Source organism: Chromohalobacter sarecensis, assembly GCF_023061135.1.
GTDB classification, from domain to species: domain Bacteria; phylum Pseudomonadota; class Gammaproteobacteria; order Pseudomonadales; family Halomonadaceae; genus Chromohalobacter; species Chromohalobacter sarecensis.
On record NZ_JAKGAN010000009.1, the window covers coordinates 1 to 55,335 of the forward strand.

Annotated in this window: 60 protein-coding genes (1 of these 60 only partly in view); 24 read left to right on the plus strand and 36 right to left on the minus strand. The window is 62.7% G+C overall.

The window, feature by feature from the left end:
• Positions 1–29 precede the first annotated feature (29 nt).
• A complete protein-coding gene (locus L1071_RS13310) occupies positions 30–506 on the plus strand; it encodes an OsmC family protein (RefSeq protein ID WP_246975672.1) in 477 nt (158 codons plus the stop codon).
• Positions 507–628: 122 nt separating this feature from the next.
• Positions 629–1,108: a GNAT family N-acetyltransferase gene (locus L1071_RS13315; protein WP_246975674.1), complete on the plus strand. Its 480-nt coding sequence runs from the start codon at positions 629–631 to the stop codon at positions 1,106–1,108.
• Positions 1,109–1,335: 227 nt separating this feature from the next.
• Here the strand turns inward: L1071_RS13315 and L1071_RS13320 are convergent, their stop codons facing one another.
• Positions 1,336–1,968 carry a lysophospholipid acyltransferase family protein gene (locus L1071_RS13320; RefSeq protein ID WP_246975676.1) on the minus strand — a complete coding sequence of 211 codons (633 nt, stop codon included), beginning with the start codon at positions 1,966–1,968 and terminating at the stop codon, positions 1,336–1,338.
• 204 nt (positions 1,969–2,172) lie between these two features.
• Here L1071_RS13320 and L1071_RS13325 point away from each other — a divergent pair, with 204 nt between their 5' ends.
• The 5 genes from L1071_RS13325 (at position 2,173) to bfr (ending at position 5,137) form a co-directional block, all read left to right on the plus strand.
• On the plus strand, positions 2,173–2,697 hold the full coding sequence (locus L1071_RS13325; protein WP_246975678.1) for an NUDIX hydrolase: 525 nt from the start codon (positions 2,173–2,175) through the stop codon (positions 2,695–2,697).
• Positions 2,698–2,959: 262 nt separating this feature from the next.
• Positions 2,960–3,505: a hypothetical protein gene (locus L1071_RS13330; protein ID WP_246975680.1), complete on the plus strand. Its 546-nt coding sequence runs from the start codon at positions 2,960–2,962 to the stop codon at positions 3,503–3,505.
• A gap of 7 nt (positions 3,506–3,512) precedes the next feature.
• Positions 3,513–3,950: a type II toxin-antitoxin system YafO family toxin gene (locus L1071_RS13335; RefSeq protein ID WP_246975682.1), complete on the plus strand. Its 438-nt coding sequence runs from the start codon at positions 3,513–3,515 to the stop codon at positions 3,948–3,950.
• Between the two features lie 195 nt (positions 3,951–4,145).
• Positions 4,146–4,349 carry a (2Fe-2S)-binding protein gene (locus L1071_RS13340; protein WP_040243348.1) on the plus strand — a complete coding sequence of 68 codons (204 nt, stop codon included), beginning with the start codon at positions 4,146–4,148 and terminating at the stop codon, positions 4,347–4,349.
• Positions 4,350–4,660: 311 nt separating this feature from the next.
• Positions 4,661–5,137, plus strand: coding sequence for a bacterioferritin (bfr, locus tag L1071_RS13345; protein ID WP_246975684.1), 477 nt, complete (start codon positions 4,661–4,663; stop codon positions 5,135–5,137).
• Positions 5,138–5,284: 147 nt separating this feature from the next.
• Here bfr and L1071_RS13350 read toward each other — a convergent pair whose 3' ends face one another.
• From L1071_RS13350 to L1071_RS13370, 5 genes are all read right to left on the minus strand, one after another.
• The gene (locus L1071_RS13350; protein WP_246975686.1) at positions 5,285–6,379 is read right to left on the minus strand and encodes a 5-(carboxyamino)imidazole ribonucleotide synthase; all 1,095 of its coding nucleotides are present in this window, start codon (positions 6,377–6,379) and stop codon (positions 5,285–5,287) included.
• Positions 6,380–6,889: a 5-(carboxyamino)imidazole ribonucleotide mutase gene (gene purE / locus L1071_RS13355; protein ID WP_246900179.1), complete on the minus strand. Its 510-nt coding sequence runs from the start codon at positions 6,887–6,889 to the stop codon at positions 6,380–6,382. It lies immediately after the preceding gene.
• 117 nt (positions 6,890–7,006) lie between these two features.
• Positions 7,007–7,237, minus strand: a complete 231-nt coding sequence (locus L1071_RS13360) for a DUF1653 domain-containing protein (RefSeq protein WP_246975688.1) — start codon at positions 7,235–7,237, stop codon at positions 7,007–7,009.
• Positions 7,234–8,058 carry a tRNA cyclic N6-threonylcarbamoyladenosine(37) synthase TcdA gene (tcdA, locus tag L1071_RS13365; protein ID WP_246975690.1) on the minus strand — a complete coding sequence of 275 codons (825 nt, stop codon included), beginning with the start codon at positions 8,056–8,058 and terminating at the stop codon, positions 7,234–7,236. The genes L1071_RS13360 and tcdA overlap by 4 nt, the downstream gene beginning before the upstream one ends.
• 14 nt (positions 8,059–8,072) lie before the next feature.
• Entirely contained in the window at positions 8,073–8,858 is a 786-nt protein-coding gene (locus L1071_RS13370; RefSeq protein WP_246975692.1) for a tRNA pseudouridine(65) synthase TruC, read from the minus strand.
• A 65-nt stretch (positions 8,859–8,923) separates the two neighbouring features.
• Between L1071_RS13370 and L1071_RS13375 the strand changes: the two genes are divergently transcribed.
• The 6 genes from L1071_RS13375 to L1071_RS13400 all read left to right on the plus strand — a co-directional run bounded on the left by L1071_RS13375 (position 8,924) and on the right by L1071_RS13400 (position 15,980).
• Positions 8,924–9,811 (plus strand): EamA family transporter, encoded by an 888-nt coding sequence (locus L1071_RS13375; RefSeq protein WP_246975694.1) that lies wholly within the window; start codon positions 8,924–8,926, stop codon positions 9,809–9,811.
• A 55-nt stretch (positions 9,812–9,866) separates the two neighbouring features.
• Positions 9,867–10,595: an SIR2 family NAD-dependent protein deacylase gene (locus L1071_RS13380; protein WP_246975696.1), complete on the plus strand. Its 729-nt coding sequence runs from the start codon at positions 9,867–9,869 to the stop codon at positions 10,593–10,595.
• 107 nt (positions 10,596–10,702) lie between these two features.
• Positions 10,703–11,653: a bile acid:sodium symporter family protein gene (locus L1071_RS13385; RefSeq protein ID WP_281504610.1), complete on the plus strand. Its 951-nt coding sequence runs from the start codon at positions 10,703–10,705 to the stop codon at positions 11,651–11,653.
• A 55-nt stretch (positions 11,654–11,708) separates the two neighbouring features.
• Positions 11,709–12,491, plus strand: coding sequence for a tRNA-uridine aminocarboxypropyltransferase (locus L1071_RS13390; RefSeq protein WP_246975698.1), 783 nt, complete (start codon positions 11,709–11,711; stop codon positions 12,489–12,491).
• A 119-nt stretch (positions 12,492–12,610) separates the two neighbouring features.
• Entirely contained in the window at positions 12,611–14,164 is a 1,554-nt protein-coding gene (locus tag L1071_RS13395) for a BCCT family transporter (RefSeq protein WP_246975700.1), read from the plus strand.
• Between the two features lie 262 nt (positions 14,165–14,426).
• Positions 14,427–15,980, plus strand: coding sequence for a BCCT family transporter (locus L1071_RS13400; protein WP_246975702.1), 1,554 nt, complete (start codon positions 14,427–14,429; stop codon positions 15,978–15,980).
• 134 nt (positions 15,981–16,114) lie between these two features.
• Here L1071_RS13400 and L1071_RS13405 read toward each other — a convergent pair whose 3' ends face one another.
• The 4 genes from L1071_RS13405 to L1071_RS13420 all read right to left on the minus strand — a co-directional run bounded on the left by L1071_RS13405 (position 16,115) and on the right by L1071_RS13420 (position 20,547).
• The gene (locus L1071_RS13405) at positions 16,115–16,975 is read right to left on the minus strand and encodes a glycine betaine ABC transporter substrate-binding protein (protein WP_246975704.1); all 861 of its coding nucleotides are present in this window, start codon (positions 16,973–16,975) and stop codon (positions 16,115–16,117) included.
• A 123-nt stretch (positions 16,976–17,098) separates the two neighbouring features.
• On the minus strand, positions 17,099–18,100 hold the full coding sequence (locus L1071_RS13410) for an isopenicillin N synthase family dioxygenase (protein ID WP_246975706.1): 1,002 nt from the start codon (positions 18,098–18,100) through the stop codon (positions 17,099–17,101).
• 57 nt (positions 18,101–18,157) lie between these two features.
• Positions 18,158–19,435: a M24 family metallopeptidase gene (locus L1071_RS13415; protein WP_246975708.1), complete on the minus strand. Its 1,278-nt coding sequence runs from the start codon at positions 19,433–19,435 to the stop codon at positions 18,158–18,160.
• A 53-nt stretch (positions 19,436–19,488) separates the two neighbouring features.
• A complete protein-coding gene (locus tag L1071_RS13420; RefSeq protein WP_378110080.1) occupies positions 19,489–20,547 on the minus strand; it encodes a HalD/BesD family halogenase in 1,059 nt (352 codons plus the stop codon).
• A 4-nt stretch (positions 20,548–20,551) separates the two neighbouring features.
• On the opposite strand from L1071_RS13420, the gene L1071_RS13425 reads away from it, so the two are divergent.
• Positions 20,552–21,439 carry a LysR family transcriptional regulator gene (locus tag L1071_RS13425; RefSeq protein WP_246975710.1) on the plus strand — a complete coding sequence of 296 codons (888 nt, stop codon included), beginning with the start codon at positions 20,552–20,554 and terminating at the stop codon, positions 21,437–21,439.
• Between the two features lie 27 nt (positions 21,440–21,466).
• Here L1071_RS13425 and L1071_RS13430 read toward each other — a convergent pair whose 3' ends face one another.
• The 5 genes from L1071_RS13430 to L1071_RS13450 form a co-directional block, all read right to left on the minus strand.
• On the minus strand, positions 21,467–21,757 hold the full coding sequence (locus tag L1071_RS13430; RefSeq protein ID WP_246975712.1) for a HigA family addiction module antitoxin: 291 nt from the start codon (positions 21,755–21,757) through the stop codon (positions 21,467–21,469).
• Between the two features lie 13 nt (positions 21,758–21,770).
• Entirely contained in the window at positions 21,771–22,052 is a 282-nt protein-coding gene (locus L1071_RS13435; RefSeq protein ID WP_246975714.1) for a type II toxin-antitoxin system RelE/ParE family toxin, read from the minus strand.
• A gap of 79 nt (positions 22,053–22,131) precedes the next feature.
• Positions 22,132–22,824, minus strand: a complete 693-nt coding sequence (locus L1071_RS13440) for a DJ-1/PfpI family protein (RefSeq protein ID WP_246975716.1) — start codon at positions 22,822–22,824, stop codon at positions 22,132–22,134.
• Positions 22,825–22,980: 156 nt separating this feature from the next.
• The gene (locus L1071_RS13445; RefSeq protein ID WP_246975718.1) at positions 22,981–23,694 is read right to left on the minus strand and encodes a LysE family translocator; all 714 of its coding nucleotides are present in this window, start codon (positions 23,692–23,694) and stop codon (positions 22,981–22,983) included.
• 47 nt (positions 23,695–23,741) lie between these two features.
• Positions 23,742–24,347 (minus strand): SagB/ThcOx family dehydrogenase, encoded by a 606-nt coding sequence (locus L1071_RS13450; RefSeq protein WP_246975720.1) that lies wholly within the window; start codon positions 24,345–24,347, stop codon positions 23,742–23,744.
• 224 nt (positions 24,348–24,571) lie between these two features.
• Between L1071_RS13450 and L1071_RS13455 the strand changes: the two genes are divergently transcribed.
• Positions 24,572–24,847, plus strand: a complete 276-nt coding sequence (locus L1071_RS13455) for a BrnT family toxin (RefSeq protein WP_246900153.1) — start codon at positions 24,572–24,574, stop codon at positions 24,845–24,847.
• Positions 24,825–25,103 (plus strand): BrnA antitoxin family protein, encoded by a 279-nt coding sequence (locus L1071_RS13460; protein WP_246975722.1) that lies wholly within the window; start codon positions 24,825–24,827, stop codon positions 25,101–25,103. Before L1071_RS13455 ends, L1071_RS13460 begins: the two co-directional genes overlap by 23 nt.
• A 49-nt stretch (positions 25,104–25,152) precedes the next feature.
• Here L1071_RS13460 and L1071_RS13465 read toward each other — a convergent pair whose 3' ends face one another.
• The 7 genes from L1071_RS13465 to L1071_RS13495 all read right to left on the minus strand — a co-directional run bounded on the left by L1071_RS13465 (position 25,153) and on the right by L1071_RS13495 (position 32,836).
• Complete coding sequence (locus L1071_RS13465; RefSeq protein WP_246975724.1) at positions 25,153–26,367, minus strand: TraB/GumN family protein; 1,215 nt, start codon at positions 26,365–26,367, stop codon at positions 25,153–25,155.
• Between the two features lie 109 nt (positions 26,368–26,476).
• The gene (sstT, locus tag L1071_RS13470; protein ID WP_246975726.1) at positions 26,477–27,688 is read right to left on the minus strand and encodes a serine/threonine transporter SstT; all 1,212 of its coding nucleotides are present in this window, start codon (positions 27,686–27,688) and stop codon (positions 26,477–26,479) included.
• Positions 27,689–27,908: 220 nt separating this feature from the next.
• Complete coding sequence (locus tag L1071_RS13475) at positions 27,909–29,357, minus strand: TrkH family potassium uptake protein (RefSeq protein ID WP_246975728.1); 1,449 nt, start codon at positions 29,355–29,357, stop codon at positions 27,909–27,911.
• 46 nt (positions 29,358–29,403) lie between these two features.
• Complete coding sequence (gene trkA / locus L1071_RS13480; protein ID WP_246975731.1) at positions 29,404–30,777, minus strand: Trk system potassium transporter TrkA; 1,374 nt, start codon at positions 30,775–30,777, stop codon at positions 29,404–29,406.
• A 93-nt stretch (positions 30,778–30,870) separates the two neighbouring features.
• Positions 30,871–31,077, minus strand: a complete 207-nt coding sequence (locus tag L1071_RS13485) for a dodecin (protein WP_246975733.1) — start codon at positions 31,075–31,077, stop codon at positions 30,871–30,873.
• A 36-nt stretch (positions 31,078–31,113) separates the two neighbouring features.
• Complete coding sequence (gene pncA, locus L1071_RS13490) at positions 31,114–31,761, minus strand: bifunctional nicotinamidase/pyrazinamidase (protein WP_246975735.1); 648 nt, start codon at positions 31,759–31,761, stop codon at positions 31,114–31,116.
• A 172-nt stretch (positions 31,762–31,933) separates the two neighbouring features.
• Positions 31,934–32,836 (minus strand): LysR family transcriptional regulator, encoded by a 903-nt coding sequence (locus L1071_RS13495; protein ID WP_246975737.1) that lies wholly within the window; start codon positions 32,834–32,836, stop codon positions 31,934–31,936.
• Between the two features lie 193 nt (positions 32,837–33,029).
• On the opposite strand from L1071_RS13495, the gene L1071_RS13500 reads away from it, so the two are divergent.
• Positions 33,030–34,196, plus strand: coding sequence for an MFS transporter (locus L1071_RS13500; RefSeq protein WP_246975739.1), 1,167 nt, complete (start codon positions 33,030–33,032; stop codon positions 34,194–34,196).
• Between the two features lie 118 nt (positions 34,197–34,314).
• Here L1071_RS13500 and rsmB read toward each other — a convergent pair whose 3' ends face one another.
• The 3 genes from rsmB to def form a co-directional block, all read right to left on the minus strand.
• The gene (gene rsmB, locus L1071_RS13505; RefSeq protein ID WP_246975741.1) at positions 34,315–35,631 is read right to left on the minus strand and encodes a 16S rRNA (cytosine(967)-C(5))-methyltransferase RsmB; all 1,317 of its coding nucleotides are present in this window, start codon (positions 35,629–35,631) and stop codon (positions 34,315–34,317) included.
• Positions 35,628–36,602, minus strand: a complete 975-nt coding sequence (gene fmt / locus L1071_RS13510) for a methionyl-tRNA formyltransferase (RefSeq protein ID WP_246975742.1) — start codon at positions 36,600–36,602, stop codon at positions 35,628–35,630. The genes rsmB and fmt overlap by 4 nt, the downstream gene beginning before the upstream one ends.
• Positions 36,603–36,700: 98 nt before the next feature.
• On the minus strand, positions 36,701–37,213 hold the full coding sequence (def, locus tag L1071_RS13515) for a peptide deformylase (RefSeq protein ID WP_246975744.1): 513 nt from the start codon (positions 37,211–37,213) through the stop codon (positions 36,701–36,703).
• A 245-nt stretch (positions 37,214–37,458) separates the two neighbouring features.
• Here def and L1071_RS13520 point away from each other — a divergent pair, with 245 nt between their 5' ends.
• The 5 genes from L1071_RS13520 (at position 37,459) to aroE (ending at position 42,012) form a co-directional block, all read left to right on the plus strand.
• On the plus strand, positions 37,459–38,370 hold the full coding sequence (locus L1071_RS13520; RefSeq protein ID WP_246975746.1) for a peptidoglycan-binding protein: 912 nt from the start codon (positions 37,459–37,461) through the stop codon (positions 38,368–38,370).
• An 11-nt stretch (positions 38,371–38,381) separates the two neighbouring features.
• Positions 38,382–39,521 (plus strand): DNA-processing protein DprA, encoded by a 1,140-nt coding sequence (dprA, locus tag L1071_RS13525; protein WP_246975748.1) that lies wholly within the window; start codon positions 38,382–38,384, stop codon positions 39,519–39,521.
• A 105-nt stretch (positions 39,522–39,626) separates the two neighbouring features.
• Positions 39,627–40,184: an L-threonylcarbamoyladenylate synthase type 1 TsaC gene (tsaC, locus tag L1071_RS13530; RefSeq protein WP_246975750.1), complete on the plus strand. Its 558-nt coding sequence runs from the start codon at positions 39,627–39,629 to the stop codon at positions 40,182–40,184.
• Positions 40,185–40,264: 80 nt separating this feature from the next.
• Complete coding sequence (hemF, locus tag L1071_RS13535; RefSeq protein ID WP_246975752.1) at positions 40,265–41,185, plus strand: oxygen-dependent coproporphyrinogen oxidase; 921 nt, start codon at positions 40,265–40,267, stop codon at positions 41,183–41,185.
• Positions 41,182–42,012: a shikimate dehydrogenase gene (gene aroE / locus L1071_RS13540; RefSeq protein WP_246975754.1), complete on the plus strand. Its 831-nt coding sequence runs from the start codon at positions 41,182–41,184 to the stop codon at positions 42,010–42,012. The genes hemF and aroE overlap by 4 nt, the downstream gene beginning before the upstream one ends.
• 149 nt (positions 42,013–42,161) lie before the next feature.
• Here the strand turns inward: aroE and L1071_RS13545 are convergent, their stop codons facing one another.
• Entirely contained in the window at positions 42,162–42,977 is an 816-nt protein-coding gene (locus L1071_RS13545; RefSeq protein WP_246975756.1) for a M48 family metallopeptidase, read from the minus strand.
• A gap of 123 nt (positions 42,978–43,100) precedes the next feature.
• On the opposite strand from L1071_RS13545, the gene L1071_RS13550 reads away from it, so the two are divergent.
• Complete coding sequence (locus tag L1071_RS13550) at positions 43,101–43,970, plus strand: ATP-binding protein (RefSeq protein WP_246975758.1); 870 nt, start codon at positions 43,101–43,103, stop codon at positions 43,968–43,970.
• 44 nt (positions 43,971–44,014) lie between these two features.
• A complete protein-coding gene (locus L1071_RS13555; RefSeq protein ID WP_246975760.1) occupies positions 44,015–45,634 on the plus strand; it encodes a diguanylate cyclase in 1,620 nt (539 codons plus the stop codon).
• Between the two features lie 6 nt (positions 45,635–45,640).
• Here the strand turns inward: L1071_RS13555 and der are convergent, their stop codons facing one another.
• The 10 genes from der to L1071_RS13605 form a co-directional block, all read right to left on the minus strand.
• Positions 45,641–47,044, minus strand: a complete 1,404-nt coding sequence (gene der / locus L1071_RS13560; RefSeq protein WP_246975762.1) for a ribosome biogenesis GTPase Der — start codon at positions 47,042–47,044, stop codon at positions 45,641–45,643.
• Positions 47,045–47,235: 191 nt separating this feature from the next.
• Positions 47,236–48,399: an outer membrane protein assembly factor BamB gene (gene bamB, locus L1071_RS13565; protein WP_246975764.1), complete on the minus strand. Its 1,164-nt coding sequence runs from the start codon at positions 48,397–48,399 to the stop codon at positions 47,236–47,238.
• On the minus strand, positions 48,399–49,058 hold the full coding sequence (locus L1071_RS13570; RefSeq protein ID WP_246975766.1) for a YfgM family protein: 660 nt from the start codon (positions 49,056–49,058) through the stop codon (positions 48,399–48,401). Before L1071_RS13570 ends, bamB begins: the two co-directional genes overlap by 1 nt.
• 61 nt (positions 49,059–49,119) lie before the next feature.
• On the minus strand, positions 49,120–50,406 hold the full coding sequence (gene hisS, locus L1071_RS13575; RefSeq protein ID WP_246975768.1) for a histidine--tRNA ligase: 1,287 nt from the start codon (positions 50,404–50,406) through the stop codon (positions 49,120–49,122).
• A 40-nt stretch (positions 50,407–50,446) separates the two neighbouring features.
• Positions 50,447–51,562: a flavodoxin-dependent (E)-4-hydroxy-3-methylbut-2-enyl-diphosphate synthase gene (ispG, locus tag L1071_RS13580; protein ID WP_246975770.1), complete on the minus strand. Its 1,116-nt coding sequence runs from the start codon at positions 51,560–51,562 to the stop codon at positions 50,447–50,449.
• Between the two features lie 7 nt (positions 51,563–51,569).
• The gene (locus L1071_RS13585; RefSeq protein WP_246975772.1) at positions 51,570–52,640 is read right to left on the minus strand and encodes a RodZ domain-containing protein; all 1,071 of its coding nucleotides are present in this window, start codon (positions 52,638–52,640) and stop codon (positions 51,570–51,572) included.
• A 41-nt stretch (positions 52,641–52,681) separates the two neighbouring features.
• The gene (gene pilW, locus L1071_RS13590) at positions 52,682–53,422 is read right to left on the minus strand and encodes a type IV pilus biogenesis/stability protein PilW (RefSeq protein ID WP_246975774.1); all 741 of its coding nucleotides are present in this window, start codon (positions 53,420–53,422) and stop codon (positions 52,682–52,684) included.
• Between the two features lie 104 nt (positions 53,423–53,526).
• Complete coding sequence (gene rlmN, locus L1071_RS13595) at positions 53,527–54,654, minus strand: dual-specificity RNA methyltransferase RlmN (RefSeq protein ID WP_246975777.1); 1,128 nt, start codon at positions 54,652–54,654, stop codon at positions 53,527–53,529.
• Between the two features lie 60 nt (positions 54,655–54,714).
• Complete coding sequence (gene ndk / locus L1071_RS13600) at positions 54,715–55,140, minus strand: nucleoside-diphosphate kinase (RefSeq protein WP_246900101.1); 426 nt, start codon at positions 55,138–55,140, stop codon at positions 54,715–54,717.
• Positions 55,141–55,294: 154 nt separating this feature from the next.
• Positions 55,295–55,335, minus strand: partial view of a HesB/IscA family protein gene (locus L1071_RS13605; RefSeq protein WP_246975779.1) — the end only. It continues 286 nt past the right edge of the window; the window shows 41 of its 327 coding nt (coding positions 287–327); the start codon falls outside the window, past its right edge — the gene reads right to left on this strand; the stop codon is at positions 55,295–55,297.

Sequence of the window (55,335 nt, forward strand, 5' to 3'; positions counted from 1 at the left end):
GCAGCCATTGTCTTAAGAGGAAAGCATAGATGTCGAAAAAAGGTGAGCACGATTATTCTGCTACTGTTGTCTGGACCGGTAATTCAGGTGAGGGCACCAAGAATTACCGGGCTTTCTCGGGTGATCACGAAATTACGTGCGGTAGCAAGCCGACAATATTCGGATCGTCAGATCCGGAATTTTTAGGCGATTCGTCCCGTTATAACCCGGAAGAGCTATTGCTAAGCTCACTCTCAGCATGCCATATGCTTTGGTATCTGCATCTGTGCGCCAATGCGGGAGTTACTGTCTCGGAATACGTAGACAATGCCATAGGTCGAATGATTGAGACGACAAATGGTAGCGGCTATTTCGAGAGCGTCACCCTAAAGCCAAGTATCCAAATCGGGAAAACTGACGACCACGAGCTTGCGAAAGCTTTACACGATAAAGCGCATTCGTTCTGTTTTATTGCAAATTCCGTAAATTTTGAGGTTGGATGTGAGCCTGAAATCCGTACCGGGTAATAGGCCGCCTAACAAGGCGCATCAATACGCGGCCGGTGGCCGCCGGACGCCCTTTACATTGCGGCTGCGCCTCCATTCCAAGGGCGCCGTTGTGCGCTAGCGTTAGATAAAGGAGATTAGTCGTGCCGCAAATCGAAACAGCACAAGTAGCTGATCTAGCGACAGTGGGGAAATGGTGCGTTTCCGAAGAACAAGTGCGTAATTGGGCTGGTTCACGAGTGTCCTTCCCGATTGAAAGCACCAAGCTCCCAGAACAAATCGAGTGGCGGGACGCATTTTCGTTTCGCTTGGTCAGCGGCGAAGTGTTAGCCGGGTTTGGTCAGATCATTCCGAAACCGGGCGACCGGCTCCATCTCGCGAGGATCATTGTGGGTCCACGCTATCGTGGCGAAGGTTACGGACGGAAGCTAACTCAGGCGCTCGTCGATGAGGCAATAAGCCGGCGGCCAAAGGCAATCTCGCTCAACGTGTTTGCGACGAACGTAGCGGCATTTCAACTTTATAAAAGCCTTGGTTTTTCTCAAGCCTCGAGAGAGCCGGGCGACGCACCGTCGAAAGCGCAGTATATGGTGTACGAAAATCTAACTGGGCGCTGCAGTTGACCATCCAAAGCGCTGGCGCGCTTCGGATTCCCACCGCGGCCTCCGGTCGTTCCGGCGGCAACTGAGCTTGAGCGTTGAGTCTGTAGGACACCCACTGGCGGAGACGTTTCGGTAGGATCAGGTAAACAGGAGGAGTGGTCGGTATGCCCCGTTTCACGCTTTCAACCACGATCAGAACGCCATGGTGGCGATCTTCATTAGCCGCCATGCCGAGGTGACGTTGACCTCTATGGCGTTTGGTCCCTATGGTTTTTGGCCTCCCACAGTATTTTTACCGGCTCAGAAAGCCTTTCGGGTCGGCGAGGTGTTGCCTCGGCAAAGCCTTCGTAAAGCTTCTGCATGTCCGCTTCGATATCTTCGGTAGGCTGCAGGATGATAGGGAAAGTGAGCTGCTTTTTACCATAATCGGCCACTGCCAGAACTATCGGTACGCCGGCTTGTTGTGCAATGTGGTGAAAACCGGTTTTCCACTTCTTTGCGCTCTTCCGTGTTCCCTCTGGGGTCACCACAATTGCCATATGATCATCGGTTTTGAACTGCTCAACGGCTTGTTCGACGACACCGCCAGCTTGCGTACGGTCCACCGGAATGGCCCCAAGTTTACGCAAAAGCCAACCGAAGGGGCCTTTGAACAGGGTATGCTTGATCATGAAGCGGGCATCAAGTCCTAGCGCAATGCCACAGGCTAGCCCCAGTACACCGTCCCAGTTCGACGTGTGCGGCCCGGCGGCGACCACGGCTTTTGGAGTGTCAGGAAAAGGGTGAATATTCCAGCCCGCCATGCGCAACAATCGTGAAGCTACTCGTTGCATTAGCGAAGGTTTGACATCGACGCTGTTGGGTTGTTTGTTAGCTGTCATCCGTGATTGACCCTTTTGATTCTGAGTTTAAATTATACCGCGCCGCTGATTTTCGGCGTTGAGGTTGTAGAAAAACCGCTGATATCACGCTTCGGCAGGATCGGGAGACTTGGCGCGCTTCGATATCGGGTCCTGGGCTCGTGCATAGTCCGCTGTGTCGGTAGAATCGTGGCCCTTTTGTAACCCTATTGCCGGACGCCTACCATGAAGCTTCTGAAGGAACTGATCCACCCTGAATTGTCTTCCCGCAACGGGCGGGTCTTTCGACGCCATGCAGCCCGAGGGATTGTCCTGCGGGATGATCGGATGCTGCTGCTATTCACTGAGCGCTACAACGATTTCAGCCTGCCCGGCGGGGGTATTGATGAGGGCGAAGATATTGTCGTGGCTCTCAAGCGTGAGCTGGAAGAGGAGACCGGCGCACGCGATGTTCAGGTCAAGGAGCATTACGGCTTTATCGAAGAATACCGTCCGTATTGGAAACCCCAATTCGACCTGATGCATATGACGTCTCATTTCTTCATGTGCGATGTGGCCCCCAAGCTGGCCGATGCCCGGATGGAAAGCTACGAAGTGGCCAATGGAATGAAGCCGATCTGGGTGCCGGTGTCGGAAGCGGTGAGCCATAACCGCCAGGTCATGGCGCGTCAGGAGGGCACCATGGGGCAATCGATCCAACGCGAAACGTTCATGCTGGAAAAAATCGCTGACGAGCTGGTGCCAGCGTAGGTACGTTATCCTATGGAAAACGCATGAAAACCGCTCTATGACGCATGGTTCGAAGGGTGGGGGCGCCTAGATTTTCCGTCACCTTCCTCAGTTGCGCCAAGCATGGTGCACAGCGTTTAGCACACTAAAGCTACCTTGCACAGTGCTGATCGCTGGAGTAAGCTTCGTTTCCCTTGCCGTTTGGGCAAAAATGCAACACTCTCCTAGCGTGCTAGTCTGATGCAAGAAGTGCCTTGTCAGGCTTGTTGCGGAGGCATCTGTGATGAATACCGTGAACCTCAAATCGTCAATCGGCTTTGCGATCAGCATGTTCGGCGCGCTGTCGTCGGGTGTTGGCGTGGCATCTACTGAGGTTGTCCACTACTCGGTTCATCAGGTGCCGTCAGCCCAGAAGCAAGAAAGCCGCCGCGCTGAGCGGGCATACATTCTTAGCGAAATTGTGCGCGCCAACCGTCGTGCTCGCCACCTGGCCCAGATATTCCAGAACGAGTGCGTTCGCCTCTCTCAGATGCCCGATGATGCCGTGGTCGACCCAGAGGCCTACCAAGGCCTAGTGGATGCTTTGCGTGCCCAAGAAACTATGCTCAGGCGTACCATTGCGATAGTGGGGCGCGATGAGGCAACAGAAATGGGCATCATGGATCTCCAACGGAATACCGCGAAAGCGCGTTCCGCTGCATCCAGTGCGACCCTTCTAGCCAAGCAGACTACCAACAAGCCCAAAGTGGTTGCGGGCGCCACCAGTGGCGAAGCGATGAAGGCGCTTGCCGATCGTTTCGAGACCGAGCTGACTAAGCGCTTTTCATAAGGGCGTTATGGCCAACGTCCATTTCCATGCGCAAAGCGAATATCTGTTCGACCAAGTGGACGCTCAGCATCCTGGGCTGAAGCAGGCTCTGGTGGATGATTTCAAAGCCTGTATCGAGTCGTTCTTCGATTACCGGCCTCCCCGCTTTGGCAAGTTCGATTTGTATACTTGGCCCCCATCCTTGCGAGGCTTGGATATCTGGCATATCCATATCTGTATGCCACCAAGGGCAGGGTTCCCCACCCACCTTGAGCAGCGTCGCATGGTGTGCAATAGGCAGGAGCCGGAGAGGGATGCATCTCTGGTCTATGTCCAGGGCCTGATCGAGGAAGATGAATACTGTCTGCTGGCCATGCTTTATCCGTATGCTCACGAAAAGGCCGAGAACGAGCAGCGGATGCTCTGGATTGCCGACATGGCGAGAGACTTCCGTGATCGCTATTGATGATATTTCGGAGCTAAACTTTCGTTATCCCCCCACCTGCCCGATTGTGCCTCGAAATCAGTCCCTTACCTGTGCCTCCCGACGACATGCCACCAAAGTCGAGTCTTCGTCGAGCGAAAAGAGAGTGATTGGGGGTTGAAAGTATTTATGCGAATCATTTACATTCCCTATCAGAGCGATCAGCGAGGTGATGGAATGTACGTGTGCATATGCCGAGGCGTGACCGACAATGCCATTCGCGAGGCCGTTGAAGACGGTGCACGCAGTTGGCGAGAAGTGCGCGAGCGCACCGAGTGTGCGACTCAGTGTGGCCGTTGTGCCTGCACGGCCAAGGCCATCACGCGTGATGCCATCACCCAAGAAATGATGCCCAGTGCGGATCTGGCCTACGCCGTCTAGCCGTTGCATTGCTTAACCACGCGTCGCTGCGTCGCGTCGCTGCATATCGAACATCATCGCCAAACGCCGCTATCCCATTGGGTAGCGGCGTTTTAGTATCTGGCGCTTGGCGCAGGCGGAGTGGCAATCGTTCTCGCCTGTTATTTCCAATCCTTCACAAATGCGGCGTTTTCGCGGCAAGATCCTGTCTTTATTCGACTTTTTCGGCGAAATAGTCGATACTCCCTGTATCCCAAGGCAGGGGTGGCTGGTTACGATTGGCGGGTCATCATTGCCTTACAACTAAATGAATCTTCAAGGGAGACATAACGATGAAAGGTGATGCCAAGGTCATTCAGCACCTCAACACCGCACTGGGCAACGAGTTGGTGGCGATCAACCAGTACTTCTTGCACGCCAAGATGTACAAGGATTGGGGCCTGGCCAAGCTCGGCAAGTGGGAATACGACGAATCCATCGAAGAGATGCGTCATGCCGACGAGTTGATCGAGCGTATTCTGTTCCTCGAGGGCATTCCCAACCTGCAGGATCTGGGCAAGCTGCACATCGGCGAGAACACCAAGGAAATGCTGGAGTGCGACCTCGCCATCGAGAAGACGGGCTGGCAGGACTTGATCGACGCCATCGCCTACTGCGAAGAAGTGCGCGATTACGTCAGCCGTGATCTGTTCCGTCGTATCCTCAACGATGAGGAAGAGCACATCGATACGATCGAGACCGAACTCGGCCTGATCGACAAGGTGGGTATCCAGAATTACCTGCAGCAGCAGATGCACGCCGAGGAATGATCTCGGCGGCGGCGCTTTAGATATTCTGCTTGAGATAGGTCGATCTAGAGCGCTATAAAGAATGCGTACGAAACAAGACGCCGTGGCGATATGATATCGCCACGGCGTCTTGTGTTTTAGTGCGCCTGTTTTTAGCTCGGGCCGTTTTCAGCCCAGGTCGTTGACCAGCAGCGCTTCGACGGCGGCGGTGCGTTCGGCCAGCGTGGCCGCGTCGGGGGCGAGGACCGTGACATGGCCGATCTTGCGGCCGGGGCGCGGGTCCTTGTGGTAGTCGTGCAGGTGCGCGCCGGCGACGCTGAGCACGGCGTCGCGATTGGGCAGGGCGCCGATGATGTTGAGCATGGCGCAGGGCACGAGGCGCGTGGTGTCGCCGAGCGGCAAGCCGGAAATGGCGCGCAGATGGTTCTCGAACTGGCTGGTCGTCGCGCCTTCGATGCTCCAGTGCCCGGAGTTGTGCACGCGCGGGGCGATTTCATTGGCGAGCAGCTCGCCGTCGCGAGTGACGAAGAACTCGAAGGCCATAACGCCGACGTAATCCAGCGCCTCGAGCACGCGCGTGGCGTAATCGGCGGCCTGGGCCTGCAGCGGGTGATCGGGCTGTGGCTCGGCGCGATGCAGAATGCCCTGGCGATGCTCGTTGCGCGACAGCGGCCAGACCCGCACCTCGCCGTCGCGACCGCGCACGGCGATGGCCGAGACTTCGTGATCGAAGTCGACGAAGCCTTCCATGATCAGCGGCACGTCGCCCAGCTCGGCGACGCTGCCGGGGACGTCCTCGGCGTTGCGCAACACCTTCTGGCCCTTGCCGTCGTAGCCCAGCGTGCGCGTCTTGAGCACCGCCGGCAGGCCGATCTCGTCCACCGCGCGCTCTAGGTCGGCTTGGGTATCGACCAGCGCGATGGGGGCGATGGCGATGTCCAGCGACTGGAACAGCGATTTCTCGGCGCCACGCTCACGCGCGGTTTCCAGCGCCTTGGCCGGGGGAAAGGCGGGGCGCTGTTCAGCGAGCTGGCTGAGGGCCATCGCCGAGATGTTCTCGAACTCGAAAGTGATGACATCGCTGGCCTCGATCAGCGCCTGATGCGCCTCGTCGTCGTCCCACTCGGCACAGAGGTGGACGCCGTGGATGGCGGCGCAGGGCTGAGGCGACGGATCGAGAAAGGTGAAACGCATGTTCAGCGGCGCGCCCGCTTGCGCCAGCATCCGACCCAGTTGGCCGCCGCCTACGATACCGATATTCATTCATGCCTCCTGCGTGTCATCGGTGGGACGCGGATCGGGCGCGTCCAGCACCTTTTGTGTCTGTGCATCGCGATAAGCCTCAAGCGCCTGGCGAATATCCGGGTACTTGTTGCCCAGCATAGCGGCGGCGAGCAGGGCCGCGTTGATGGCGCCGGCACGGCCGATGGCCAGCGTGCCGGTGGGGATGCCGGCGGGCATCTGGACGATGGAGAGCAGCGAGTCGACGCCGCTGAGCATGCTCGACTGCACGGGCACGCCGAGCACCGGCAGGGGCGTCTTGGCGGCGGCCATGCCGGGTAGATGCGCGGCACCGCCGGCCCCGGCGATGATCACTTCCAGCCCGCGCTCGGCGGCACCAGCGGCGTAGTCGAACAGCAAATCCGGCGTGCGGTGGGCAGAGACGACTTTGACTTCGTGCTCGATGCCCAGTGCCTCGAGCGTGTCGACGGTGTGGCACAGGGTCGCCCAGTCGGACTTCGAGCCCATGATGACACCAACCAGTGCGCTCATGCGTTCTCTCCTTCGGATGTGTGGCAACGCCATGGCGTCGCGCGAAACGAGAAGCGCGGCATTATAGCATCGCAGACCGCGTGGGGCAGCGACGCTCTGTGTCTAGTCGCTCCGCGCTCAACGGAAGGCGACCTCGAGGTCGAAGCGCGGCACCGGCTCGCCGGCGACGTCGACGCTCTCGCAGAACATCGTCAGCGGGCGCACCCAGAGGCCGTAGTCGCCGTATAAAGCGCGATAGACCACCAGCGGTTCCTCGGTTTCGCTGTGCTGGGCGACGCCCAGTACTTCATAGCTGGCGCCCTTGTAATGACGGTAGATGCCGGGGATGGGGCGTGTCTCGTGGCTCATGAGGAGGCCTCCGTGAGAGGGGAGTCGGCCGGTTCGCGCTCGGCCTTGGCGGCGAGGCGCGCGAGCGTGCGCGAGGCGGCCACGAAGCCGAAGCTACCGGTGACGAAGGTCGCCGCGCCGACGCCGCTGGCGCAGTCGAGACGCGTGGACTCGCCATTGCCGGGTTTTTGCTGGCAGACCTCGCCATCGGCGTCGGGATAGACGAGCTGCTCGTCGGAGTAGACGCATTCGACGCTGAAGCGCCGCTTGGGATTGCGCGAGAAGCCGAAATCCCGCCGCAGGCGCGCGCGCACCTTGGCGAGTAGCGGGTCGTGCTCGGTGCGCGTCAGGTCGGCGACGCGGATCCGCGTGGGATCGGTCTGGCCGCCCGCCGCGCCGGTGACGGTCAGCGCGATCTTGCGGCGCTTGCACCAGGCGATCAATGCGCTCTTGGCGATGACGCTATCGATGGCGTCGATAACATGATCGGCGTCCTCGGGCAGGCGCTCGGCGAGATTGGTCGGCGTCACGAAGGCGGTGTCGGCGTGCACGGTGATGCCCGGTTGAATGGCGCGGCAACGCTCGGCCATTACCTCGACCTTGGGGCGCCCGATGGTGCCGTCCAGCGCGTGCAACTGGCGGTTGACGTTGGACACGCAGACATCGTCGAGATCGATCAACGTCAGGGTGCCGATGCCGGAACGGGCCAGCGCCTCGGCGGCCCAACTGCCGACGCCGCCCACGCCGATGACCACCACATGGGCGTGGCGGAAGAAGGCCGCGGCGCGGGTGCCGTAGAGGCGGCGAATGCCCCCGAAGCGGAAATCGTAATCGTCGTGCATGTGAGCTTTCCTCGTTACCGGGCGTGACCGGCGGGCCATAGCGATACAGGGCGCGTCTCGTGCCAGTCGACGCGTGTCGCCGTGGCGTGGCCCTGCCAGCCGAAGCGCGCGAACAGCGTGTGCATGTCGTCGGCCAGGGGCGCGTCGATGTGTAGCGTGCGCTGGCGCTCGGGGTGCCAGAGCGTCATGCCCACGGCCGCCAGCAACAGGCGCGGGCTTTCCAGGTGATCGCGGAAGAAGCGGTTGTGGGCGCCCTTGCCATGTTTGGCGTCACCGATGATCGGGTAGCCGCGCCGCGAAAGATGGCGGCGAATCTGATGCCGCCGGCCGGTCCAGGGCTGGGCCTCCATCAAGGAATAGCGCACCTGGGGGTAACGGTCGATGCACACCGGCAATTCGACGCTGTCCAGGCGGCGCACGGCGGTCCAGGCGGCCTGCTCGGGCATTTCCGACTTGGGGCGTTTGCCGTCTTCCTCGCGCAGGCCGTAATCGAGCACGTCTTGCTCCGGGCCGACGCCGCGCACCACCGCCAGGTAACGCTTGTGCACGCGGTGCGCGGTGAACTCCTCGCCGAGTGCCTTGGCCATTTCCGGGTCCAGGGCGAAGAGCAAAAGCCCCGAGGTCGGCCGGTCGAGCCGGTGCACCGGATAGACGTGGCGCCCTAGCTGATTGCGCAGAGTTTGCAGGGCGAATACCTGCGCATCGGCGGCGATCGCACTGCGGTGGACGAGCATGCCCGAGGGCTTATGCACGGCAACCATGCGCTCATCCTGATAAAGTATGGGCAATTCCGACGTCATGAAGGGGCCTTCGGTTCGTTCGAAGGGCGCCTATTGTCGATCTTGCCACCGAGGATGTACAGCCGATGATGCTAGGGGTTGTCACGGGCCTATTGGGTGCTCTGTGTCAGGCGATTTATTATTTCGTGGCCGCTCATGTGGGCAGCCGTTACATGCTTTCTACACGTGCCATGCTGGTGTTCTCGCATCTGCTGATGGGCGGTGTCTCGTTACTTGGCTTGGCGCTGGTGCTGCCGGGCAGCGGGGCGCGGCTGGAGGCGGTATGGCCGGCGCTGCTGGCGATGAATGTCTGCTATCTCATCGGGCAGGCGGCGTTGTTTCGCGCGCTGCGACGCGACGTGGCGTCGCGGGTGTCGCCGCTGCTGGGGCTCAAGGTGGTGCTGCTGGCCTGCGTGACGGCGCTGACGGTCGGCGAGGGCCTGACCCTGATGCAGTGGGCGGCGGTGATCCTGTGCGGTGGCGCGGCGGTGGCCATGAGTCTGGCGGGTGGGCGTCTTAAACCCTCGGCGGCGGGCTGGATTCTGGTTGCGGTGGCGGGCTATTCGGGCTGCGATCTGGGCGTGGTGGCGCTAACGCGGGGCATCGAGGTGCCGGGGCTGCACGGCGCGCTGGTGTCGGTGTTCCTGGCCTATAGCGTGGCGGGGTTGCTGGTCGCGCCGGTGGGCATCGGGCTCTCCAGGCGTCATTGGCGCAAGGCGCTCAAGACGTGGCCGGTGGCGGCTGCGTGGCTGGTGTCGATGCTGCTGATGTTCATTGCCTTCAATATTCTGGGCGCAGTACACGGCAATATCATCCAGTCGTCGCGCGGCATCCTGTCGATCGCCCTGGCGTTGCTGGCCACGCGGCTGGGCGTGGGGCTGGCCGATCCTCTCAAACGCGGGCGTGTCTTCTACCAGCGCCTGGCATGCGCGGTGGTGATGGCGGGCGCCATCGTGTTATTTCAGTTGGGTTGAACCACACACTCACTTCCTTGAACGACAGACTTGAACTACAGATCACGAGGTAGCTATGAGTGAGCATCAGGCACCGCATCTCGTCGTTCTCACCGGGGCGGGCATCAGCGCCGAGAGCGGCCTCAAGACGTTCCGCGACGGCGATGGCCTGTGGGAGAACCACCGCGTGGAGGATGTCGCCACGCCCGAGGGCTTCGAACGTGATCCCGAGAGCGTGCTGCGCTTCTACGACGAGCGCCGTGAGCAGACGCGCCAGGCATCGCCCAACGCCGCGCATTGCGCGCTGAGCGAACTCGAGCAGGCCGGGTTTCGCGTCAGCGTCATTACCCAGAACATTGACGACTTGCACGAGCGGGCCGGGTCGCGCGATGTATTGCACCTGCATGGCGAGATCCTTATGGCGCGCTCGAGTGCCGACTCCAGCTTGCGCTATCCGGTGGGGAGCAAGGGCATCCGCATGGGTGACTTATGCGACAAGGGCAGCCAGTTGCGCCCGGACGTGGTGTGGTTCGGCGAGCCGGTGCCGCGTTACGCCCAGGCGTGCGACGTCGTCGCCGAGGCGGATCTCGTGCTGGTGGTGGGCACCTCGCTGGCGGTGATGCCGGCGGCGATGCTCCTCGATCAAGCGCCCATCGAGGCGCCGTGCCTGCTCGTCGACCCCCAGGCCGAGTCGCTTGCGCCCCGCGGCGTTCGCGCCATCGCCCAACCGGCAAGCCAAGGCGTACCGCCGCTGGTGGAACACTGGCGGCAAACGGGCAACCTGTGGGTGCCGGACTGGGCCTGAAGCCGATGCGCTTCGCCTGTGCCACGTTTTACGGCACACTATCGCCTTCCTCTTGTACACATAAAAAAGGTGCATAAAGCGCCGCTGCCAAACGCCAGGACACGCACATGCCAATCTTCGAACGCATCAATCGTCTGTTTCCCGTCTGGGCCATCTTGCTGGCGGTCATCGCCGCGCTCGTGCCGGAGCTTTTCACCGGCCTAGCCGGTTATATCAAGACGCTGCTGGTCATCATCATGTTCGCCATGGGGCTGACGCTCACCAAGGGCGACTTCGCGCGGGTGGTGAAGTCGCCCAAGCCCATCGCCGTGGGCGTCGTGCTGCAGTTTCTGGTCATGCCGCTGGCGGCGTTGCTGGTCTCGCGGGTTCTGGGGCTTTCGCCCGAGCTGACCATCGGCATGGTGTTGGTGGGCGCCACGGCAGGCGGCACCTCGTCCAATGTGATGACCTGGCTGGCCGGTGGACACGTGGCGCTCTCGGTATCGATGACCATGGTCTCGACGCTGATCTCGGTAGTCGCCACGCCGTTGATCACGCTGTTGTTGCTGGGCCATAGCATCGACGTGCCGGTGCTGGGCATGCTGCTGAGCATCGCTCAGTTGGTGGTCGCGCCCATCGTGCTGGGCGTGGTGATCCATCACCTGCTGGGAACGCATATTCAGCGCGTGGAACCGGCCCTGGCCACGCTGGCCATGGCGGCCATCGTCTTGATCATCGCCATCGTGGTGGCGCTCAATGCCGGGCGGCTGAGCACGCTGGGGCCGATCGTGGCGCTGGCGGTCATCGCGCATAACGGCATCGGCCTTGCGGCGGGCTATGGCCTAGCGCGGGCGCTACGCTTCGATACGCGGACCGCACGGACTATTGCCTTCGAGGTCGGCCTGCAGAACTCCGGGCTGGCGGTGACCCTGGCCAATCAGTTCTTCACCGCGAGTTCGGCGCTGCCCGGGGCGCTGTTCTCGGTATGGCATAACGTGTCCGGCTCGCTGCTGGCGGGTTACTGGAAGCGCCGCCACGTGTCGAACGCGCCGCCTGCGGCCTCGACGCCGCGTGGATGAAAGCCCGGCCGGGCATGCTAGAATGCCCGGCCTTTTCGACCCAGCCTGATACCTCATGCATGAATCCCCCGATGCGCCGGCCGATGCAGCCACGGCGGCCTCCGGTTATGACCCCGAAGCGCCGCGCAAGCCGTTCAATGCGCGCGGTAGCTTTGTCTCGCGTTGCCCGGACTGCCGGCTACCGGCGCTCAACTGCTTGTGTCCTTATCGCGTGGCGGTCGAGAGCCGCGCGCGCTTCTGGCTGCTGACGCATCCCATCGAGCATTACAAGCCGACCAATACCGGCCGTTTGATCGGCCATATCCTGCCTGAGACCGAGGTCTTTACCTGGTATCGCACCGAGCCCGACCCGCGTCTGCTGGCGCTGCTCGAAGACGACCGCTTCGCGCCGTTCGTCGTCTTTCCCGACGATCAGGCGGATTACGCCGAGCGCGTGGTCGGCCCCGAGGCCGTCGACGCGGCACTGGCCGACTCGCGCATACCGGTGTTCATCCTTCTCGACGGCACCTGGCGTCAGGCGCGGCGCATCTTCCGGCGTAGCGAGTACCTGGCCTCGCTGCCGGTGCTGCCGCTTAAGACATCACGCCTGACGCGCTACCGGCTGCGCAAGGCGGCCTCCAGCGAGCATCTGTGCACCGCCGAAGTCGCCGCCGAGCTGTTGCGCATCAGCGGCGACTTAGAAGCCTCGGCGACCCTCGACGACTACTTCGAGGTGTTCAACGAGAACTACGCCTCCAGCCGACGCCATCGTCAGATCGAGGCGCCTTCCGGCGCGATGCGGCGCTTGCTTGAGCGGCGTGGTGGCGCGGATGGCGCAAGCGATGTAAATCGCACATGATCGGCGACCTTGTCTGCTTTTATGGCGCCGGACGCGCCCGATGTTGAAATTTCGATTTGCCGTGTTCGACGAAGGTCGGTAGGGTGCGCCCCTCACGCGACTATCGGAACCGGAAACAGATGACTCAAGACAACACGAGTGCCACGCGCTCGGGCACGCGTTTTGGCGACCCGACGGTGATGGGGCTGACGATTGGCTTCATCGTGCTGTTCGTGGCGCTATCGCTGATCGATGCCGACGCCATGACGTCGGTGATCGGCGCCGGGTTCGCCTGGACGGCGAAAACCCTGGGGGCCTATTTCCAGCTATTGTTACTACTGACCTTCCTGATCGCCGTGGGGGTGGCTGCATCGCCTGCGGGACGTGCGCGCATCGGCAATCGCGAAAGCCCGGACATGGGCACCTTCAAGTGGGTGTCGATCATTCTGTGCACACTGTTAGCAGGCGGCGGCGTCTTCTTTGCTGCCGGGGGACCGGTTTATCACTTTGTGGTCACACCGCCGGCGTTTTCCAGCGAGCCTGAGACTGCGGCAGCCATTCCCAATGCGTTGGCGCAGTCCTTCATGCATTGGGGCTTTCTGGCCTGGGCGGTGCTCGGCACCCTGGCGGCCATTGTACTGTCGCATCATCACTATGATCGCGGCCTGCCGCTGCAACCGCGCACGCTGTTGGCGCCGCTATTGGGCGAGGCGCGCATGCGTGGCGTCTTTGGCGGCGTGGTGGATGCCGTCTGCGTCATCGCCGTCGTCGCCGGTACCGTGGGGCCCATCGGCTTTTTGGCCACGCAGATGAGCTTCGGCCTGCATACGCTGTTCGGCGTGGCCGAGGGCTATAGCACGCAGTTGATAATCCTCATCGTGCTGGGCGGGGTCTATGTGACATCGGCGATCACCGGCATTGATCGAGGCATCCAACTGATGAGCCGTTTCAACGTCATGTTGGCGTTGGCGATCGGCGCTGTCATTCTGCTCTTTGGGCCGACGCAGTTCCTGTTCGATAGCTGGTTCCAGGGCTTCGGCACCTATATAGGGTCGTTCTTCGAGATGGCCACCATGACCTCGCAGACCGCGCCGGATTGGTGGATGAAGTGGTGGACGGTGTTCTTCTTCGCTTGGTTCATCGGCTATGCGCCGTTGATGGCGATCTTCGTGGCGCGTATCTCGCGGGGCCGCACCATCCGTCAGATGGTCGTCGCCGTGGCTGTACTCGCTCCCGTGGCAACCTCGGTATGGTTCACGCTGCTGGGCGGTTCGGGGATCTTCTATCAGATGAGCGGCGCCATCGATCTGAGCGAAGCGCTCCAAAACTTCCAGTTCGACGTCGCGACGCTGACGGTGGCTCAGGCGCTACCGGGTGGTAAGTTGATGGCGCTGGCGGTACTGGTGCTGACCACGATCTTCGTGGCGACTACCGGCGATTCCATGAGCTACGCGATCTCTGTGGTCAATGCCGGCCATGATGAGCCCCAGCCGGCGCTGCGCGCGTTCTGGGGCGTGGCGATGGCATTGATGGCGGCGATTTTGCTGTACATGGGCGCGGGCCAGATCAGCGTACTGCAGCAGTTTATCGTGATCACCGCGATCCCCGTGTCGCTGGTGCTGCTGCCCTCGCTGTGGCTGGGGCCACGTGCCGCGCAGGCCATGGCCAAGCGCCAGGGGATCATCGCGTCGTAAACGACGTTGGATGCCTGGTATAAAGATTCCTTGCATAAAAAGTGCCTCGGCATGCTGGATGCCGGGGCACTTGTCGTTTAATACGAGGCTTTTACTCGCTGCTCTCCAGCCATTCGTCTTCGAGCCATGTGAATTGCACATGATCGGCGACCTTTCCTGCTTTTACGGCGCCGGACGCGCCCAATGTTGAAATTTCGATTTGCCGTGTTCGACGAAGGTCGGTAATGTGCGCGCCTCACGCGACTATCGGAACTGGACATTGATGACTCAACACGATGCGAGCGCCACGCGCTCGGGCACGCGTTTTGGCGACCCGACGGTGATGGGGCTGACGATCGGCTTCATCATCCTGTTTGTGGTTTTGTCACTGGTCGATGCCGACGCCATGACCGCAGCGATCGGCGTGGGATTTACCTGGACGGCGAAGAACCTGGGCGCCTATTTCCAACTGCTGCTGTTGCTGACCTTCCTGATCGCCGTGGGTGTGGCGATGTCGTCTGCGGGTCGCGCGCGTATCGGCAATCTCGAACAGCCGGATATGAGCACCTTCAAGTGGGTGTCGATCATCCTGTGCACGCTGCTGGGCGGGGGCGGCGTATTCTTTGCCGCCGGTGAACCTATCTACCATTTCGTGGTGACGCCGCCGGCGTTTTCCAGTGAGCCGGGCACGCCGGCAGCCGTGCCCAATGCGCTGGCACAGGGCTTCATGCATTGGGGCTTTCATGCCTGGGCGGTGCTCGGCACTCTGGCGACCATCGTGTTGTCGCATCAGCATTATGATCGCGGTTTGCCGCTGCAGCCGCGCACGCTGTTGGCGCCGCTATTCGGCGAGGCGCGCATGCGTGGTGTCTTAGGTGGCGTGGTGGACGCCGTCTGCGTCATCGCGGTGGTCGCTGGCACCGTGGGCCCCATCGGCTTTTTGGCTACGCAGATGAACTTCGGTCTGCATACGCTGTTCGGCGTGGCCGAGGGCTATGGCACCCAGTTGATGATTCTCGTCGTGCTGGGCGGGGTTTACGTGAGTTCGGCGATTACCGGCATTGACCGGGGCATCCAGTTTTTGAGCCGCTGCAATGTCATGCTGGCATTGGGTATCGGCGCCGTGATCCTGCTTTTCGGGCCGACGCAGTTCTTGTTCGATAGCTGGTTCCAGGGCTTTGGTACCTATCTGGGATCATTCTTCGAGATGGCCACCATGACCTCGCAGACCGCGCCGGATTGGTGGATGAAGTGGTGGACGGTGTTCTTCTTCGCCTGGTTCATCGGCTATGCGCCGCTGATGGCGATCTTCTTGGCACGCATCTCGCGGGGCCGCACCATCCGTCAGATGGTCGTCGCCGTGGCCGTGCTCGCCCCTGTGGCAACGTCGGTGTGGTTCACGCTGTTGGGCGGCTCGGGGATTTTCTATCAGATGAGCGGCGCCATCGACCTGAGCGAGGCGCTCCAAAACTTCCAGTTCGACGTCGCGACGCTGGCGGTGGCTCAGGCGCTGCCGGGCGGCAAGCTGATGGCGCTAGCGATTCTGCTGCTGACCACGATCTTCGTGGCCACCACCGGTGATTCCATGAGTTATGCGGTTTCCGTGGTCAACGCCGGCCATGACGATCCCCAGCCGGCGCTGCGTGCGTTCTGGGGTGTGGCCATGGCGTTGATGGCGGCGATTTTGCTGTACATGGGCGCGGGCCAGATCAGCGTACTGCAGCAGTTCATCGTGATTACGGCGTTCCCCGTGTCGCTGGTGCTATTGCCCACGCTGTGGCTGGGGCCGCGCGCCGCGCAGGCGATGGCCAAGCGCCAGGGAATCGTCACGTCGTAACCGACGTTCGAAGCCTTGCATAAAGGTTACTCGCATAAAAAAGTGCCCCGGCATGCTGAATGCCGGGGCACTTGTCGTTATGGACGAGGCGTCTTGGGCGAGGCGTCGTGGGCGAGGCGTCGTGGGCGAAATGGTTACTCGCCAGCGGCGAGCCATTCGTCGATGAGGTCCTGGTTGTCATCGATCCACGTCTGCGCGCCCTCGACGGGATCGCCTGCCTTCTCGATATCGGCCATCAGAGTGCCGAGGCTGTCGTCATCCATGTGCCATTCGTTGAGCACCTGGGTGAGCCACGGGTCGTCATCGGTGAAGTTCTGGCGCGAGAACCAGTAGATGGTTTCGTTGTCGCCGTAAACGTTCTTGGGATCCTCGAGATATTTGAGATCGTATTCGGCGAAGGCCCAGTGAGGGCTCCATAGCGTTACGGCAATGGGCTCCTCGCGACTGTAGGCGTCGTCGAGCGCCGCCATCATCGCCGGCCCGGAGCTGTTGACCTGTTCGAGAGGCAGCGAGTACTCGTCGATCGCTTCGTCGGTCAGGCCGGCAATCGAGGATCCGGAGTCGATGCCGAGAATGGTGGGGCTGCCTTGGTATGCGAAATCGTCGGCATGTTCGCCGAGCTCGTCGAGGGTATCGATGTCGACATAGGTGGGCACCACGACGCCCAGTCCGGTGCCTTCATACCAGGCACCGTTGATTTCGACTCGGTCTTTATAGGGCTCGAGGTAGGGCGCATCGGTGGTGGGTAGCCAGATTTCTAGGGAGATATCGAAATCGCCATTGGCCAGGCCGCTGTAGAGGGCGTTCTTGCCCACATCCGAGAGCTCGATATCGTAATCGTACTTATCCTCGAGGATGATCTTCCACATATTGGCGACCGCGATGTTCTCGGCCCAGTTATTGGTGCCGATCACCAGTGACTTGTCCTCGGCGTGGGCCGTTGTCGCGGCACTGAACAAGGCCGCAGCGGCCAGGGGGTAGAGAACCTTTTTCATAACGTTATCCCTCGGGTTTTTGTGTAAATCGAAAATTCCATATTATATCTATTCGGTACATCGCGCGCCTATCGATAGCCATTAGCGCTCACCAGGCGCCTTCCGGCAAAGGGGAGGGCCGCCTCAGGTGTCGGCGGCAGGCGCGCGTTCCAGACCCTGAAATTCGACGAAGGCCTGCATGCGTTCCCACAGTCGGTCGCCGTAGATATAGCCGCCGTCGCCAGCTGCGTCGGGCGCTTCGATGACGGCATCCACCGCTGGTTCGAAGAAGAACGGGATCGAATGCCGCGAGCGAGTGCCGCCGACGATACGATGCTCCGTGGCCTGAATGCGCCCGCCGGACCAGTCCGCCAGCAGGCGCCCGAAGTTGACCACCAGCGCATTTTCACGCGGCGGCACTTCTTCCCAGTCGCCGTTTGGGGTGCGCACTTGCAGACCACCGACCTGGTCCTGCCACAGCAGCGTGATGAAGCCGTTGTCGCAATGCGGCACGCCGACCAGCCAGCGCTGCGCATCGCCACTGCCGTCGACGGCCGGCATGGCGGCCAGGGTCTCGGCCGGACGCTCGGGATAATGGATCAGGCGCAGTGTCGAATTGCCGTGATCGAAGGGCCGCGTGAGTGTCTCGCGCGGTATGCCGAGCCCCTCGGCCAGCGCCCCGGCGATCACGCCGCCGAGCGCTTCCATCGCTTCATAGTAGGCGGCGAGATCCGCTGACCAACCGGGTAGAACGGATGCCGGCGGCTGCGGTGTGGGCTCGCGCAGCGGGTCGCCGCTCTGGGTATCCGCTCGCTCGGGGTGAGCGATGTCCGGGCCGAGGTCGATGCCTTCCTTCCAGGTCGGGTCTTGGTTCTGGGGCGGAAAATAGCCGCGATAGACGTTGCGGTTGGCCGGTTCGAACTTGTGTCGCGCCAGCGCTTGCTTGTGCGCCGCGTCGAGCTCGAAGAAGCGCAGCAAGCGGGCGTGAATGTCATCAGCGAGCCCCAGTTGTGCCGGCGCGATGCCCACGGTCATGAAGCCGGAGTCGCAGGCGGCATCGACGATGGCACGGCGCGTCGCGTCGCGTGCCGGATCGTCGGCGAGCAGCGGCGTCAGGTCGATATGCGGAATCAGCGTCTGGCTCATGGGGCTCCTTGGGTGACAAATGAACGCAACGGTTGCCGGCGGCACTGGCCTGGTGTGTCAGTCGGCCAGCAACCGCTCATCAAGAGGATAGTCGGAAAGCAATTCGACCTGACCGTCGTCGCGAATGTAAAGCTGCTCCTCGAGCTTGACGCCTTCGCCACCGTCTTCGTGGCCGATGTAGCTCTCCACGCAGAGCGTCATGCCCGGCTGCATGATGCCGTCGTAGCCCTTGTCGTCGATGTCCTCGCGGTGAACGATGTAGGGATACTCGCCGGTCATGCCGACGCCGTGGGCCAATGCGAAATAACGCCGTGCCTTGTAGGGCTCGGGGATCTGCCAGGCTTTCTCGGCGTACTCCTTGAACGACACGCCCGGCGCGATCAGTGCCATGTTATGGCGCACCTGGTCGAAGGCCATGCGATAGAGCTCGCGTTGGGTCGCTGTCGCCTTGTCGTCGCCGCACAGGAAGGTGCGCGAGAAGTCGGCGTAGTAGCCATAGCGGCCGACCACGTCGGTATCCAGCGCCACCAGCTCACCGGCCTGCATGGCTCTATTGGAGCATTCCTGAAACCAGGGATTGGTGCGCGGCCCGGAGTTCATCAGCCGCGTTTCGACGTAGTCGGCGTCGGTGGCGATGATGTGCTGGTGCAGCTGCGACCAGACCTCGTTTTCCGTGGCGCCGGGATGAATCGACGCTTCCAGCTTGCGGACGCCGTTCTCCACCGCGCGCAGTGAGCTGCGTACCATCTTGATTTCGTTGGGCACCTTGATGGCGCGTGCGCGTTCCAACGGCACCTGGGCATCGCAGATTTGCCAGCCGTGTTCGACCAGCGCAAAGGCCGCGTGCGAGGTGGCGCTTTCGATGGCCACCTTGTCGCCTTTTTGCCCGCCGCACTGGCGTACCAATGCGTCGATCTCGTTCGCCCAGGCTTGGGTGGTCTGCTGTAGATTATCTTCACAGAAGTAATAGGAGATCGCCGTCGCCGGGCGTGTCTCGTCGATGCCGGGTAAGCCTTCGGTCAAGTGGCTGCAGCCGGAGAATTCGAACATCACCACCGGGCCTTGCGCCGGCACGAAGGCGTAGCGGGCCGGGTTGCGTGCCGAGTAGACCTGCATGTTGCGCGCGCCGGTGGCATAGCGCACGTGAGTCGGGTCGAACAGCACGGCGGCGACGATATCGCGCTTTTTCAGTTCCGCCCGGGTGCGGGCCAGTCGATCCAGGAGAATCTGCTGGATTTCTGACGGCGTTGGTTCGCACTCGGCGGGGTCGTGCGTCGGCGCCAGGATATCGGTGCCTTCCAGCAGCGAAGGCAGTGTAGATGACAAGCTGGTCATGGTCGGTTACCCGTTATTGGAATGAGAAAAGTCGTAGTTTTTAGCCACGTCGATTAATCGAGCAGACCGTCGGCGCGCCCTTCTCGGCGCTTTTCTGCCTCGATATGCGCTTCGGAGACACGTCCGTAGAGCTGGCGCGTGCGTTCCAGCCGGCCCACGACGCCCGGCTGCTGCGAATAGGCGAAGATCGCCGTGTGGCGCTCACGGTCACCACCGACGCGCGTCACCCGGTGCAGCGAGTAACGGCCCTTGAAGAGTTGCAGGTCGCCGGGGCGCAGCAGCAACGTACGCGGCGTGGTCTCGTCTTCGCCGCGAATCACCGCGCCGACGCCATCGTAGTTCTCGCCCGCCGGCGTGCGGATGTTGGGGCAGTACTGGAACTCGCCGCCGCTGTCCGGCATGTCGGTCATCATCGTGACGATGTATTCGTTGGTATCGTAGTGCCAGGGCTGTTCGGTGCCCGGCGGCAACACGTTCTGCACCAGCCCGGCGAAGGGATCGGCGTACTCGAACACCTCTTCCTCGTCCAGGCATGCGGCGACCAGGCGCTTCATCGCCGGCGACACGTAGAGCTGTTGAATCACCGTGTCCGCGGGGATCATGTCACGGGTTACGAAGCCGCTGGTGCGCTCCATGAAGATGCGACGCGGGTCGTTTTCCGGCAGCGTTGCGTCATCGCGGGTAAACCAAGCGTTGACGCGGCGGCTGGCATAATAGCTCTTGGCCGAGAGGTCACGTCCTTCCTGGCGGGCCTGCTCCAAGGCGTCGGGGCGCAGGAAGCCGCGCAGCACGGCGCAGCCTTCGCGATCCAGGTCCTCGTGAACCCGCGCGATTTCGGCTTGCAGGCGCGGGTCGTCGGCGTCATGCAGGGGGTAGCGCTGGGTGTCGACGAGTGCGCTCAGGTCGGTGCGTTCGGCGTCCGCCAGCCATTGCTGGGCCGGCTTGGAGGAGACGTCGGGCTGGGTCGTGGCAGCGGTGGTACCCATGGGGGCGTCCTCTCGATCAGCGGGATTGTCGGCATCAATGGGGCGGTCGTCGTCGCCGGTCATATTGGCCGGCGCGTCGACGTCCTCTATGCTGGACGGGTCCGTTCGATCAGGGAAACGAGTCATTCCAATGGCAGCCATCGGCATTTCCGATAGCACGCAGTTGGCGGCGCTGGACAGCGATTTGCTGCTGGCGTTCGTCACCGTGGCCGATAGCGGTGGCTTTACCGCAGCGGCGCGCTATCTGCACAAGACGCAATCGACCATCAGCCTGCGTATCAATACGTTGGAAACGAGGCTCGACACGCGGCTGATCGAACGCGGCAGTCGTCGGCTCAAGTTGACCGACGATGGCGAAACCTTCCTCGTCTATGCGCGGCGCTTGTTGCAGTTGCAACGCGAAGCGATCGCCGCGCTCGGCCGCTCGCAGCCGGTGACGCTGCGCTTCGGGCTCCCCGAGGATTACGCCGATACCTGGCTGCCGGCACTGCTTGAACGCTTCGGCGCTCGGCATCCCGACGTGCATGTACATATCCACTGTCGCATGTCGACGGAGTTGCTGGAGCAGCTAGAGAAAGGGTCGTTGGATATCGTGCTGGCGGTGCAGCATGAACCGAGTAGCGGTGGGCGCCCCGTGACCACGGAGGAGGTGGTCTGGGCGGCGCATCGGCGTTTCGAACTCGACGCCGAACGACCGATTCCACTGGCGCTGTTTCCGGAGCAGTGCGTCTACCGGCGTCGGGCGCTGGCCGCGCTCGCCGACATCGGCCGCGATTGGCAACTCGTCTCCACCAGTCAAAGCCCCAGCGGGTTGAAAGTCATCGTGGGGCAGGGCCAAACCTTGACGGTTGGGGAGCGACGCTTGCTTCCCGAAGGGTGGCAAGTGTTGGGCGCCGCCGAAGGCCTGCCGCCGTTACCGCCGGCGGTGCTCGAAGTACATCGCTCCCCCAGCCCTATGCATCCGGCCTTCGATGACTTCGTCGCCTTGATCGCCGAGGTACTGGAGGAGGGCGGTTAATACCGCCATTCGACATGCAGGGTTCGCTCAGGCCACCCGAGGACGAATGCCCTCAAAATGGCCGTGGCGTCTGGCTTCCTCCAGGTCATGGGCGTTCTGCAATCTCAGCCAATAGCCCGGGCTGGTGCCGAAGTAAATCGACAGTCGCAGATCCGTATCCGCCGTGATCGCTCGAGCCCCGCGTGTGATTTCACCGATACGCGTGGCAGGCACACCGATAGCCGTCGCTAGGGCATTCTTGGTCAAGCCTAGCTGCCCGATAAAATCCTCTAGCAGAATCTCACCGGGATGAATGTTGGGGAGCCGTTCTTCAGTCATGGTTTTACCTCCCTCAGTGATAATCGATGATTTCAGCATCATGGGCGTTGCCGCTCTCGAACCGAAAACAAATTCGCCACTGATCGTTGATACGAATGCTGTATTGTCCCTCGCGATTACCTTGCAGCGCTTCTAAACGGTTACCGGGAGGGATGCGTAGGTCGTCGAGTTGAGCGGCGGCATCCAACTGGCGCAGCTTTTTCAAGGCGGCGCGTTGCATGTCTTGTGGAAGCCTTCTAGTGACCTTGCCAGCGGCGATGGTGGCAGTTTGTTTATCCTTGAAGCTTTTGATCACGCCGGCCTCCTTTTGGTAAAGAATAACGCACAGCAGCATATGACGCAATGCGTTATATGTGGGCAGGCGATCAGCAGGGTTAGCGTTTTGTAGCGTAACGCTTGGCCAGGTGTTGTGCCTGTCGGTAACGAGAGGCCTGTATCTCGGCCATGTCGGCGACGACGTGGTCGTGGATGGCGGCTGGGGCTGTTTCGGGGCGTCCGGCATCAAACGGCGGCGCGGGCGCATATTCGAGAATCAGTTGAGAACGCTGAGCGGTCTCGTCATCGGTTAACTCTGCGATGACGGTCAGCGCGAAATCGATTCCGGCCGTAACACCGCCGCCCGTGATGATCTCTTCATCGCGCACTACACGTGCTGGGTCCGGGATGGCGCCGAACAATGAGAGCATGTCGCGCCACGCCCAATGACAGGCGGCTCGTCTTCCGTGGAGCAGCCCCGCCGCTCCCAGAATCAATGAGCCGGTGCATACCGAGGTCACGAACTTTGCGGTGCCGGCCAAGTGTCGAATGGCGTGGATAAAACGGACGTCCTCGGCTGCATCGAGGCAGCCCACGCCACCGGGAACGCAGAGGACGTCACAAGTCGCGATGTCTGTCAGGTCGTCCAGGTTGGAAAACGTCAATCCTTGGGCGTCAACGGGCTCCCCGTCGATGGATGCGACCACCACGTCGATTTGCGGCACCCGCGAGAAGAATTGATGAGGCCCGGTGAAATCCAGGTGCGTTACGCCGGGGTAGATCGGTATGACGATACGTATCTTCGAGTCCACGATAGCTGCCTCTGTAGAGCGGGTTCGAGGTTTAGATTAGCCTGTAGCGTGATAGTCTCAAATGACCTATAACCCTCGTTTTCCGCCATGACGCTATCGTTTGGCTTTCGCACCCTGACACTGCGCCGTATTGGGTTGGATCATCATTCTCCCGGTTTAAGTCTGGCGTTTTGCCAACGCCAACCACCCGGCCAGGCCAACCATTAGCGAGCCACTGATACCATCCATCCAGCGTTGCCGACTCAGACTGATGCTGCCGCGCCCGAGTAGATGCCCCGCGCCGGCATAGAGCAGCGCGCAAGCGAACTCGATCAGGATATAGGCCAGCCCCGCCAGCATGATGGCCGGTGCAAACGACGCTCCATCGGCATGCAAAAACTGCGGCAGGAAGAGCGCAAACAGCACATATGCCTTGGGGTTGGAAAATGCGACCAGCGCTTCCCGGCGTAGCAGCGGCCAGGCCTGCGCGGTTTCGACGCTCTCGCTCGGACTTACCGCTGTAGGTCGCCAAGCCGTGAGCAATGATCTCACTCCGAGATATGACAGATACCCCACGCCAATCCACTTGAGCACGCTGAAGAACATCGCGGAGGTGGCCAGCCAATGCCCAAGTCCCACGGCGACACCGACTACCATCAGCGTGAACGCTGCGAAGCGTCCGCAGGCCGCCGTCATGGCAGGCGTAACACCGACATGAAAACCATTGGAAAGCGATAAGAGCTGGTTTGCACCCGGGGTCAGCGCCATGACTATGGACGCACCGATCAGAAGCGGCCAATCGATGGAGGTAACCGCATCCGGGAACGCCTGCGTCATGGCCATGATAATCAGGGCCAGGAGGCCACTACAGAATAACGGGATGCGGATCATGGTCACTCCTTCCTTGGTAGAAAACCGTCAGTGACTCTCGGTGTTATTTATTCTGTCGATGTTCGATGCGTAATAGCCGGCCAACCGAAGCACAAATGGATTAGCGGTGTTATAGGCGCTTCGAGGGCCAGCGCTTCTGTCGTGGCCTCGTCGTGGAAGCCGGCGACGAGCACGCTGCCCAGTCCTTCGGCCGTTGCTTGCAACTGAATGTTCTGAGCTGCGGCGCCTGCCTCGATCCAAGCATAGCGTTGGCCGCGTGTCCCGTAGGGCGGTTGATCGCCGAATGCCTGTGTCGCGGTTTCCATGTCGGCACAGATCGTGATAATGCCGGCAGCCTGGCCGATCCAGGGTTGATCGTCGAGTGCAGCTTGCTGGAGTGCATCTCGTATGTCGTGGTCGAGGTGCGTTTTTAGCATGCAGTTTTCGGGGTCGAAGGTGTAGGTCGCTGCGTCCAGGTCGCGAATGCGCCCGGCTATTGCCAGCAAATGCAGGGGATAGAGGGCTCCCGCCGAAGGCACGCTGCGCCTACTGCCGGCATGAGTGATGCCTTGGGCAATCTCAAGCAGCCTGTCGAGCATTGCGCGAGGAACCGGTTGTGGGCTGAAATCACGACAGCTATAACGCGACCGGGCGATTTGCTCGAGCGATGCCATACGTCTCTCCTTGTGTTGCATGGATCAGCAATAATGGATGGCGTTCCCCAAGCACTGACGGCTGCATTGACTATTGCCAGACTCGTGGTGCCGACCACCACCAGGATATACCGGATCGCCTCTTTGAGGCTCAGCGGATTGTGTCATAGATTGCGCAATGTTGGATCTGCTTGGTCAAGCAAAATGAACTATCCTCCTTTTCTTTTTGTCCCTACAATTAAACCATGCGCATAGACTTCGACCCCAATAAGAGCGCCCGAAACGAACGAGAACGTGGTCTGCCCTTTAAGGCGGTAGAACACTTCGATTGGGAAGGGGCTACATATGAGCCCGATACGCGCCACCACTATCCAGAGCCTCGCTTTGTGGCAGTAGGGCGCATTGGTGATCGTGTTCACGTGGTGTGTTTCACGCCCATTGAGGGTGGGGTTCGAATTATCAGTTTTAGGAAGGCCAACCTGCGGGAGGTGCGTCGCCATGAGAAAGCCATTGACCGATAAACACGGCGAAGTTCGTGAACTGACCGATGAAGACTTCAAGCATATGCGTCCGATGGCAGAGGTGTTGCCCGTTGATCTCCAGCGCACCATTCGTCAGCGGGGGCAGCGCGGTCGCCAGGAGGCACCCACGAAGGTGAAGACCACCATGCGTTTATCACCTGACGTGATCGACCATTTCAAGGAGCAAGGGCCAGGCTGGCAGAGTCGCATTGACCAAGCATTGAAGGAATACATAAGGGAGCATCACCATGGATAGCCAAAGCCCCGGCGTTAGCTAGAGCTTTGGAGAATGGCGGCTTCCGGCATCACCCGAACAACTGCCCGGCGATGCGTAGCCCGGCGATCCAGGTGCCGGCGGCGGAGCCTAGCGTGGCGAGCAGGAACACCAGCAGCGTGCGGGCGACGCGGTTTTTCCACCAGCCGCGCGGTGCGCTGACGTCATGGCGCAGACGCGAGAAGTCGCCCACCGTGGGGCGGCGTATGGCGAGTTCTACGCCGGCGGCGACGAAACCGGCGCCGATGGTGGGGTTGAGCGAGGTCAGTGGCGCGGCGATGAAGGTCGCGATGATGGTCAGTGGATGGGCCAGTGCGATGACAGTGCCGAATGCCGAGAGTGCGCCGTTGATCAGGAACCATTCGCCGACCAGCGACCAGCCGAGTCCGGTATCGCGGGAGAAGCCGATGGCGAAGCCGGTCAGTACCAGCGCGACGATGACCCACGGCAGGGCTTTCCAAAGCTTGGAGCGGGCTGGGGTGACTTCCAGTGAGCGGCGTTCCTCGTCGATAGCTTCGGCGCTGGGCGGTTGTTGCCCCAGCGCTTGCAGATGCTCTCCCAGGCCTTTCATGTGTCCCGCACCGACGACCACCAGGATATGCCGTGGCGCTTTCCCGGCGACTTCCTCGCGTAGGCGCAGCGCCATGTAACGATCGCGCTCGCGGATCAGCGGCGCGTACAGCGACTCCGACTGTTCGGCGAACTCGGCGAAGGTCGACTCGAGCACATCGCCTTCCTTGAGGCGCTCGATCTCCTCGCTGGAGACTTTCTTGCGCGAGACAACGCTGCCCAGGAGTCCTGAGATCAGGCTCATGCGCTGCCACCAGGGCACGTTGTGATAGATGCGCTTGAGGGTCACGCCGATTTCGCGATCGACGAGATACAGCGGCAACTCCGCGCGCTGGGTTTCCTTGATCGCCATCTGCATTTCGGCACCCGGCGTGACCCCGGACTGCTCGGCGACGCGTTGCTGGAAGGCGCCCAGCGCGAGACTCGCGGCGACCATGCCGGCCTTGCCCTGACGCAGGACCTGGAAGAGATCCATCTTGGCCATGGCGTCGGGCTGGGTGGCGCTTTGATGGCGCGTGGGGCAAAGCTCGATGGCCACGGCGTCGAAGTCGCCGGAGCGAATCAGCTCGCGGACCTCGTCGGCGCTGGCACGCGAGACGTGGGCGGTACCCAGGAGGGTATAACGGGTCTCGCCCTGATCGATGACCTGGCGAGGGCCGGCGGGAGTATCGGGCATGCGGCGTTTCGCTTCGGTGGCGGAAAAGCTCGATTATCCACGAAGCCAGGGGTCGGGCCAAACTCGGCCCCGCTCGTCGATGCTTTGAGCGGGACGTCGAGTGTGCGGATCAGCGCTTGGCGCGGCACGCCGCGGCGGTGAACAACACGTCGGTGGACGAATTCAGCGCGGTCTCCGTGGCGTCCTGCACGACACTGATGACGAAGCCGATGGCGACGACCTGCATGGCCACGTCATTGGAAATGCCGAACAGGCTGGCGGCCATCGGAATGAGCAGCAGAGAACCACCGGCCACGCCGGAGACGCCGCAGGCAGCGAGCGAGGCGACGATGCACAGCAACAGCGCCGAGGCGAAGTCCACGCCGATTCCCAGGGTATGAGCGGCCGCCAGGGTGATCACCGAGATGGTGATGGCGGCGCCGGCCATGTTGATGGTGGCGCCCAGCGGAATCGAGATCGAATAGGTATCGGAATCCAGGTCGAGGCGTTCGCAGAGTTCCATGTTGACCGGGATATTGGCGGCGCTGCTGCGTGTGAAAAACGCCGTGATCGCACTGCCGCGCAGGCAGGCGAAGACCAGCGGATACGGATTGCGGCGTGTCGCCAGGAACACGATCAAGGGGTTGGTGACCAGTGCCACGAACACCATGCAGCCGACGATGACGGCGAGCAGATGGGCGTAGTCGAGCAGGGCATTCATGCCGGTATCCGCGAGCGTGCCGGCGACCAGGCCGAAGATGCCCAGCGGCGCGCAGCGGATCACCAAGCGTACGATGTTGGAGACGGCATCGGAGAAGGCGTTGAGCACTCCGAGCGTCGTCTCCGAAGAGCCGCGCAGCATCATGCCCAGCCCGATCGCCCACGCCAGGATGCCCACGAAGTTGGCGTTCATCAGCGCATGGATGGGATTGTCCACGACGTTGAGCAATAGATTGCGCAGGATCTCAGCGATGCCGCCCGGCGGCTGGCCGCTCGCTTGGGGCGCGTCGATGACCAGCGAAGTCGGGAGCGCGAAGCTGGCGACGACGGCTACCAGGGCGGCGCACAGGGTACCGACCACGTACAGCAGCAGCACGCCGCGAATATGCGTGGGTTGGCCGCGACGATGATTGGCAATGGCCGCCATGACCAGCAGGAAGACCAGCACCGGTGCCACCGCTTTCAGGGCGGAAATGAACACTTCGCCGAGAAGCGATATCGAGGCGGCGGCATCGGGCCAGACGGTGGCCACGACGACGCCGAGCACGATACCGATGACGATTTGCGGGATGAGCCCTAGGCGGGCCACCGCGCGAAAAGGGCTTGCGAGGCTGGTGGACATGACGCTTTCTCGAGGCTGAATAACGGATAAAGGCCCGTCGCGGTGGGCCGGGAAGCGCGCATGGTAGCATTGCCGCCATCGCGATTCCCGGCGAATTGGCCTCGCTGGCCTTAGCCTTTAGTGAGAAGAGAGTGTGAAAAACCGCCCATCCAGCATGAATCGGAGGGTTTTTGCCGATTCATGGTGAATAGTAATTCATGGTGAATAGTGCCGTATGAACTCAGCGTCGCCAGAACGCAGGCGTAAACAGCACCAGGATAGTGAAGATTTCCAAGCGCCCAAACATCATCGCCATCACCAGCGTCCACTTGGCGAGTGACGGCATGTCGCCGTAATGTTCGGCGACGCCGCCCAGTCCCGGGCCCAAGTTATTGAGCGCCGAGCCCACCGCTGACCAGGCGGTCACCTGATCCAGCCCGGTGGCGAGCAGGATCAGCAGCATCAGCACGAACAGCAGCATATAGGCGGAAAAGAATCCCCATACCGCTTCGGCCACGCCCCCGGAAATGCGCATCTTGCCGACCTTGATCGAAAACACCGCATTGGGGTGAATCAGGCGATGTATCTCGCGCAGGCCCTGCTTGAGAATCAACAGGATGCGGATCACCTTCATGCCCCCGCCAGCGGAGCCCGAGCAGGCCCCGACGAACGCCGCAATGAACAGCATGAACGGCAGCACGCCTGGCCACACGGTGAAGTCGGCGACACCGAAACCGGTGGTGGTGGCCATCGAGACCGCCTCGAACAAGCCGTGGCGCAGCCCCAAGGCGTCACTGTAGGTGCCGCTCACCATCAGCGTGGCGATGGTGATGGTGACCAATAGCGCCAGGAAGATCACGAAAAAGCGGAATTCGGGATCGAGCAGATAATGGCTCAGGCGCTTCTCGCGCCACACCGCGAAGTGCAGCCCGAAGCTCAGCGACGATATCACCATGAAGAACACGCAGATCATCTCGATGGTCGCGCTGTCGAAATAGCCGATGCTGGCATCGTGGGTCGAGAAGCCCCCCACGGCGACGGTCGAGAAGCTGTGCCCGATGGCGTCGAACCAGCTCATGCCCGCGAGCCAATACGCCAGGAAACACGTCAGGGTCAGAGCGGCATAGATGTACCACAAAGCCTTGGCGGTTTCGGTGATACGCGGCGTCAGCTTGGAGTCCTTGAGCGGTCCGGGAATCTCGGTGCGGTAGAGCTGCATGCCACCGATACCCAGCGTCGGCAGGATGGCCACTGCCAGCACCACGATCCCCATGCCGCCAAGCCACTGCAGTTGCTGGCGGTAGAAGCGTATCGACTCGGGCAGCAGGTCGATGCCGGTGAGAATGGTGGCGCCAGTGGTGGTGAGACCGGAAAACGATTCGAACACGGCGTCGGTGAACGATAGCGATGGATCCGTGGCGAGCATCAGTGGCAGCGAACCGAACAGCCCCAGTACGCTCCAGAACATCACGGTGATCAAAAAGCCATCGCGGGTACGCAGTTCGCGGCGAGCATGGCGCGTGGGCCAGTAAAGCAGCGCCCCGGTCACGAAGGTGATGCCGAGCCCGATGACGAAGGCGTCCCAGGTGGCGTCGTCGAAGATCAACGAAATCACTACCGGTGGCACCATGGTCAGGCTGAACAACATCAGCAAGAGCCCGACGATCCTCATGATCACCAGGAAGCTCATGGTAGTCGCCTTGCCGAAACGCGAGCCGTGGGTAACCGAATACTCATTAGAAGAACGTCAGCCCTACCTGGAAGAGGCGTTCGACGTCGCGGATGCGGCGCTTGTCGATGACGAAGAGAATCACGTGATCGCCGCTTTCCACCACGACATCGTCGTGGGCGATGATGACCTCTTTACCGCGCACGATGGCACCGATGTTGGTGCCGCTGGGCAAGTCGATCTCGTCGATGGTGCGTCCCACCACCTTGGAGGAACGCGAATCGCCGTGGGCGATGGCCTCGATGGCCTCGGCGGCGCCACGCCGCAGCGAGTGTACGTTGACGATGTCGCCGCGCCGCACATGGGTGAGCAAGCCGCCGATGGTGGCCTGCTGCGGCGAGATGGCGATATCGATCTCGCCGCCCTGGACGAGATCCACATAGGCGGCGTTGTTGATCAGTGTCAGCACCTTCTTGGCGCCCAGGCGCTTGGCCAGCATCGACGACATGATGTTGACCTCGTCGTCGTTGGTCAGCGCGCAGAAGATGTCGCAGTCCTCGATGTTTTCTTCCAGCAGCAAGCGCTTGCTGGTGGCACTACCGTGTAGCACCACGGTGCGGTCGAGACGCTCCGAGAGCACCGTGCAACGCTCCAGCTCATGCTCGATGATCTTCACTTGGTGGCTGTGCTCGAGCGTCTCGGCGAGGCGTTCGCCGATGTTGCCGCCGCCGGCGATGATCACTCGGCGGAAGTCACGGTCGACCTTGCGCAGCTCGCTCATCACTGCGCGAATATCCTTGCGCGCGGCGATGAAGAAGACTTCGTCGTCGGCCTCGATGACGGTGTCGCCGTGAGGAATGAGGGCTCGGTTGCGACGGTAGATCGCCGCCACGCGGGTGTCCACGTTGGGCATGTGGCGCCGCAAGAAGCCTAGTTCCTGCCCCACCAGCGGGCCGCCGTAGTAGGCCTTGACGGCCACCAACTGGGCCAGGCTACCGGCGAAGTCGAGTACCTGCAGTGCGCCGGGATATTCGATCAGGCGGCGAATATGGTCGGTGACCACTTGCTCGGGGCTGATCAACACATCCACGGGGATCGCATCGTGGGAAAACAGCCCCTTGCGCGTCAGATAGGCGGTAGCGCGGACGCGGGCGATCTTGGTCGGCGTACGAAACAGCGTATGCGCGACCTGGCAGGCGATCATGTTGACTTCGTCGGAGTTGGTCACTGCGATCAGCATGTCGGCGTCTTCGCCCCCGGCCTGGCGTAGCACCATGGGGTAGGACGCCGTGCCGACGACCGTGCGGATATCCAGACGGTTGTGCAGTTCGCGCAGACGCTTGGTATCGATGTCGACGACGGTGATGTCGTTTTCTTCGCTGGCCAGGTGTTCGGCCAGCGTGCCGCCGACTTGGCCGGCGCCGAGAATGATGATCTTCATGCGTGGGAATCCGCGCTCAGTGACTGGCGCGTAGCATAAACCAGGCAGCGCCCCCAATGACAGGGGCGCGGCGGCGCGTGGGCACGAGCCCGGTCAGTCGAGGGAGAGGCCCACCTTGAGGGTGACCTGCCAGTGGCCCACGCGCCCGTCTTCAAGATGGCCGCGGGTGTCGGTGACCTCGAACCAGCGCATGCCGTGCAGACTTTCGCGGGCCTTTTCCAAGGCCTTGTTCACGGCATCCTCGATACCGTGCGGTGAGGTGCCTGTCAGTTCGATGTGCTTGTAGACGTGATCGCTCATGGCGTTCTCCTTGCGCTTCAAGTGCGATGGATTGACTCAAGCGCCGATGATCTCGACGCCGAGCCGAGTGAGACGCTGCCGCGTGGCGGTGTCCGTGTCATGGGTGACCGGGCGTGTCAGCGGCCACAGAAAGCGTGTCTTGAACCCCGCGGCGATGGCATCTTCGGCGCTCCACAACACGCAGACATCACGCGCCAGGCCGCAGAGATAGACGCTGTCGACGCCACGCTCGCGTAGCCAGCCGGCCAGCCCCGTGGTGGGGCGTGTGCCATCGGGTCCCAGATTGTTGCGAAAGGCGCTGTAGGAATCGATGCGAGGGTCGCATCCCTTGCGCACGATGAGATCCACCGGTGCCCAGTCGAGTTCGGGATGCAGGCGGGCACCGGACGTATTCTGCACGCAGTGATCGGGCCACAGGGTCTGCGGTTCGCCGTACAGGTCGAGCGTATCGAAGGGCTGATAGCCCGCATGCTCGCTGGCGAAGGATATGTGCCGCGCGGGATGCCAGTCCTGGGTCGCCACGACGTGCGCGAAACGTCGCTCGTCGAGCAACTGGCTCAACCCCGGCAGGATGGCATCGCCATCGGCGCAGGCCAACGCCCCGCCGGGCATGAAATCGCCTTGCACGTCGACGACGAGCAGGGCACAGCGCGTATCGATGATCTCGAGGGCATCCTGCAACACGAAGGCTCCACTCAGGGGTGCGATGCTCTCAGTATCGAAGCCGCGTACGCCGCTGGCAAGTCGGGAGCGGCGTAGGCCTTAGCCATGCGCAGATGTGCTTTTGCGCAGACGCGCGTAGAAGAAACCGTCGTGACCTTCGAGACGGGGCAATAGTTGGCGCAGGTGGTACTCGCTACAGCCGTTCGACCAGGAAGTCGACAAAGGTACGTACCCGCAGGGGCATGTGGGTGCCGCCGACGAAGACCGCGTGGATCTCTTCCACATCGCCTGGATTGTAGGTCTCGAGCAGTGGCACCAGTGTTCCGGCTGCGATCTCCGCCGCCACGCTGAAGGCGCCGACTCGGGCGATACCGGCCCCGGAACGGGCGAGCTGGCCCAACGTCTCGCCATTGTTGGCCTCGATCGTGCCATGCACGCTCATGGCATGGTCACCTTCGGCGTCGCGGAAGGGCCAGGTTGGTTCGGCGCGGCGGAAATTGAAATTGAGACAGTTGTGGGCGTGCAGGTCCCCCGGCACTCGCGGCATGCCATGCCGAGCCAGATATGCCGGTGAGGCGACGATCACGCGGCGGTTGTTGCCCAGACGGCGAGCATTGAGCGAGCTGTCCGGCAGAAGCCCGAAGCGAATGCCGACATCGGCCTCGCCGGCGGCGATGTCTACTACGGTATCGGTCAGGTTGATATCCACCAAAATCTCCGGGTAGCGCGCGCTGAACTCGCCCAGTAATGGCACCACGCAGAGGCGCCCGTGGGAGAGCGAGGCGCTGACTCGCAATCGTCCCCGCGGTGCACCCAGATCGGCGATCGCCTGCTCGGCTTCGTCGAGATCGGTGAGAATGCGCCGCGCTGCCTGCAGATAAGCGTTGCCTTCCGCAGTGATGGTGAGCTCCCGGGTGGAGCGCAGTAACAGGCGCACGCCGAGTCGCGCTTCGATTCGGTCGACCGTGCGGCTCACCGCCGAAGGGGTTAGACCGAGCTGTCGCCCCGCCGCCGAGAAGCTGCCCGCCGATGCTACCGCCACGAACACCTCCAGTGCCCGGGTTCGATCGTTCGGCGAGAGTGCCTTTGCATCCATATCAAAACTCCTTGGCCCCGTAGGCGGCTACACACGGTCGAGAATGGCTTTTACCTTTGCCTAAACATCAATCAAGGAAAGCCGACATGCAACATTCTCGCTTGCGCGTTTCGCCGACTCATGAGGTCTCCGGGGCCGAATTCGCGCGTTCTTTGCGCGACACGTCCACTCGACTGAACAGGAGGGGCGCGGCATGAAACTCAATCCTCCTCTTCTGGCGCTGGCCACTGGCGCCTTTGCCATTGGCGTCTCCGAATTCTCGCCAATGGGCCTGCTGCCGATTATCGCCAGCGACCTCGGTGTCTCGATTCCCTACGCAGGGTTGCTGATCAGCGCCTACGCCATCGGCGTGATGCTGGGGGCGCCGCTGATGACGTTGACCACCGGCTGGATGCGGCGGCGCACGCTGCTTATCGGTCTCTCCGCCATCTTCACCCTAGGCAATCTGCTCGCGGCGCTGGCGCCGAACTACGCCATGCTGCTCATCGCGCGGCTTGCTACCTCGCTTAATCATGGCGCCTTTTTCGGTGTCGGCGCGGTGGTCGCCGCTAGTCTGGTGCCGCCCGGGCGCGGGGCGAGCGCGGTGGCGGCCATGTTCACCGGACTGACTGTGGCCACTGTGGTGGGAGTGCCGCTGGCGACCTGGGCGAGCGAGCAGTTAGGCTGGCGCGCGCCTTTCTGGGCCATCACCGCGCTCGGGTTGAGCACCATGGTGGCACTGCGGCTGACGCTGCCCGACCGCCCAGCCCCGGCTGGTGGCGGGGCATTGGCGGAGCTCAAGGTGTTGGGTCGGGCCCCGGTACTGACGGCACTGGCGCTCACCGTACTCGGGGCCAGCGCGATGTTCACGGTCTACACTTACATCGTGCCGATTCTGCAGGTTGAAACCGGCGCCTCGATCGGCTTGGTGACCACACTGCTGGTAGTCTACGGCCTGGGGCTGACGGTCGGCAACTGGGTGGGGGGACGCGCAGCGGATCGCTCGGTGGATCGCACGCTGATCGTAACGCTGGCGGGCTTGAGTCTGGTACTGATCGCCCTGGCGCTATTGATGCCGTTCAGCGTGCCGACGAGCGTGTTGATCTTTCTATGGGGGGTGGCCAGCTTCGCCATCGTGCCGCCGCTGCAGGTACGGGTGATCGCCGCCGCCGGCGACGCACCTAACCTGGCCTCGGCGGTCAATATCGGCGCCTTCAATCTCGGCAATGCGGTGGGCGCGGCCTTGGGTGGTGCGGTCATCGCGGCTGGACTGGGCTATCCTGCGGTGCCAGCGGCGGGTGCGGTGATGTCCGCGCTGGCATTGATGGCGGTGTTGCTCGCCGCCCGAGAACGTGGCGGTGAAGCTGCGGCGTGCGGGTAGGCGTGTAGCGGTGAAACTCATTGCAGTGGGGTGGTGTGGAAGACCACCGCGCCGCTGCGCTTCTTCTGGAGGCTCGGAGCGCTGTCGGCGAATGCCGGTCAGTGCTGTCGATTGGGTCTCAGACGGCCGCTTTCTGCAGACGCGCGTAGAAGAAGCCGTCGTGACCTTCGATGCGCGGTAGCAACTGGCGCCCGGCACCGGCGGGGCGACCCCAGTCGACATCGAGCTCATCGGCACTGGCATCCGGGGTGCGGGCGAGGAAGGCCGTGATTTGATCCATGTTCTCCTCCGGCATCACCGAGCAGGTGGCGTAGAGCAGCGTGCCGCCGGGGGCGAGGGTCTTCCACAGCGTGTCGAGCAGACGCGCCTGCAGCGCGGCGAGTTCGCGGATATCGCGGGGGCGGCGCAGGCGCTTGATGTCCGGGTGGCGGCGAATGACACCGGTGCCCGAGCAGGGCGCGTCGAGCAGCACGGCATCGAAAGCCTGGCCATCCCACCAGTCGAGGCGGCTGGCGTCGGCGGCCAAGGTGGTGGCCTCGAGCCCCAGGCGCGTCAGGGTGGCGTCGACGCGGCCGAGCCGCTCGGCGTCGCTGTCCAGGGCGGTAAGCTCGAGATCGAAGGCTTCGAGCAGGTGCGCGGTCTTGCCGCCGGGGGCGCTGCAGGCATCCAGGACGCGGGCCCCGGGTGTCGTGGCCAGGGCCGCTTCGAGTAGCGGTGCGGTCAGTTGGGCGGCTTCGTCCTGCACGCTCACTGCACCTTCTTCGAAGCCGGGCAGGGCGCGCACGTCGCAGGCTTCATGCAGAGTCACACCATCCGCCGCGTATGGCGTAGGGTCGGCGGCCAGGCCGGCGTCGCGCAGGCGGGCCAGGTACGTCTCTCGATCTGAGTGGCGGCGATTGACCCGCAGCGTCATGGGGCCAGGCTGGTTGTTGGCCTCGGCCAATTCGCGCCAGTCGTCGGGCCAGGCCTCGCGCCAACGCGTGAGCATCCATTCGAGATGCAACAGCGCGATGCTGGGGTCGCGGTCGACCTGCTCTTGAAGTGCCTGAGTATCGCGCTGAAAGCGGCGCAGGCAGCCATTGAGAACGCGCGTGGCCCAGCCCTTGCCCAGCGCGCGGGCGGCGCCAGCGGTTTCGCCCACGGCGGCGTGCGCGGGGACACGCATGTAGAGAAGCTGATAGAGACCGAGCAGCAACAGCGCCTGGACGTCCTGATCGCGGCGCTTGAAGGACTGACGCAGCAGGAGCTTGGCCAGCGCCTCGAGGCGCGGCAGCGTGCGGCAGACACCGAAGCACAGCGCCTTGGCGAGGCCACGGTCACGCCCCTCGATCCCGGCGGATTCCAGGGTACTATCTAGGGCGTTCAGCGAGCCCTTGCCGTCGAGTACGGGGGCCAGGGCGGAGGCGCAGACGGCGCGAATGTCCGGGGTACTCATGAGTTGGTCTCCTGACCCAGTTGCTGTCCCGCTGCGAAGCGCTCGCCACGGGCGTTGAGCAGATCGCGCACCGCGAGCGGCTTGCCGCCGGGCAACTGGGCGCGAGTGATGTGCAGCACCTGTGTGCCGTCGGGGCCGCAGGCGATGCGCAGGGCATCGGCAGCGTTCTCCAGCAGCGTACCGGGGGCCGCAGCGGTACCGCTTTCGGTGCCGGGCTCAGCCAGCCACAGACGTAGCGGCTCGCCGGCGAGACGCGTCCAGGCCACCGGCCAGGGATTGAAGGCGCGTACGCGGGCGGCGAGTTCGGCGGCAGGGCGCGTGAAGTCGAGCTCGGCCTCGGCCTTGCTGAGCTTGGTGGCGTAGGTGACGCCCTCCGCCGGTTGAGGCGTGGCGGTCAGCCCGGTGTCGGCCAGGGCGTCGAGCGCCTCGACGATGGCTTTTCCGCCCAACGCTGCAAGACGGTCGTGCAACTCGCCGCTGGTAGTCGTCGCGGTGATCGGCGTGTCGCGTACCAGCAGCATGTCGCCGGTATCGAGGCCGGCGTCCATCTGCATGATGGTTACGCCGCTTTGCGTGTCGCCGGCTTCAATGGCCCGCTGAATGGGTGCCGCACCGCGCCAACGGGGCAACAACGAGGCGTGTACGTTGAGGCATCCCAGGCGCGGGATATCGAGCACCGCTTGCGGCAGTATCAAGCCATAGGCGACCACGACCAATACGTCGGCGTTGCAGTCGGCGAGTGCCTGCCGGGCGGCGTCATCCTTGAGCGTGGTGGGCTGATGGACGGGTAGATCGTGTTCGAGCGCCAGCGCCTTGACCGGGCTGGGCGTGAGCTTGCGCCCGCGTCCCGCGCCACGGTCGGGCTGGGTATGCACCGAGACCACCTCATGGCGGCTTTCGAGCAGCGCCGCGAGGCTGGCGGCGGCGAAATCGGGCGTACCGGCGAAGGCGACGCGCAGGGAGTGGGACATCGGGCGGACTTCCGTAACGGCTTGCGTGTTCGTTCAATGCCACGGGCCGGCAAGTGCCGGCCCGTTTGGCGAGTGCTAGGCGAGAGAGAGGCGTGGCCTCAGGCGTCCTGCATGGCCTTGTGGCGTTTCTGCATCTTTTTCATGATTCGATCACGCTTGAGCGGCGAGAGATAGTCGACGAACAGCGTGCCTTCGAGATGATCGCACTCATGCTGGATGCAATGCGCGAGCAGGCCGTCGGCCTCCAGCTCGTAGGGCGTGCCATCGCGATCCAGTGCCTTGAGCGACACCCGCAATGCACGGGGCACCTCGGCGTAATGGTCGGGGATCGACAGGCAGCCTTCCTGCATGGGCTCGCGCTCGTCGCCCAGCGGGGTGTATTGGGGATTGATCAGTACGCGGGGTTGCGAGCGATCACTGCTGACGTCCATGACGATGACGCGGCGATGCACGTCGACCTGGGTCGCAGCCAGGCCGATGCCTTCGGCGTCGTACATGGTGTCGAGCATGTCGTCGACCAGCGTACGGATCTCGTCGTCGACGGTCTCGACGGGCGCCGCCTTGTTGCGCAGGCGCCTATCGGGAAATTCGAGAATGGTCAGCTTGGCCATGGCGTTAAGAAAACCGTTATGCTGTCACGTGAAATTTGTCCGCTAGTGTAATGCGCCACCGGCGGGAACGGAACCGAAAGGGCGCCGATGTCCCCCGATAGCCAACGGCTATGCGGAGCGCCGCCAGTAGCGTGAAGCGGGCGGCGGAACATATGAAAAGTATAGCAGTGCGGCCTGACGCATGCCGAGGGCTGAAAGCATCGGCTGGCATGCCAACGTGCGAGCAATCAGAAGAAGAGACGATCATGTGGGCAGGATATGGCGGGAACGCTGCCGGGTGGCGGCGCGGCGGTAGACTGTTGGGGCTCGGGCTGGTGCTGGTGGGCGTTGTCGGCATGGTATCCGTCGCTGAGGGCCGAGATGAACCGCAGGAGGTCGTGCATCTGTCCCCACGTGTGCGTGAAGTGCCGCCGAGCGAGGCGGCTCCTGCCATCAAGCGCCAGACGGTAGCCCCCTTCCTGAATGAATATCGCTTCATCGACTCTCGCGCCACGCTGGACGATACGCCCTACGTCGTCGCGGGCGAAGAGGGGCATCAGTTGATCGGCAGCGGCGACCGCGTTTATGTCCGTGCAGGCGAGGAAGCTGCACGCTCGCATGACGTACAGCGTGTCATCTATCGTCCTGGCACGGTCTATAACGACCCGCAAAGCGACGCATTGCTGGGCATCGAGCTGCGCGCCGTAGGCGAGGCCCGCTGGATGAAGCGCGAAGGCGACCTGGATGTCTTCGAGGTGCGCAAGGCACGTCAGGAAATACGCCCCGGCGATCGCCTGCTGCCGTATCGCGAAGACCCCCTCTCCCTGGCATTTTCTCCGCATGTTCCCGAGCATGCCGTCGATGGCGAGATTCTGGGCGTGCCCGAGGGGGTTCATTATATCGGTCGGCATACCATCGTGGCGCTCGATCTGGGACGTACGCAGGGCATCACGCCTGGAACCGTATTGGCCCTGGATGCTGCGCCGACGCAGGTGAGCGACCCACTCGAAGGCGATACCTTGCACCTGGCGGGTGAGCCTGGCGGCTTGGCGATGGTGTTCGAGAGCTTCGCGCGGGTCAGCTACGCGCTGGTCATGGAGGCCTCACGGCCTCTGGAGGTGGGCGATGGCGTGAGCACGCCCGAGCGGAGTGCGTTGACGTCGTTGGAGGCACAGTGAGGAAGGTGCGCATGATGACAGCGAGAGAATGGTGTGCCCTGGCGCACCTGCCGAAACTCGGCGCGCGGCGTCTGGCGGTCATCCGCCGTGAGCTGGCTGCGCAAGGCTTGGCAGATGACTGGCCCGAGGCCTGGCTGGCGGCAATGCCCGCCGGACCGCGCGACACGCTGCGGCACTGGCTGGATCACCCGGCAAAGAGCCCTCTGGAGGCGCCGGTTGCGGCGGCCTTGGCGTGGGAGGCGAGCCAGCCAGCGCATCATCTCTTGCATCCGGGTCATCCGGCCTGGCCCGCCTTGCTCGATGAAATCGTCGATCCGCCGGCGCTGCTCTGGGCCAAGGGCGACTTGGCTGCCCTCGACCTGCCGGGCTTGGCCATGGTCGGCACACGTCGCCCGACCCGTGAAGGCAGCGATAATGCGGCCTTCTTCTCCCGTGAACTCGTGGAGGCGGGCTTCGGCATCGTCAGCGGTATGGCGCTGGGGGTCGACGGCGTGGCCCAGCGGGCGGCGCTGGATGCCGGCGGGCGCAGCGTGGCGGTACTCGGCTGCGGCGTGGATGTGATCTACCCGCCTCGCCATGCCGGCTTGTATCGTCGTCTGCTCGACGAAGGCGGCCTGCTGCTCTCCGAACATCCCGCCGAGACGCGGGCCCATGCGCGCTATTTCCCGCGTCGCAACCGCATCATCACCGGGCTGTCACTGGGCGTGCTGGTGGTCGAGGCGGCTGAGAAGAGCGGCTCTCTGGTCAGCGCCCGCCTGGCGATGGAGCAGAACCGTGAGGTCTTCGCGATTCCCGGCTCGCTGCACAACGTGCAGGCGCGCGGCAATTTAGGGCTGATCCGCGAGGGTGCCTGCCTGGTGCGCGAGCGCGACGATATTCTCGAGCAGCTTGGCCATTGGCAGGCGTTGAACGCGGTGCGGCCCGAGACCGATGCTGCGGCGCCGCCGGCGCGTGCAGAGCCACCGACACCTACCGATGTGCCCCAGGACCCGTTATTGGCGCTGTTGGACACGGCCCCTACGCCGCTGGATGTGCTCGTCGAGCGCAGCGAGCTGGACGTCGGCGGTTGCCAGATGCGCCTGCTGGAACTGGAACTCGCCGGCCAAGCCGCGCAGGTTAGTGGGGGGTGGGTGCGTCGCGCCACGCGCTAGGCCTAGGCTAGGCCCCAAGCCTGCGACAGCGTGGCGCGACGTCTTCCCCCGCGTGCGTGATAAGATGGCTGCATCTTGTATTGCCGTGAAGTGAAACCTCTCGCCATGTCAGAGACTTCCGATACTTTCAAGCACGCCGTGGCGGCATTGCGCCGCGGCGCCCTCGTGGCTTATCCCACCGAAGCGGTGTGGGGGCTGGGCTGCGACCCCGATGACGATGCCGCCCTGGGGCGGTTGATCGAACTCAAGCAGCGCGACCCCGCCAAGGGATTGATTCTGATCGCCGGGTCGGTGTCGCAACTGGCGCCCTGGCTGGAAGGGCTCGATGAGGCGCAGCGCGCGCGTCTGGCAGCTCTCCAAACGGTGCCCACCACCTGGCTGGTGCCCGACAACGGCCGTGCGCGTCCGTTGTTGCGCGGCGAGCACGCCACCTTGGCGGTACGCGTCAGCGATCATCCCTTGGTACAGGCGCTGTGCGACGCTTTCGGCGGTCCGCTGGTCTCGACCTCGGCCAATCGCGCCGGCGAGCCGCCCGCGATGAGTGCCGACGATATCCGGGCGACTTTCGGTGAGGCGGTGACGCGCGTCGACGGGGCGCTGGGCGGATACGCGCGGCCGAGCACGATCCGTGATCTGGCAAGCGGCGAGGTCCTGCGCGATTGAGGCGTGCCGGTGTGTCGTATGCCTTGCGTCATAGCCGGGCGCTACATGATCAAACCAACCGATAATCCGAGGAGCGTGACGTGGCACACCCCCATCTCGACAAGGTGAAGGAGTATCTACTCGACTTGCAGGAACGTCTCTGCGAAGGCTTGGCCGCCGAGGATGGCGAGGCCTTTCGTGAAGACAGCTGGACGCGCGAGTCGGGCGGTGGCGGTCGCTCGCGGGTGATCGAGAACGGTAACGTGTTCGAGAAGGGCGGGGTCAATTTCTCGCATGTCTTCGGCGAACAACTGCCGGCCTCAGCCTCGGCCGCGCGGCCCGAACTGGCCGGACGCAGCTTCCATGCCGTGGGGGTGTCTTGGGTGCTGCATCCGCATAATCCGCACGTGCCCACCGCGCATGGCAATGTGCGCTTCTTCATCGCCGAGAAAGACGATGCCGATCCCGTCTGGTGGTTCGGCGGCGGTTTCGACTTGACGCCGTTCTATCCGGTGTTCGAGGACGTGGTTCACTGGCACCGCGTAGCCCGCGATACCTGCGCGCCTTTCGGCGACGAGGTGTATCCGCGCTTCAAACAATGGTGCGACGATTATTTTAAGCTTCATCATCGCGGCGAAACGCGCGGCGTCGGCGGGTTGTTCTTCGACGATCTCAACGAGTGGGACTTCGAGCGCTGCTTCGCGTTTCAGCAGGCGGTGGGCGATGCCTTCCTCGAGGCTTATATGCCCATTGTACAGAGGCGTCGCGAGACGCCTTACGGCGAGCGCGAACGCGACTTCCAGGCGTTCCGCCGTGGGCGCTACGTCGAGTTCAATCTGGTCTGGGATCGCGGCACCCTGTTCGGGTTGCAAAGCGGTGGGCGCACCGAGTCGATCCTGATGTCGATGCCGCCGCTGGCCCAGTGGCAGTATTGCTGGACGCCCGAACCGGGCAGCGACGAGGCGCGCCTGGCCGATGAGTTCCTGCACCCGCGCGAATGGCTCGCGGAGGCTGAGGCATGAGCGATCGTTATTGTGTCTTCGGGCATCCTGTCGGGCATTCGCGCTCGCCACGCATTCATGCACTGTTCGCCGAGCAGTGTGGGCAGGCCATGACCTACGAGGCCATCGAGGCGCCGCGCGAGGACTTCGCGGGCGCTTGGCATGCCTTTGTGGCCGCCGGCGGATGTGGCGCCAATGTCACCGTGCCGTTCAAGGAGGAGGGGTATCGCGTGGCGGATGTGCTCAGCCAGCGCGCTCGCCGGGCCGGGGCCGTCAATACGCTGATACATGGCCGCGATGGGCGCACCTATGCCGATACCACCGATGGCGTGGGGTTGGTGCGTGATCTCGAGGCGCACGGCGTGACGCTCGACGGCGCGCGGATTCTCGTGCTCGGCGCGGGCGGCGCCGTACGTGGCGTGCTCGATCCGTTGCTGGCGGCGGGTCCGCAGTCTCTGCATATCGCCAACCGTACGGCCGAGAAAGCCGTCAGCCTGGCCGCCGACTTTCACCCGCAAGAACGTGGGCAGCATCAAACGCGCGTGACGGGTAGCGGCTATGACGCCCTGGAAGGGCCATTCGATGTGGTCATCAACGGCACCAGTGCCTCGCTGGGCGGCGAGTTGCCGCCCTTGCCGGAGACGCTGTTGGCGGCTGATGGTGTAGCCTACGATATGATGTATGCCGCCGATCCGACCGTCTTCTTGCAATGGGCGAGCGCGCGTGGCGCGCGCACGATCGATGGTCTGGGCATGTTGGTCGAGCAAGCTGCCGAGTCATTCTTTTTGTGGCGGCACGTGCGCCCCGACACCGCGCCAGTACGCGATACGCTACGCCGCGAGCTTTGAAATCGCGCTGGTACCCAGGTTCAGTCGCTTCCAGGCCAAAGCTATCGCCGTTGGTTGGCGACTGGCCTCTGATGTGCGAGCGAATTTATTCGCGATCAGAGGCCTGAGCCAATCGGGAACAAGTTCCCTCCCACTGGTTTTCAGCGCGATCAGCGTTGACAGTGGGGGCGTTTGCCGTCGGCCTGGGCCTGTTCGTAGAGCGGCGTGGCTTCGTCCAGGCGATCTTGCAAGCCTTGAATGCGTGACTGGTTGCTGGGGTGGGTAGAGAGCCACTCCGGCGGCGCGCCCTGGCTTTGCGAGGCCATGTTCTGCCACAGCTCGATGCTGGCGCTGGGATTGAAGCCGGCTTCCGCCATCAAGTCCAGACCGAGCTTGTCGGCTTCCGACTCATGCTTGCGCGAGAAAGGCAGGATGACGCCATACTGGGCGCCGGCGCCGAGGAGCCCCATGAGCTGCTCGCCGGTGGCGCCTTCGAGTCCCGCAGCCGATTGCAGGATCGAGAGCCCGGTCTGCGTGGCGGCTTGTGTCGAGACGCGCTCGTTGGCGTGATGCGCGAGGACGTGCCCCACCTCGTGACCGATGACGGCGGCCAATTGGTCCTGGTTCTCGGCGACATCCAGCAAACCGCTATTGACCCCGATGTAGCCTCCGGGCAGTGCGAAGGCGTTGGCGGAGTCGTCCTCGAAGACCTTGACCTCCCAATCATCGACCTGCGCATCGGCGGGCACCTCGGCGGTGATGGCATCTGCCACGCACTGCACGTAGTCATGCTTGGCGCCGCCGACCTCGGGTAACTCCTTCTGGTACTCGGTGAAGCTTTGCTGCCCCATCTGCTCGAGTTCATCGTTGGAAAAAAACGCCAACTGGTTGCGCCCCAAGGGTGAAGTGCTGCAGGCGGCGAGTGTGAGGCCGACCATAGCGATGGCGAGCGGCGTGCGAAAATGATACGGCAATGTCCTTTGCATGAGGATCTCCTGATGGGTTCTGGACCCGGCAACCAAACCGCTCCAAGATACCCTGATGCCCCGTTGGGTCAACCAGCGATATACATGCGGGATTCTAAAATGGACAGTGACAGGAGGGTAAGGATGGACGCCGAGCTAGCGCAACGTCTGCACAAGGTGCTGGACCGGGTCGAGGCATGGTTACCGCCGGAGCCTGCGGCTGTCGATTGGTCGCGTGATGTGGCGGCAATCTGGCAGCGTAACGCGCTGGGCGGCCAATTGATCCCGGTGGCCGCGCGCGATGACGTCGGCATGGACGATCTGGTCGGCGTCGAGCGCCAGAAGACGGCGCTGTTGAACAATACGCGTGCCTTCCTGCACGGGCGCCCGGCGAATCATGCGTTACTCTGGGGCGCGCGCGGCAGCGGTAAGTCGTCGATGGTCAGGGCCTTGCTCAACACGCTGGCACCGGAAGGGCTGCGCTTGATTCAGGTCGACCGCCACGACCTGGTCGGCCTGCCAGGATTGGTGCAGCGGCTGCGCGGCTCGACGCATCGCTTCATCGTGTACTGCGACGATCTCTCCTTCGAAGGCCACGACGACGCGTATAAAGCCCTTAAGAGCGTGCTCGACGGCACCTTGACCGGCCCGCCCGAGAACGTATTGCTGTATGCGACGTCCAACCGTCGCCACTTGTTGCCCGAGTCACTCGCCGACAATCAGGACACGCGGCTGGTCGACGGCGAGCTCCATCATGGCGACGCCGTGGAGGAGCGCATCTCGCTTTCCGACCGTTTCGGGCTGTGGCTGGCCTTTCATCCTTTCAATCAGGATGCGTATCTAACGGCATGCCGGCATTGGGTACACTATCTGGGTGGGGATGCCGCCTGGAGCGATGCGGCTCGCGAGGACGCGGTGCGCTTTGCCACCTTGCGCGGGGTGAGAAGCGGGCGCGCCGCCTGGCAATTTGCCTGCCAGTGGGTGGGCGCGACGCATGAGACGCAAGAGTCGTAATATTCAGTGCTGCGAGGCGTACATACGGTCAGGGAGAGGGCGATATGCAAGACAGCGAACGCAGTCGGCGCCTCGAGGCATTACGCGCGCAATACGTCGAGAAATTGCATGACGACGTGCAGGCGGTGATGACGCAAGTCGAGGAGATGAGTACCCGCGAAAATGCGGCGGCGGCGGTGGAACTGGAGACGGTCTGCGAGGCTCTGCAACGTATCGCGGATTCCGCCGACAGCTTCGGCTATGACGTCTTGAGCGAGACATGTGCGGAGGTGGCGTGCCAAGTCCGTCAGTGGCTCGATGGAGAAGTGCTGCCCGCCCCGTATACGCTGGCGGCGCTGCAATCGCGCCTGCAACACGGGGCACAGCAACTGCCCACTCTTGAGGAACTGCTCCCCGCACATGCCACGCCGGGCCAGCGAGGTGCCGCGTCGGTGCGTGTTGCCCTACTCGGCGATGAGCCGCAATGGCGAAGCGCGCTGGGCGAGGCCTTGAGTGCGTTGGGATATGAATGCCATGAGTACGCCATGCGTGACGTCGATGCCCTCATGGCATGGCGTCCCGAGGCTGTGTTGATCGACGAGCGTAGCGTGTCGCGTTCTCGTTGGAGCGCCTGGTGGAGCGGATGGTCATCTCCGCCGCACCTTTTGGTGTGCGGCGATGAGGATGATTTTGCGGCGCGACTCTCGGCGGTTCGTCATGGTGTGGCGGGTTATTTCGTGCCACCTGTGGATGCCGCGTTGATCGACAGGTGCCTGGAGCGCCTGGTACCGGGCCCCACGCTGGAACCGCTGCGCGTGCTGATCGTCGATGCCGACGTTGAATTGGCTGAACATTACCACTTAGTGCTGGACGGCGCGGGGATCGATTCACGGGTGGTCAACGTGCCGGCCGATACCCTGGTCGCACTGCGCGATTATCGTCCCGATTTGGCCTTGGTGGACACGCGCTTGCCCGCCTGCACGGGACGCGAGATGGCCCACGTGATGCGCCTCGATGACGCCTGGCGAGACTTGCCGGTGGTGTATCTGGCAGCCGCCGGCGATGACGTGCGCGAGCAGGCCCTGACGCGTAGCGGCGATGCTTTTCTCGGCAAGCCGGTGGATGACGATGCGCTGGTGGCCACGGTCTTGTCACATGCCCATCGAGCGCGTGATTCACGGCGTTGGGTAGCGCGCGATGGCTTGACCGGCTTGCTTACCCTCGCCGCCTTGCAGGAACTGTTGGAAGTCGAATTCGCCCGCGCGCAGCGTAGCGGTACACCGACGAGCCTGGCGCTTATTGATATCGATCATGTGGGGGCGTTGAATGCCCATCATGGGTATTCAAGGGGTGACCACGTGATCCGCCTCCTGGCGGATCACCTGACGCAGCAACTGCGCTTTATCGACCATGTGGGACGTTACGCCGATGGGGCGTTTTGTGTCGTGTTGCCGCACTGCAGTCCCGAGGATGCACAGCGCGCGATAGAACGCATACGCCTGCAGTTCCAATCGCAGATGCAGACGCTCAACGACTGCAGCAGCGTCGACGTGACGTTCTCCGCCGGGGTGGTGGGCTTGCACGATGCACCCAGCGTCGAGGCAGGGCTCGACGCCGTCGATCAAAGGCTCTATCGCGCCAAACTGGCGGGGCGCAATCGCGTGCTTGGGAATGGCGACGCGTGATGCGCCTCAACGGCGATTCTTGCGCGCCTCGCGTGTGCGGTTCAGTTCGCGTTTCTTGGCCTTCTCGCGGTCGCTGGCGCCGGCATTGTCGTCGTAGGGGTTGTCGCCCGAGCGGAACTCGAAGCGCATCGGCGTGCCGCGTACCTTGAGCACCTTGCGGAAGGTGTTGATCAGATAGCGCTTGTACGCCTCGGGCAGTGAGCCGGTCTGATTGCCGTGGACCACGATGATGGGCGGGTTACTGCCGCCCTGGTGGGCCATGCGCAACTTGATGCGGCGGCCGTGAACCAGCGGCGGCTGATGCTCGCTCACCGCATCCTGCAAGAGAGTGGTCAGGCGATTGGTCGACCAGTGACTGTTGGCCGAGTCGAAGGCTCGCGTGATGGAAGGGTAGAGATCGCCCACCGCTGTGCCGTGCAGCGCGGAGATGAAGTGCATCTCGGCGTAATCGGCGAAGCCCAGACGGCGCTTGACCTCCGTGCGCATCTTGTCCTTCGCCTCTTGCTCGAGGCCATCCCATTTGTTGACCGCGAGTACCAGCGCGCGCCCGCTGCTCAAGACATAGTCGAGCAGGTGTAGGTCTTGTTCGACCAGGCCGCTGCGCGCGTCGAGCACCATGACCGCCACATGGCAGTCCTTGATGGCTTCGAGTGTCTTGATGATCGAAAACTTCTCGGTGACTTCCTTGACGTTCTTGCGTCGCCGCACGCCGGCGGTGTCGACCAGCACATAGGGCTTGCCACGTCGTTCGAAGGGGATCTCGATGGCATCGCGCGTGGTGCCGGCCTCGTCGAAGACGACGACGCGTTCTTCGCCCAGCAGACGGTTGACCAGCGTCGACTTGCCGACATTGGGGCGCCCGATGATCCCGATGCGAATACCGTTGCTGATATCCGGCGGTGCGGCGTTGGCCTCGCGCGGGGGAAAGGGCTCTAGCACTTCGTCAATCAAGGAGGTGACGTTGCGCCCATGCGCGGCGGCAATCGGGTGTGGGTCGCCCAGGCCGAGCTGCCAGAAGTCCGCCGAAGCCGAGTGCTCTTCGAGGCCGTCGGTCTTGTTGACGACGAGCCAGGTCTTCTTCTGATTGACGCGCAGATGATTGGCGATGGCCTCGTCAGCGGCGCTGAGGCCGCTACGTCCGTCGACCATGAACAGCACGATGTCGGCTTCGTCGATGGCCAGCAGCGACTGCTCGGCCATGGCGGCGTCGATGCCTTCTTCATTGCCGCTGATGCCGCCGGTGTCGATGACCGTGTAGGTTTTGTCGCCGAGCACGCCGTTGCCGTACTTGCGGTCACGGGTAAGGCCGGCGAAGTCGGCGACCAGCGCATCGCGCGTGCGAGTCAGGCGATTGAAGAGGGTTGATTTGCCGACATTGGGTCGGCCTACCAGGGCGATGACAGGATTCATGGTGTCTCGTAAACCGGCGCACAAAAGCGTTGAGTGAAGCTGGACATGCGACGTAGTCGCTTCAAAGGGGACGTGACGCAGGCGTCACGTTGTCGTGGCGTGATTCTAGCATTGCTGATCGGTAAGGGCCCACAAATGAAGCGGGCACCTCATCGCGAGGTGCCCGCTCCCAAGCCTCGAGGGCGATCCATTCAATCGTCGTTTGCGTCGATATCGTAGGCCGCCAGTTCGCCGTCGTTGGTGAGGGTGTAAAGGCGTTTGTCGTCGGCCAGCAACGGCAGGCTGATGCCATCGCCGCCGAGTTCCGTGCGACCTACGACTTCCCCATCGCTGGCGTTGAGCAGATGGACATAACCCTGATAGTCACCCAGCGCCAGCTTGCCGTCGACGAAGGTGGGCGCGGTCAAGTCGCGGCCTTCGAGGGCGTCGGATTCCCACAGCACGCTGCCACTATCGACATCGAGCGCCAGGACATGGCTGGCTTCGTTGACGGTGAAGAGATAATTGCCGACGCGCAGCGGGGTCAGATAGCTGGATTCATCGCGCGACCAGATGACTTCGCCGCTGGTGGCTTCAAGCGCCATGACGCGGCCGTTGTAGCTGGTCACGAACAGGCGGCCATCCTGAGAGAGCACCGGCTGACCGTCGAGATCGACGAGCTGTTCCACTTCGGTGCGCCCTTGCGGCACGGCGACGCGCATGTCCCACAGCGGTTGGCCACTACGGTTGTCGAGCGTCACCAGGCGGCCATTGGCAAAGCCAACGAACGAGACGGGCTCGATGACACGCGGCGTGCCCGTGCCGCGCAGAGTCAGAGAAGGCTGGCTGCTGCTGTAGGTCCATTCTTCCTGTCCGGAGGTGCGGTCCAGGGCGGTCACCGTGCCGTCGACACTTTGCACTACGACCAGCTTGCTGTTGACCTGAGGGGTGGCCAACACTTCGCTGGAGACCTTGGAGCGCCAGGCTTCACTGCCGTCTTCGCGGTCGATGGCGACGACGGAACCATTGCGCGTGCCAGCGTACAGACGCGCGCCATCGCGGGACATGCCGCTGGAAAGTGGGGTGTCGAAGCGTGCTTCCCATTGGGTGTCGCCGTTATCGGCGTCGAGTGCGCGCAACAGGCCGCTTTCATCGGCGGCATAGAGGGTGCCGTCTGCGAGTAGGGGCATCAGGGGATAACGTGCCCGTCCCAGACCGTCGCCGACCGAGGTGGACCAACGCTCGTCGAGGGTCGCCGAGGCTGAGAAGTCCTTGAGTTCCTTGGGCGGATACTGCGGCTCGACGTCGCCGGCACAGCCCACCAGCAAGGTGGACAAGGTAAGCGCGGCCGGTAACAGTAAGTGGTTCAATTTCATCAGCTGGCGTCCTCTACACCGAGATTGTCGAGCTTGAGCCGTACGCCGGAGAGCGGTTGATCCTGCTCTTCGGCGCGGGCGAGCGCGTCTTGATAGGCTTGACGCGCCTCGTCGGGTTGACCGAGCGCGGCATGGGCGTCGCCGATGATTTCGGCGGCCTGCGCCTCGAGCGTGGCGGGGATGTCGTCATCGAGCGTCGTCAGTGCGCCCTCGGCATCGTTCAGGGCGACCTGCACGCGGGCTAGATTAAGGCGTGCGAGACCGGTGAGGTAGCCATGCTCGCTGCCATCGATGAACGCTGACAGCGTGTCGCGCGCGCCCTCCAGATCATCGGCGTCGACCGCCAGGCGGGCACGCATCAGCTCGGCAAGCTCGGCGTATAGGGTGCCGCCATGCTCGCTTTCCAGACCATCGATCATGCTCGTGGCCTGTTCGCGTTGGGCATCACTCATCTGCGGTTGCTGCATCAGCATCGTGAGCTGCTGGTAGCGTTGCGATGCCGCTTCCGCTTGAGAGGTTTGGTAATCCTGCCAGGCATGCCAGGCGAAAACGCCAGCGCCGGCCAGCACGATGCCGGCGATAATCGCCATGCCGTACTCTTTCCACCAGCGCTTGAGCGTCTCAAGCTGTTCATCTTCGCTAGTAATAAGCTCCGCCACGGGCGGTCTCCTTCAATGGCTGTTCGTACGAAACGGCGCTTCGTTGTTCAAGCTTTGTCTTTCAAGCCTCCGCGAGAAGCGTCTGGAGACGCGCCGTGAGCGCATCGAGGGCCACGCTTTCTTGATCGCGATCTTCACGTAGGAATTTGATCCCCACCTGACCGCTGGCCAGCTCATTCTCGCCGAGTAACAGTGCCATGCGGGCCCCGCTCTTGTCGGCTTTCTTGATCTGGCTCTTGAAGCTGCCGCCGCCGCAATGGAGCTGCAGGTGCATGCCGGGCAGCGCGTTACGCAGGCGCTCGCCGAGCAGCATCGCTTCGCGGCTGGCGGCATCGCCCATGGCCGTCAGGTAGACATCGGTGCGCGGCCGCGCGGCTTCGGGGATCAGATCGAGCGTTTCGAGCAGCAGGATCAGGCGCTCGACGCCCATGGCAAACCCTACGCCGGGCGTGGGCTTGCCGCCGAGCTGTTCGACGAGACCGTCGTAGCGACCGCCGGCACAGACCGTGCCCTGGCTGCCCAGCGCTTGGGTGGTCCACTCGAACACGGTTCGACTGTAATAGTCCAGCCCCCGCACCAGCCGCGGGTTAATGACGTAATCGATGCCGGCCGCTTCGAGCATGGCGGTGAGCTCGGCGAAGTGAGCACGCGATTCTTCGTCGAGGTGATCCATCAAGCGCGGCGCGTCGGCGAGCATCGCCGCCATGTCGGGATTCTTGGAGTCCAGGATGCGCAGCGGGTTGGTGCTCAGGCGACGCCGAGAGTCCTCGTCGAGCACATCGGCATGCGCCTCGAAGTGGGCGACCAGCGCATCGCGGTAGGCGGCACGGGCCTCGTTGGAGCCCAGCGAGTTAAGCTCCAACTGGACGTGGGGCATCAGGCCGAGCGCTTCCCAAAGCCGCGCACTGAGCAGGATCATCTCGACGTCGATGTCTGGCCCGTACATGCCGTAGGCTTCCACACCAACCTGGTGAAATTGGCGATAGCGTCCCTTTTGCGGACGCTCGTGGCGGAACATCGGGCCTTGATACCACAGGCGCTGGGTCTGGTTGTAAAGCAGACCGTTCTCCAGCGCCGCGCGTACGCAGCTGGCGGTGCCTTCGGGACGCAGCGTGAGACTATCGCCGTTACGATCCTCGAAGGTGTACATCTCCTTCTCGACGATATCGGTCACTTCGCCGATCGAGCGCTTGAACAGTGCTGTCTGCTCGATGATGGGGGTACGAATTTCGCTATACCCATAGCGCTGCATGAGATGCTGGATCTGACGCTCGAAGTATTGCCAAACAGGCGACTGCTCCGGTAGCAGATCGTTCATGCCACGGATGGCCTGGATCTTGTTGCTCAATGCTGACTCCTGAACCGGTACGGGGCGCGCGAGCGGCGCATTATGCCTCGCGGGCGATGGTATCGCGTTCGCGGGCCTCTTTTTCGCGGACCTTATCGCGGATCAGCGCTTCCAGGTCGTCGACCAAGTGGTCGTTGCGAAGCTTGCTGGCCGGCTTGCCGTCGATGTAGACAAGATTGGCCGGGTCGCCGCCGGTGAGGCCGATATCGCTTTCCTTGGCCTCGCCGGGGCCATTGACCACGCAGCCGATGACCGAAACATCGAGCGGCGTCATGATGTCGTCGAGGCGTTCCTCGAGGGCGTTCATGGTGCCGATGACGTCGAAATTCTGGCGCGAGCAACTCGGGCAGGCGACGAAATTGATGCCCTTGGAGCGCAGGCGCAAGCTCTTGAGCATGTCATAGCCGACCTTGATCTCCTCAACGGGGTCGGCGGCCAGCGAGACGCGAATGGTGTCACCGATGCCTTCCATCAGCAGCATGCCCAGTCCGATCGAGGACTTCACTGTGCCCGAGCGCAAGCCACCGGCCTCGGTGATGCCCAGATGCAGGGGCTGGTCGATGCGCTGCGCGAGTTGGCGATAGGCTGCCACCGCCATGAATACGTCGGAAGCCTTGACGCTGACCTTGAAATCCTGGAAATCGAGGCGGTCGAGGTGCTCGATATGCCGCATGGCGGATTCGACCAGCGCTTCTGGCGTCGGTTCGCCGTATTTCTTCTGCAGATCCTTTTCCAGCGAGCCGGCGTTGACGCCGATGCGAATCGGAATGCCGTGTTCGCGGGCGGCATCGACCACTGCGCGCACGCGGTCTTCACGGCCGATATTGCCGGGGTTGATGCGCAGGCAGTCGACACCCAGTTCCGCCACGCGCAGGGCGATCTTGTAGTCGAAGTGAATATCGGCAACCAAGGGGACCGCGACCTCGCGCTTGATCTGGCCGAAGGTCTCGGCGGCCTCCATGGTGGGCACCGAGACGCGCACGATGTCCGCGCCTGCGGCCTCGAGCTGGCGGATCTGCGCGACGGTGGCAGCGACGTCCAGGGTGTCGGTGTTGGTCATGCTTTGAACGGCGATGGGCGCGCCACCACCGACGGGGACATTCCCGACATGAATCTGGCGTGACTTGCGTCGTTGAATCGGAGATTGCATATGCATGGGCGTATCACTCTCCCAAGGTGAAGCGGGCGACATTGTTGCCGCCGGTATGCTGGCTCAGGTCGATATCCTCGTCCTGATAGCGGAGCTCGACGCCGGTGGCGTTGCCAATGGTCAGGCGAAACGGCGGCGTACCTTCTAGCTGGATATCGGTTCCGGGATCTTGCAGCCCTGCCAACAGGCGTTGATCGTCGGCATCATAGATCTCGGTCCATGACTGCTCGTCGAAAGTCAGTGTCAGGCTATTGGCGCTGTCCGCGCTTGCATCGTTGCTGGCGCCTTCGCGGTCGTCGTCCTGCGTGGCGGATTCGGCATCCGCCGAGGTGTCGTTGGCGGCGACGCTCATGCCCTGCGCGTCGACATCGTTCGAAGTATCGTCAGTGCGCGCGTCATCGCTATCGACCAGTCCCAAGCTGTCATTCTCGTTGGGTAACGGCGGCAGGTTGTCCTGTTCGCTCGCGTTGCCTTGTTCGTCCGTAGCGGCCTGCGATGCGACACCATCGCGTTGTGCCTCGTCGTTCGGGGACACGTCATCGTTGGGGGTCGCGTCGTTTGCCACGGCCTCGTTTCCTGCACTGCCCTCGGTAGCGCTACCGGCATCTGCACTTTCCATGGCGGCGGGTTCATCGCCGAGGCCGAAGAACTCGTTGCCCTGACGGCTTTGCCACCAGAGCAACGTCAAGCCGATCAGGCCGACGATGATGAGTAGCGTGACCAATCTGAAGACCCAGGTGCCGATCCGTGAGGATGGTTGCGAGCGATACGCCGGTGCGGCGACCTTGCGGTCGAGATCGTCGCGACCATGCAAGGCGTCGTATTCCTGGGCCACACGCTTGTCGTCGAGTCCCAGCAACTTGGCGTAGGCGCGCAGATAACCCCGTCGATAGGTGGCGATAGGAACTTGGTCGTATTGGTCTTCTTCCAGACCGGTGACCACGGCGGGCCGGAGGTTGAGCTGCTCGGCGACTTCTTCTAGCGACAGTCCCTGTCGCTCACGCTCGCGCTTCAGCCGAGTGCCCGGAGGTTCTTGACCCTCGGTGGGAGCGGGGGAGATGTGTTGTTCGTGAGTGTCGCTCATACCAGAGCATCCTTCTCGAATTCGTGTGGTCGGATCATGCCTCAGGAATCGTCATGCTGCCGATGATAAAAGGCCGCGGCTTCCTCGTCGCCCCGTGCGCGAGCGATTTCGCTCGCCAATTCGAGACTTTCCGGAGTCGCCTCGGTCAAGGTGAAAAAACGCTGCAAGCGTTCCCAGGCACGTTCATCATGACCCTGCGTATGGTCGAGTCTCGCCAGCATGAACAGGCTTTGTGCATCGCGTGAGTCGGACGCGATGGCCTGTTCCAGCGGGCGTCGAGCGGCATCGAGATCGCCTTGCTCGAACCGGCATCGGCCCAGATTGGCAAGCAATTGGGCGCGATTATTATAGGTGGTGTCTTGTGCTGCTCGCTGCAGTTGCGTACAGGCGGCGTCGAGCTTGCCTTCATCGTACAGAAATGCAGCGTAGTTGTTGCGCGCGCGAGTATAATCGCCGTCGGCATCCAGCGCACGTTCGAAATATTCCTCGGCGAGTGCTGGCTCGTCCTGACGTTGATAGAGAAGTGCCATGCTTTCCAGCGCCTGTGGGTCGTCGGGCCCCAGTTCCAAGGCGTGTTCCAGCGCATCGCGGGCGCGGGTCAAGTTATCGCGTTTGAGATAAGCAAGCCCCAGCTCGGTATACGCCGACACCGCTTGACCGTTATCCGGCGATGCGTAGGGGGAGTTGTTTTCGACCTGGACGGCGCAACCACTCAACAGCCAGACGAGCGACATCGCGGCACTCAACGAGCGGATCGAAGGTGGGCGATGGCGGCGCGTCATGGATCCCTCTCGAAACAATGGCGTCAATCGGTGCGATGAGACGGTATTCGTCATCTGAAAGTGTCCCATCAAAGCGCCGCACCTTGGTGAAGTCAAGGCGAGGCTCAATCGGCGTCGATCTGAATGGACTGAATGTAACGCTCGTGGCGCTTGGTACGGTCCTTGACGCGTCCCACTAACTGGCCGCAGGCGGCATCGATATCATCGCCGCGCGTCATGCGCACGGGGGCGGTATGGCCGAGTTCTTCTAGCCATTGCTGAAAGCGCATGACCTGATTGCGTGAAGGCTTCTCGTAACCTGAGTGCGGGAACGGATTGAAAGGAATCAAGTTGATCTTGCACGGCAGCCCCTCAAGCAGCGTCGATAGCTCCTCGGCGTGGCGCTGCTGATCGTTGACGTCCTTGATCAGCGTGTACTCGATGGTCAGCATGCGCGTGTCATCGCACTTGGCAAGATAACGACGGCAGGCATCGAGCAGCGTGGCGATGTCGTACTTACGGTTGAGCGGCACCAGCTCGTTGCGCAACTCGTCATTGGCGGCATGCAGCGAGACCGCCAGGCTCACGTCGAGCTCATCGCCGAGCTTGTCGATCATCGGCACCACACCAGAGGTGGAGAGCGTGACGCGGCGCTTGGAAAGGCCGTAACCGTTGTCGTCGAGCATGAGCTTCATGGCCGGCACGACGGCATTGTAGTTCATCAACGGTTCGCCCATGCCCATCATTACCACGTTGGTGACCGGGCGATTGGTGCTGTCTCGACGCGCACCGAAGCTATTGCTGGCCACCCACACCTGGCCGATGACCTCGGCGCTGGTGAGGTTGCGCTGAAAGCCTTGCTTGCCGGTAGAGCAGAAGCTGCAATCCAACGAGCAGCCTACCTGGGACGATACGCAGAGCGTGCGACGTTTGCCGCCCTCGGCAGGGATCAGCACGGTTTCCACGTAACTGCCGTCCTCGACCTCGAGAACCCACTTGCGCGTGCCATCCTCCGAGGCGCCTTCGTAGACCACGCGTGGACCACGCACCTCGGCGAGCTCCTCGAGGCGCGTGCGTAGCGCCTTCGAGAGATTGGTCATCGACTCGAAGTCGTCGCAGCCTTCGTGGTGAATCCACTTCATCACTTGGGCGGCGCGAAATTTCTTCTCGCCCAATGAGACGAAGAAGGCTTCCATCTCCTCGCGCGTTAGGCCGAGAAGGTTGGTACGGGGCGTGGCGGTATCGAGGGTCATGGTGGGTCGTACGCTCGGTGGATGGCGGTGCGAGGGCCTTGTGGCCCCCGCGGGAAGCGATCAGCGTGCGCAGATCTCTTCGCTGCCGAAGAAGTAAGCGATCTCGCGCTCGGCGGATTCCGGTGAATCGGAGCCGTGCACGGCGTTGGCGTCGATGGACTGCGCGAAGTCGGCGCGGATGGTGCCGGCCTCGGCTTCCTTGGGATTGGTCGCGCCCATCAGGTCACGGTTGGCGGCGATGGCGTTGTCGCCTTCCAGTACCTGCACGATCACCGGGCCGGAAGTCATGAAGCCGACTAGATCGCCAAAGAAGGAACGCTCCTTGTGCTCGGCGTAGAAGCCTTCGGCCTGCGCCTGGGAAAGTTGCAGCATCTTGGCGGCAACGATCTTGAGGCCGGCTTTCTCGAAGCGGCTTTCGATCTCGCCGATGACGTTCTTGGCGACGGCGTCGGGCTTGATGATGGACAGGGTGCGTTCGTTGGCCATGAGGTCAATATCTCCGTGACTGAAATCGAGGTCTTGATCAATACGCTAACGCGCCGCTCGAAGCGACGCGTTGCATGAAACTCGACGGATGTCGAAAAAGCGCGCCATTGTAGCGTGTCGCCGGACGCGGCGCACGCCCGGCGGCTGGGCGCCCTTAGACGCTGAAGCTTTCCCCGCAGCCGCATTCGTCGGTGG

Coding starts and splice junctions, on each gene's coding strand:
- L1071_RS13310 (WP_246975672.1), top strand. CDS start 30: ATGTCGAAAAAAGGTGAGCACGATTATTCTGCTACTGTTGTCTGGACC.
- L1071_RS13320 (WP_246975676.1), bottom strand. CDS start 1,968: ATGACAGCTAACAAACAACCCAACAGCGTCGATGTCAAACCTTCGCTA.
- L1071_RS13325 (WP_246975678.1), top strand. CDS start 2,173: ATGAAGCTTCTGAAGGAACTGATCCACCCTGAATTGTCTTCCCGCAAC.
- L1071_RS13330 (WP_246975680.1), top strand. CDS start 2,960: ATGAATACCGTGAACCTCAAATCGTCAATCGGCTTTGCGATCAGCATG.
- L1071_RS13335 (WP_246975682.1), top strand. CDS start 3,513: ATGGCCAACGTCCATTTCCATGCGCAAAGCGAATATCTGTTCGACCAA.
- L1071_RS13340 (WP_040243348.1), top strand. CDS start 4,146: ATGTACGTGTGCATATGCCGAGGCGTGACCGACAATGCCATTCGCGAG.
- bfr (WP_246975684.1), top strand. CDS start 4,661: ATGAAAGGTGATGCCAAGGTCATTCAGCACCTCAACACCGCACTGGGC.
- L1071_RS13350 (WP_246975686.1), bottom strand. CDS start 6,379: ATGAATATCGGTATCGTAGGCGGCGGCCAACTGGGTCGGATGCTGGCG.
- purE (WP_246900179.1), bottom strand. CDS start 6,889: ATGAGCGCACTGGTTGGTGTCATCATGGGCTCGAAGTCCGACTGGGCG.
- L1071_RS13360 (WP_246975688.1), bottom strand. CDS start 7,237: ATGAGCCACGAGACACGCCCCATCCCCGGCATCTACCGTCATTACAAG.
- tcdA (WP_246975690.1), bottom strand. CDS start 8,058: ATGCACGACGATTACGATTTCCGCTTCGGGGGCATTCGCCGCCTCTAC.
- L1071_RS13370 (WP_246975692.1), bottom strand. CDS start 8,858: ATGACGTCGGAATTGCCCATACTTTATCAGGATGAGCGCATGGTTGCC.
- L1071_RS13375 (WP_246975694.1), top strand. CDS start 8,924: ATGATGCTAGGGGTTGTCACGGGCCTATTGGGTGCTCTGTGTCAGGCG.
- L1071_RS13380 (WP_246975696.1), top strand. CDS start 9,867: ATGAGTGAGCATCAGGCACCGCATCTCGTCGTTCTCACCGGGGCGGGC.
- L1071_RS13385 (WP_281504610.1), top strand. CDS start 10,703: ATGCCAATCTTCGAACGCATCAATCGTCTGTTTCCCGTCTGGGCCATC.
- L1071_RS13390 (WP_246975698.1), top strand. CDS start 11,709: ATGCATGAATCCCCCGATGCGCCGGCCGATGCAGCCACGGCGGCCTCC.
- L1071_RS13395 (WP_246975700.1), top strand. CDS start 12,611: ATGACTCAAGACAACACGAGTGCCACGCGCTCGGGCACGCGTTTTGGC.
- L1071_RS13400 (WP_246975702.1), top strand. CDS start 14,427: ATGACTCAACACGATGCGAGCGCCACGCGCTCGGGCACGCGTTTTGGC.
- L1071_RS13405 (WP_246975704.1), bottom strand. CDS start 16,975: ATGAAAAAGGTTCTCTACCCCCTGGCCGCTGCGGCCTTGTTCAGTGCC.
- L1071_RS13410 (WP_246975706.1), bottom strand. CDS start 18,100: ATGAGCCAGACGCTGATTCCGCATATCGACCTGACGCCGCTGCTCGCC.
- L1071_RS13415 (WP_246975708.1), bottom strand. CDS start 19,435: ATGACCAGCTTGTCATCTACACTGCCTTCGCTGCTGGAAGGCACCGAT.
- L1071_RS13420 (WP_378110080.1), bottom strand. CDS start 20,547: ATGACTCGTTTCCCTGATCGAACGGACCCGTCCAGCATAGAGGACGTC.
- L1071_RS13425 (WP_246975710.1), top strand. CDS start 20,552: ATGGCAGCCATCGGCATTTCCGATAGCACGCAGTTGGCGGCGCTGGAC.
- L1071_RS13430 (WP_246975712.1), bottom strand. CDS start 21,757: ATGACTGAAGAACGGCTCCCCAACATTCATCCCGGTGAGATTCTGCTA.
- L1071_RS13445 (WP_246975718.1), bottom strand. CDS start 23,694: ATGATCCGCATCCCGTTATTCTGTAGTGGCCTCCTGGCCCTGATTATC.
- L1071_RS13450 (WP_246975720.1), bottom strand. CDS start 24,347: ATGGCATCGCTCGAGCAAATCGCCCGGTCGCGTTATAGCTGTCGTGAT.
- L1071_RS13455 (WP_246900153.1), top strand. CDS start 24,572: ATGCGCATAGACTTCGACCCCAATAAGAGCGCCCGAAACGAACGAGAA.
- L1071_RS13460 (WP_246975722.1), top strand. CDS start 24,825: ATGAGAAAGCCATTGACCGATAAACACGGCGAAGTTCGTGAACTGACC.
- L1071_RS13465 (WP_246975724.1), bottom strand. CDS start 26,367: ATGCCCGATACTCCCGCCGGCCCTCGCCAGGTCATCGATCAGGGCGAG.
- sstT (WP_246975726.1), bottom strand. CDS start 27,688: ATGTCCACCAGCCTCGCAAGCCCTTTTCGCGCGGTGGCCCGCCTAGGG.
- L1071_RS13475 (WP_246975728.1), bottom strand. CDS start 29,357: ATGAGCTTCCTGGTGATCATGAGGATCGTCGGGCTCTTGCTGATGTTG.
- trkA (WP_246975731.1), bottom strand. CDS start 30,777: ATGAAGATCATCATTCTCGGCGCCGGCCAAGTCGGCGGCACGCTGGCC.
- L1071_RS13485 (WP_246975733.1), bottom strand. CDS start 31,077: ATGAGCGATCACGTCTACAAGCACATCGAACTGACAGGCACCTCACCG.
- L1071_RS13495 (WP_246975737.1), bottom strand. CDS start 32,836: ATGGATGCAAAGGCACTCTCGCCGAACGATCGAACCCGGGCACTGGAG.
- L1071_RS13500 (WP_246975739.1), top strand. CDS start 33,030: ATGAAACTCAATCCTCCTCTTCTGGCGCTGGCCACTGGCGCCTTTGCC.
- rsmB (WP_246975741.1), bottom strand. CDS start 35,631: ATGAGTACCCCGGACATTCGCGCCGTCTGCGCCTCCGCCCTGGCCCCC.
- fmt (WP_246975742.1), bottom strand. CDS start 36,602: ATGTCCCACTCCCTGCGCGTCGCCTTCGCCGGTACGCCCGATTTCGCC.
- def (WP_246975744.1), bottom strand. CDS start 37,213: ATGGCCAAGCTGACCATTCTCGAATTTCCCGATAGGCGCCTGCGCAAC.
- L1071_RS13520 (WP_246975746.1), top strand. CDS start 37,459: ATGTGGGCAGGATATGGCGGGAACGCTGCCGGGTGGCGGCGCGGCGGT.
- dprA (WP_246975748.1), top strand. CDS start 38,382: ATGATGACAGCGAGAGAATGGTGTGCCCTGGCGCACCTGCCGAAACTC.
- tsaC (WP_246975750.1), top strand. CDS start 39,627: ATGTCAGAGACTTCCGATACTTTCAAGCACGCCGTGGCGGCATTGCGC.
- aroE (WP_246975754.1), top strand. CDS start 41,182: ATGAGCGATCGTTATTGTGTCTTCGGGCATCCTGTCGGGCATTCGCGC.
- L1071_RS13545 (WP_246975756.1), bottom strand. CDS start 42,977: ATGCAAAGGACATTGCCGTATCATTTTCGCACGCCGCTCGCCATCGCT.
- L1071_RS13550 (WP_246975758.1), top strand. CDS start 43,101: ATGGACGCCGAGCTAGCGCAACGTCTGCACAAGGTGCTGGACCGGGTC.
- L1071_RS13555 (WP_246975760.1), top strand. CDS start 44,015: ATGCAAGACAGCGAACGCAGTCGGCGCCTCGAGGCATTACGCGCGCAA.
- der (WP_246975762.1), bottom strand. CDS start 47,044: ATGAATCCTGTCATCGCCCTGGTAGGCCGACCCAATGTCGGCAAATCA.
- bamB (WP_246975764.1), bottom strand. CDS start 48,399: ATGAAATTGAACCACTTACTGTTACCGGCCGCGCTTACCTTGTCCACC.
- ispG (WP_246975770.1), bottom strand. CDS start 51,562: ATGCATATGCAATCTCCGATTCAACGACGCAAGTCACGCCAGATTCAT.
- L1071_RS13585 (WP_246975772.1), bottom strand. CDS start 52,640: ATGAGCGACACTCACGAACAACACATCTCCCCCGCTCCCACCGAGGGT.
- pilW (WP_246975774.1), bottom strand. CDS start 53,422: ATGACGCGCCGCCATCGCCCACCTTCGATCCGCTCGTTGAGTGCCGCG.
- rlmN (WP_246975777.1), bottom strand. CDS start 54,654: ATGACCCTCGATACCGCCACGCCCCGTACCAACCTTCTCGGCCTAACG.
- ndk (WP_246900101.1), bottom strand. CDS start 55,140: ATGGCCAACGAACGCACCCTGTCCATCATCAAGCCCGACGCCGTCGCC.